This window comes from Peribacillus sp. NPDC097895, from assembly GCF_050277555.1.
Taxonomy (GTDB): Bacteria; Bacillota; Bacilli; order Bacillales; family DSM-1321; genus Peribacillus.
The window spans coordinates 115,344-173,014 of record NZ_JBNNSH010000007.1; the positions used below are offsets into that span (position 1 = coordinate 115,344).

Here is a 57,671-nt window from a genome sequence, read left to right on the forward strand (position 1 = left end):
TCAAGCCTGCCAAAACATATGATAAAATCGCTCCGGGGCCCGTTTGACCAATAATGATGCCACTTCCTACGAATAAACCAGCACCGATGACTCCACTCAATGATATCATCGTTAAATGTCTTTGTTTCAGACCTGGTTTCAGTTCTTCTTGTTGATGTTTCATACCCTCCACCAACTTTCAATATTTTGGGGAATCAACTAAAGATAATCACTACATCGATGTAAAAGTAAAAATTTCGCTTTCTGTCCCTTACATTTTCACAAGGATAGTGGAACTTGGAACCTCGGCCTATTCAAACAACTCAGGAGATAACTCTATAACTTTAATTTTGATTTACTATTCCCCCTCCCTATCATCCAATTTTGCAAGAAGAAATAACATCACTACGTCATGACGTTAGTACCACTTACTATGTGTATAATACACTCTGATTTTTTTAAAGTCAATTAAAAATCAGAATATTTAGATAACAAAATAAAAATCTGAAAAGAAATGTATGGAGAGCCTAAATACAAGATCATTCAAATGATTCATATTTCTTTCACTCTGGAAGTTTCATCGACTGTACGATCCAATTCTGCCTTTAAGGAATTTTGCTTTCTATCCAGCATTTTCTTTAAAAAGTATGAAAAGATCAAGGTAAACGCAACACCCTTAATGATCGATGAATAACCGTAAACAAGTAGCCCTAGGACCAGTACGATTAGATTTATAATCCTTATTGTCACTGCAATATCTATTTTTTTATTTTTATGATGTAAAATTAGTGCGATCACATCAAAACCAACAGTAGAGGCATTTGCTGTTATACAAAGATAGTATCCTAACGCTATCAAAATCGACGATATTAAAACCACTAAAACGATATTTAAATCAAAACGTATATTCAGTGAATAAAAAAAATTGAAAAATAACATATAACTAAGTGAACTTACTATCGACTTAACAAAGTACTCTTTACCTAAAAAAACTAAACAAATGATTAACAAAAATCCAGTAACTAAATTAGCCAGCATGGCAATGTTATAACCCGATAAAGCATTCATTAACAACGCAGAGCTAGTTACGCCCCCATTAATAATTTCATTGGGCACGATTAAGTAAGCATAAGCAAAGGTCATGGAAATGTTTCCTGCAATAATTTTCATTAAATCTTTCATGAGTACTCACCTTCCCTTTCATGCATTTTGAACCTAGATATCTATTTATACTGTAATGATAATATCAACATTCATTACTCCATCGACTTATTTCGAATCATTCAGGAATTTAAGTATCTAGTGTTAAATTGCAGGTTTTTGATCTAGTACTGTTCTAAATTTCAGGTGATTACAATTATTCGCTATTAAGAATCCTCACTCCTCCAAAAAAATAAATAAACATGCCCTGTTTAATCCTGAGCATGTTTATGCATCTTATCCGGCAATGTATGAAAACCCATTATAGATGCCTTTGAAATATTGCTTTTTTCTTGTTAATTTATTCTAAAGAAAGTGAACACTGTCCTTATCACTTCACAAAGTATTATTTTTCCATAAAAAAAGTTGAGGGGATTTCCTCCTCAACTTTTTTGTGTACCTTTGAATATTTCCTAAGAAATGTTTTTTTCCAAAAGGTTAGTAGATACATTTCATGTTACAGGTAAAGCTGACTCCTCTTTCATAAGCCTTTTTCTATAAACCATATTGGACAGCTGGACACTCACTTCATATAGCACAAGTAAAGGGATGATGACCAAAATGTCCGAAATGATATCAGGAGGCGTAATCACGATCGAAATGATAACAAGGGCGAAGTAAGAAATCTTACGAGACTTTTTCAACACCTTCGGATTGATGATTCCTAATCTAGTCAGGAACATGACCACAAGCGGCATTTCAAATAAAATCCCAAAAGGCAAGATCAAATTAATCATGAACCGAAAATACTTTTCCGCTGTGAACATCATCTCGAACTGTCCGGCAGATAGGGAAGTTAGGAAACCCAGCACTATGGGAAACAACACAAAATATCCAAAAGAGATACCTATAATAAATAAGAAGAACAACCCAGGGATGAATCGAAAAGTAACCTTTCTCTCTTCCGGTTTCAACGCAGGAGCCACAAAGCGCCATAACTGATAGGCTGCAAGCGGGATCGTCGCAGCTATCGCGCAAACCGCAGCGATTATCATATACACCCACAGGATGTCACTGGGTCCGAGCACCGCAAGTTTCCCTTCTAAATCCTTTATCAGCAGCTCATAAATATCCTGTACGAATATGAAACTCACAATGAAAGAAGCAAGAAATCCTATCAGTGTTTTAATGATTCTGCTTCGTAGTTCCTCCATATGCTCCATAACGTGTACATCCTTGCTCTCCACTTTCACTCCTCCTTTTTATCCATTTACAAACCATATAACATAAATCAGAATGGCTTCGTCATTAAGTATTGGTTAAAGTAATGCATCCTCTGGCTCTCATGAAAAGAAGCAGGCTTAATCTTTCCGCCCGCCCTTCCTCATAAAATTCATCCTTCTTTTTTAACAGCCCTTATCGCAGCTTTATTCTCGATTTCATCCTCTTTTTCTGAATCATTCACCAATCCTTTGGTTGCACTTTTGAATTCGGATAATGTTCGACCAAATGCACGTCCAATTTCCGGCAGCTTCGACGGTCCAAAAATAATCAATGCAATCACGAGAACGATGACTAGCCCTGGTATCCCAATATTAGAAAGCATTCTAATTCACTCCTTTCAATTTCAAGAACTTTTCTTGTTCACGATTCCTTGTCCTTCTATCAATTAGTGACTTTCCCCTGTTTGCGCATTATTTGCTTATCATGTGCGCGACTATGTGCACGTGTCCGATCTTCCTCGACTTCGTTCGTTTTTTGTACACCTTCCGTTACCGTTCTTGATGCCACCTTTCGCAGACCTGTTTGATCCTTATCAAAAACAAAGGAGGCTCGTGTCGATATATCCGCTCCAGGTTCTGTCACGAATGGAACAACGCGATAGTCAGCCTTCCATTGTTCTGGTGTTACTTTGCAGCGTACATACCCCCGGTAATCATTAAAAAACTTTAAATGTGAATTCTGACTTAGTATTTTATCCGTATCCGCACGCTTGTCTGCTCCATTTCCACCAGATGTTATGGATGTGCCGACAAACTCCACTCCGAAAATCTTTGAATTTGGATCGTTGAAGTCCGTTTTTAAATTGGATGCCCAACTAGCATGAACATCACCGGTCAATACGACCACGTTTTCCATGTTTTTTCTTTTTATGACATCAATCAAACGATCACGAGCAGCCGGATAACCATCCCAAGAATCCATGCTGTATTTGGGCGCAGTTGGTGTTCCATAATTCCGCTGTGCAAAGAAAATTTGCTGTGGCAGCACATTCCACTTCGTTTTTGAAATCGATAGATTATCAGTTAGCCACTTTTCCTGCTCTGGACCGAGTAATGTACGCTTCGGATCAAGTGACTCAGGCGTTTGCGGTGAACTGCCATCGCCGTTCGCCTGATCATCCCGATATTGACGTGAATCAAGTACAAAGAAAGAGGCTAGATCACCATATGAGAAGTTTCGGTATAACCGCATATCCGCTCCCTTTGGCAACGACGATTTACGAAGAGGCATATGCTCATAATAAGCCTGGTAAGCGGCTGCCCTTCTCTTGATGAATGCTTCCACCGATTGCCCTTTTTCCGGAATGACATTAGCATAATTGTTTTCAACTTCATGATCATCCCAAGTCACGACCCATGGGAAAGCTGCATGTGCCGCTTTTAAATGAGTATCAGAGCGGTATTGTGCATATCTATTGCGATAATCCTCAAGCGTAATGATCTCCGGGCCACTATGTACACGGACATTCCCTGAGGGAGAAACATATTCATTTGGTCCGTACTCATATATGTAATCGCCAAGGTGAAAGACAAGATCCAAATCTTCTTTTGCCAAATGTTTATAGGCCGTATAATAGCCATGCTCAAATTGCTGGCATGAAACAAATGCGAATGAAAGGCTCGAAACACTTGAACCAATTGGCGGAAGTGTCTTTGTTTTCCCAATCTGGCTTACTTCACCGCCCGATTTAAAACGGTAATAATAGACTTTATCGGGTTTTAACCCGCTTACTTCCACATGAACAGAATGGCCAAGTTCGGGCCTGGCTATTTCTTTGCCTTGCTGAACAATCTTTCTGAAATTTTCATCCTTAGCCACTTCCCACCTAACTGAAATGGCTTCATGTGCCATACCTCCTCCATTCAACGGATCAGGTGCCAGTCTTGTCCATAAAACAACACTATCCGAGAGTGGATCACCGGAAGCAACACCAAGCGTAAATGGATAATCACTGAATTTCGGGGCAGCATTCACTTCAATCCCACCCATTGATTGTGCAAGGGCAAGACCTAATGAAAGTCCGGCAAGTTTACTTGCTCCCTGGATAAAGTTTCGGCGGTCCATATTCTTACCTAAGCTTACTTCGCTCCAATTTTTGATTAACTCATCCATCGCTTTATCATTATTCATTGATCTTTCCCTCCTAATATTTGAATCTGTCTCAAGTATAGAAGGTCATTTTTAAAGGTGTATGAAGACGTGTAAATCAATAAATTCCCACTTAGGAATTTTCGTACAGGACTTTTAGAACTCATAGACCCAAAAAAATGAGTTGATTCACTCTAATATTTACATAGACCTACAGATTTTTACATATAACGACAGTCTTTTATCCTATTTTTCTTAATGAATCATTTATTTAATCGTTACAAATAACTGGTATTGATTATCTCAATTTGGGTATAAGACCTATAATGAACTCTTAGTACCCATTTGTTACGTGTAGAACTTAAGCGAAGTATGTGAAATAGTAGCAACGTTATTAAAAGTTAGGTTAGCACAGGCAAAATAAGAAGAAGGCCCTTATAAACATCTAGCGAAGAAAGATCAGGTCACTGTCTATACAATCGACAAACAAGCAATGAAGTTCTGGGATGCACTTTAAGGTCCAAGATTTGCTTTGTGGTGAGCTTGAGTAGGTTCCCGACACGTAGGCCAGTCTCGCAGCCTGCGACAAACTGGATGTAATATCATTCCGAACAATGGCGCTTTAGCGCCCATTTCATATCTTCTAACTGCTGCTGATTCCGGAACGGCTGCACATCTTTTGGTTGCGTCTTCTTCATCGACCTTTCTTCTCTATTCAAAAGTACGGTTCCATAACCCTTATGTACCAAAGATTTGAATGTACGATTTTTTCTCTGATTTCAGTATTAAGAGAAAAAAATACCCCTCTTCAACTAAACTGGTAGTTTAGCTAAAGAAAAATTGTATTACTTTACATCAATTGGGGAAATATATAAATAATAACAAGAAGGAGGGAACAGAGATGGAAGTAAATATGAGTGTTGAAGAAGTCGTGAATCAAATTTCTGAATTAGTAGAAAAAGAAGGGAAGCCACCTCGGAAGAAAGAGGTAAAGAAGTCAGATCCGGAGTTAATGAAAAATGCATTGTATTATTTTCCTAGTTGGGATAATGCAGTAGAACATAGCATTGGATCTTAACTATAAACGATACATAAACATTTATTTTTCAAATTAGTATAAATAAGGCAAGTAAAGTTAAGAAGGCCACCAAATTGGTGGCCTTTTGAATGTAGAATTCTTACCATTATTGTACATTAAACCGAGTGAAAAAATACCTTTTTGAACTATCGGGGCAGGTTAATTTCATAAGGGGTACCACTAGCAAAACGCGAATGTCTACAACGCTTAGGAAATCTGAATAAAAAAATAACCGGTTTTCACCACGATAAGGTGTAACCGGTACTTATTACTATTATTGGTTGTTCAACGGTCTTAATGAATCTAAAGTAGTAATCCCTTTTGGATCAAAACGATACTCCCCTAACAAGTTGATATACTCCCAGCCTAATGGAGAATTATGTTTGAATAAATCTTCTAGTACAACTCCTTTATTCCTACATACGTCTTAACTTGTCCGGATATTTATTAGCTTTATTCGTTCCATTAATTTATTGCTCCAATATTTCCATGTCTAAGGAAATTGTTTCACTTTAAGTCCGTGGCTCCTTCACTTCCCATTGTTTCATCGACATGAGATCACTTTTACAATGGATGGCTTGGTTACCTAACAACGTCCTTTGAACATCATTATAGCGTTCGATCCATAAAATTTAGTTTCGCCATTGGTAAATGCTTTTTTTATTTTCATTAAAGGATTCTATACTTATTCCAGGCAAACTAATTCCTTATGGTTTAGAAACAGTGATCTATTTTTTTATTTTATTGCAACCCATATTTCGTTAGTTGAATTCGGACTATAGAGATCTGAATCTATATATGCTTCAATTGCAGCAGTATCAGCAGGTTCATAGCTGTTAGATGGAAACCATTCTGAATAAATTTGCTTCCATGTATTTATCATTGCGGTTGGGGCAGGTCCTTAAACATCAAATACGACCCATTTGGACGCAGGTAATACAAAACTCGAAAATCCATCTGGCACTTCTCCACTATGTTCTGAAGCAATCCAGTAGTCGATTGTGTTTTTCTCTTCATTATAATTATCAGTAATACCTAATAGACCTTTTATTTGTCCATTATTTAATTGAATTAATTGATTGACTGTTTCATTTTGATGTACTTCACCCCAAAATTCTCCAATACTCGGAAGTCCAGCATCCTCTGTATTACATGCTGGATCACATGAACATTCTCGTTTAATTCCTACCACTTGAAAAGTATCTCTTTCAATAATTTGATATTTCATTGGTTCTGCTCCTTTCAGTTTTACCTGTATAGTCAGGCGATTATAGGATTGCAACTTTCCGCCCCCTTTTCGTGCTTCACTCGGCGTAACACCATGTCGTTTATGAAAAGCTTTTGAGAAAGCTTCAGGATCGTATCCATGTTTAAAGCTAATGTCGATGATTTTGCTATTAGCACCAAACTATTCTTGAGCTGCTAATGTCAAACGGTGGCGGCGAAGATATACACCTATGTAAAAATTGTAAATATGCGCTGAAAATGTAATGGGAATATATTTTTGCTTGATTGGCTATATCTTCTATCGTTATATTATCTAATAAATGTTCTTCCATGTCGTCTATCGCCTTTTGTAAAGATTTAGCCAACTTCATTTCTCACAACTCCTTAAAAGATTCTAACAATGCTATATACTTCAGTCCTGTCATATTATGCTCACTTTAGACAGTATTATATTGCATAAAATTAAGTATACACACGAATAAGCCTCTAAGTGCTAGCTCTCAATAATCCTTGAGATTGAAAGGCAATTGCTTTAAAAAAGTGGACTTCTATTTTTTTCCAAGTTCATGACTTTCATGACTTGTGAATACTGTAACAACTTTTTATAAGTAAATACTCACTTCTTATTTAAAAACATCCTAATTTATGTAATAATAGATTCATAATAAAAATGAAAGTACTTGAGGGATTTTGCATTGGAGAGTATGGAAGCATTACATGAAAAAATTGAGATATTGAGGAAAGAACTAATAACTACAGCATTTCTATACGGATTTACTGCCCCAAAAACATTACATAAAAGTCAGGAACTAGATAAACTTTTGAATTTACTAGGTCACGGAAAAGAACCAATTGGTTTCTAACTCGTCTAAAAACAGAAATGAAACCTGGTTGTTCACCCTACTGTAAATCTTCATGAACTCAAGTTAACTTCAGGTAATATCACTCGGAATTCATGCGAAGGCTCTTTACTATTCACCGGGTAGTCCATGCAGCTGCAACTCCCTCACTTAATCACCTCCAACTCTTGTATTCTATTCTTGATAAAAAAGAATACCACATCTTCTACAATTTGATAACTGAAAAGTACCACTCCTTCATTCATCATACTACCTCCCCTTCAAGTTTAAAAATCGTACAAGAACAAGAACAAAAAATGAAGCTATAATAAATAGAATGAAAAACCTGACATCAAGGGGGCATTAGAATGGCTGGAAATGATAAATCTGAAGATACATTAATGAAGGAGTTACAAGAGCTTAAACTTTCACTTGAACATGAATTAAAACGAGTCACCAAGATAATAGATCATTTAAAACCAGAGAAAAAAGAAGCCGAACAACCGATTGAAGATGTCCAATTACATACGGAATCATCAGATGAACATGATGATTTATTCTCGTTAGTTAAAGTACTATTGCAGAAAAAGATCTCAAAGCCGAGCTATGAAACATGGTTTAAAGATGTGTTCGTATCTTCGATTGAAAATGACCAAATGACATTAGTTGCACCTAATGAGTTCGCACGAGATTGGCTGGAGGAAAGGTACGCTGAATTAATAATATCCTTGCTTAAGAATATCAATGGAAAAGATTACGCGATCCGGTTCATTGCGAAATAAGGGTGCTCTTAAGGCTTTTTATTTTATATGAATCATATCTTTTTTTGAACTAAGCATTCTATTTATTCTCTCAAATCAACGTGGTAACGTAAATTATAAAAGCATGAGCTCGGTAGATTACCGGGTTCATGCCCTCATGGACGCCCAATTAAATAAAATGTCTAACTTCTTCGGTTCACTGTGCCTTTGTTAGAGTTCTTTTTCCTCCTATATCTTACAGTCATATCTACTATGGTTAATAATAAAACAAACCATAAAATAGGATTATTTAAGGAGATTCCTACAGTGGATTTCCCCCCCATTAACGTTAATACTCCTATTAACACGAACATATAAAAAATAAATGCTGCTTCTCCAATTAATGAATTTGTTTCACAATTTTTTTCAGTCTTTTGATTAATGACAATATAGACAATCGCTAATGAGATCATTCCAATTGTCAGTACAGTTTTAGGAATGTCATTGAAAATGATATGAGGGAAATAATCAAAAATCATAAGAAAAGAAAATAATAAAAAGATACCTATTCTCAATAATATTTTCATATTCATCTTATTCCCCATTTCCTCGATTTATCATTTCCCAAACCAGTAATTGCATTGGAAATATTGAACTGATTTAGGTGATGTGTAATTACTTTTGCCATAATGAACCACTGTCGCATGATAATTTCTTTTCTTTTCTGCATTGCTATATGAACTTGATACCCAAGAACCCACGTAAGTTGGACTAATTTTGGACCAACTATTTAACTTTACAAAAAGCCAATTAGCGAATACACTATCTGTCAATTTTTTAGGAATCTTTTTCATCATATATGCAAAAATTAGATTTTTGGCTTCATTTACACCGGTATTTTTGTAGGTTCTATAAATAGGAGCTATTTCAGTTTTTGTTGATCCACCTGAAATAGGTCCATATGCAGTTATACCACCAGAGTTAAGTGTATTAATACTCATAACTTCATTATAGAGATTTTCAATCTCTTGCTCCGTTAAAATTGTATTACTTATTATTTCTAGTTCATTAAAAGTATAGGCATATTTGTTAACTTCTTGTTGTGTCGATGTCTCGTTGCTAACTTCTTTACTTGCAAAGGAAGGAGCTACAAAACTAAATAAAATAATCAAAGATAATGAAAAGACAAATATATTTTTCATAATGCTCTATTCCCCTTCTAGTAGATTTTTTTCTCAATATTTTTCTTACATTTAAATATTTAGAATGTTTTTAAAAATAAACTTATTTGTCATATTAAAGAAGTGAAAATAAATTCTCTCATAGAAGATGCTGTTTATGGAATAATCTAAGTAGTGGTTGAAGGACAAAGCTTTAAAGCTGAAGGGTGTAGGACAAAGCTATAAGACTGAAGGCTGAGGCGGGAACAGTTCCGATTTCAGTATCTGTTTATATAATCTCCCCTTTCCGCGATTAGGTATTAACTACCATTTTATATTAACATTCATATGAAAATATATCTATATTTAGTTTATTTTTATAAAAATATATAAAAAATAAAGGTCTTAAGAATCATTATTCAAATTATCATTACCTCTTTTATAAGCGGTGGAATTTTATGAGTTCATTCAAACTGGGAATAAGTCTCGGTCGTGATTTTTTTAAGGAAGAAGTAGTTTTTTTATAGACAGACGATTCTTTGACTGGTTCACATAGACGTCATCAAAGACACTACATATTATGAGACTACTAATAATTTTTAAATGTCTCATTTCCTCCTACATGTAAATACTTTCATACTTTTTGTTAAGCAATATCTTGTTTTTTTATAAAAAAACAAGACCAAGCAATGCTTGGTCTTGTTGCTAACATTACAATCCCGGCTAGAGTTAGTGTGAAAAGATCATAGTTCTAACCATCCTTTTTAGTTTTAGGCTACTCTACTCTTTCTAAATTCGTTCATTTTTATCGTCTTTTAAATACACCCTGCAAGAATCGCATAAAGATTTGCAGGGATTCTTTGAATATTTTTGTCACTCATTCGAAAACATATAATCCTTTTTTTTCAATGAAACATTCAATACCAAGCCAAGTCCCATCATCGTAGCCATCACCGAGCTCCCTCCATAGCTCATTAATGGCAGCGGAATTCCTGTGATTGGTATTAGACCGATGACCATTCCGATATTTTGAAATATATGGAAGGTCAAGAAGGAGATGACTCCCACACAAATAAAGGATTCGAAAAAGGAAGAATTCAGTGCAGTTGCAACGATTTTATAAATAATGAAGAAATAGAGGGAAATTAGCAAACTCGCTCCAATGAACCCAAATTCTTCAGCAACTATCGTAAATATAAAATCGGTATGTGCTTCAGGTATATATACATTGCTTTGATTGAAGCCTTTCCCTTCCGTCATACCTGAACCGATCGCCAATATGGATTGCTTCAATTGATAACCGATTCCTTGGCCATGACTAAATGGATCCAGCCAAGAATTAATCCTATCCAGTTGATAGCCATCTAGTAAATTCAATAATAGATCAGGATCATACAAGTAGGTGACTACCAACGAACATACGATACTGACCACTAAAGCAACTACAGATGCTATCATCTTCCAATTGATCCCCGATACTAAAACGATTCCCATCGTGATGACGGCCATTACCAGAGAAGTACCAAAGTCATTTTGCAGTAGCGTTAAACCAATTGGTAAAGCTGCTATCAGTCCCATTTTTAATAATAGTTTACAATCGGTGCCTATGTCCCCTACTGGAAACTTGTCAATATGTTTAGTCAGTATATAGGACAACATCAATATCAAAAATATTTTCATGAACTCGGATGGTTGTATGGAGCCTAACCCTGGAATTTCAATCCAAGATTTTGCCCCCTTCCGGACTGGGGCAATACTCTTGGGACCTAATAAAACGAATAAAAGCAGGAAAATACCAAATGAGTATATATACGGAGTCAGTCTCTTGATCGTCTCAAAATCAAAATAAAAAATGGCCAGCACAATCAGACCACTTATAACAAACCAGACAATTTGCTGCTGGAAATAATCTATATCAAGCTGTGCGTATTTTTGGGCACTGTATAAACTAACGCTGCTGAAAACCATCAGAATGATGATTAACATAGCTAGATTAGAATCAAAATAACTTTTTCGTTTATTCACAATATCACCGAATCTTTCCAATTTTTTTCGTACGTAGCCACCTATATCATTCTTTTAACCTTTTACCTTACATTCTCATTCTATCTATTTCACTACAGGGATGTTTCTTTTCATCACACCTCCTATCCAAAACAAATCACCATTTAAATGTTACCATTTTTTAGTGCATTTGTTTTATCTTTTCTATTTTTTGCATAAATATCAATGCTGAAATTACCTCTAATAATCGGACTCAATATAGTGGCAGTCAAAAACAAACGTGGTTGTTGGCTGGATTAAATAAAAAAATGATTAAAAATAAGTCTTTATTGGCAAAAGTGGGTATTCATAAATTCACGAGTATTCGCTCAAAATCCACGATTTTTTGTTCACAAGTTACTAATCGAAACTCATCAATATCCATATTTAACCAGATTACAAACCACCTTAGAAAGGTATTGTTTGAATTTTGTTTTGTCGAAAGGGTTAAGGTAAAGGAGTGAGGAAATGGAAAAGAACCGAGCAAAGAAAATGTTTGATTATCATGTTTGGGCTAATACTCAAGTGTTCCAACACGTAAAACAATTACCGGATGGAGTTTATGGTGATACGATGAAAAGTGTTTTTTCATCCATTAGGGACGTCTTGGTTCATCTTTACGCTACGGATATTACATGGCTGGAGATCATGAAAGGTAGCACCATTCAAGATACTTTTAGGAAAGTAGAGCAGCGGCGGGAAGAAGTGCGTGGAATCTCAATAACTGGACTTGAATCCTGCTATGATGAACTTTATAAAGAATATGACAATTTTCTTGCCTTGGAGCCTGATCTCGAACGGACCATAGTAGCCGAACACCCCAAAATGGGTGCTTGTGAGTTTGTACTTGCCGACCTCATCCATCATGTAGTGAATCATGGTACCTATCATCGGGGTAATGTGTCAGCGATGCTCCATCAACAAGGCGAGCGTGGTGTACCGACAGATTATGTATTTTTCTGTTTAAAATAAGCTCTGTGCAGCACCCCTGAAAATTCAGGAAGAGTGCCGATGATCCCTAAGAATTATCGGCTTTTATTTGTATAGAATGGTAAATCAATAGGTGTTTTCATTCACTAAGTATTGCTTTATTCATGATTGAATTTTTTATTGGCAATCCAATAATTCGTTACAAAGAGCATGAGCACAATCCAGAATAGCGTTACAAGTAAGTTAGCTATTGCATTGGAACTTATTGTACCTGTGATGAGTACAGTCATGGCATGCTTGCTCATGCTTGCTGAATTTATAAAATCGATAACCGGACTTAAACCAACAATGATTCTGCAGCCTATGAGAAAAATAATCGAAATTAACGCAATAACACCCTGGCTGTTAAAAATAGTACTGATCATCGTTGTGAAAGTGACGATAAAAAGAATCCAAACAAGATATAATAAAAGTGCAGATATCATATGTGAAAATGGAACATTTGTAAAAAGGTAATTTGCATATAGATAAGAAGCAAAGTATCCAATTGCTACACTGAAAGCCGCTATCAAATAATGTGATACGATTTTTCCAGCTATATAAGAAATAACCGTAACAGGCCTAGTTAGAATAAACGCCAACATGCCATTTGCTTTGTCTGTTTGTATAATACCCATCATTGAGATTACAAGAATCATAAGTCCAAGCTGATCAAATTGAGACCCTAACGTACTGGCTAGTACTTCCCCCCCTCTTTGGGAAGTCATACTCTGATCAATGGTAATTCCTTGACCACCGCCCAATGCTTTCAAAATGGATGGCAGGTAATGAGTTACTATCGGCTGTGTTATCCCTAAAAATACGAAAACAACAGGCAGCCAAATAACCTTAATATCCCGTACCATTTGTACATATTCTTTTTTTAGCAGTACAATAAACTTTTTCATTTCCCGACCACCATTTTCAAGAAAATATCTTCCAGAGTATCGTTATTCATATCGAATTTTACAATGTCCACATTATTCTCAAGTGCATTTTCCAGTAACATATTTTTGTTTTTTTTGATGTTTTCAACCTTTATGTTGACTTTACGCCCAATGACCTCGACTTCCTTCACATAAGGTAATTTTTTTACAATCTCAACCCACTTTTGATCTTTCGCTGTAATTTCAACGCATAGCTTATTTTTGCCATTGCGGTTTAAGAGGTTGGAGATCGTCGTATCTTCTATTTTTATTCCATCTTTTATAATGACAAATCGTTCGCATATCTCTTCGGCATCGCCCAATATATGGGTGGATAATAAAATTGTCGTTTCTTTTTTTATTTCTCCGATCAAGTTAAGCACTTCTCTTCGGCCAACTGGATCCAATGCGGAAACAGGTTCATCCATGACAATAAGCGAAGGCTTATGCAGCAATGCTTGGGCGATGCCGAGTCTTTGTTTCATCCCGCCGGAATATGTGCCAACTTTAGAATTTTCTTCACCACGAAGACCAACTTTAGCTAAAATCTCGGGTATTGTTTTTGTTAATTCTTCCTTTTTCAAACCAGATAGTTGCCCCATGAAAGTAAGCGTTTCTTTCGCTGTCATCCAATGAAAAAAATTAGGATACTGTGGCAGGTAGCCAATTTCACTTTTCATTTTCGATATTTCTTGGCCATTTAGCAAAACTTCACCTGCGTTTGGATCGGTTATATCTGAAATCACTTTTAATAACGTGGATTTCCCAGCTCCATTCGGTCCGATTAAACCGACACATTCTCCCGATTCCAGTTCCATCGAGAAATTATCGACAGCGACTTTTCCTTTAAATGCCTTCGTCACATTCAGGATTTCTAGTTTCATGATCTATCACTATCCTTTCGCCCTATAACTAGGTACAGGATTGGACCAATTGTATTGACAAAAAGTATAACAAATGTCCAGATGAGGACGTTTTCCCTTGTGTTTCTATGTCTGTACAAATCAATTAATGCAATGGATACCAATAATAGACCTACTGCTAAAAACGGCAATATTATCGGGATAAAGGCCATAAAATCAATATCTTTTAGATCATCAAGCCCATAGTGCAGTTTCATTTTTTCACTCCCCTTTATTTCATTATCAGTATTGATAATGATAATAATAACTTCAAAGAGAGAGCATTGCAATACCCATTCTCATTATTTATAATAAGAATAAAAATACGACAAACAAGGAGAACTTTATGATCAATAAAGTTGAAGTTTTAATGCACCCGGTAAGAATGAAAATTTCTCAAGTACTTATGAGGAACAATGAAAACGGTTTAACCCCCTTGGAAATGGTAAAAATCATTGAAGACGTACCACAGGCAACACTATATAGACATATACAAGTCATGTTGGATGCAGGCATCATTCGAGTTATTAAAGAAAAAAAGGTGAAATCCGTTTCCGAAAAATATTACGCTTTAAATGAAATGGAAGCTAAAATCAGTATAGAAGAATGGAAAAAAGCCTCTTCTGAGAAGAAGCTTGATTATGTTTCCTATTATCAATTATCCCTTATGACTCAATACCAAAGTTATCTTAAGAAATTGGAAGAACAAAACGGCAAGGATGACGGTGCAACTTTTTCCTTAGTGGAATTAAAGCTAGATGGAGATCACTTTATCCAATTTCAACATGAATTAAACGAATTAATGACTAAATACTATCATGCCTCGGGCAAAGGAAAAAATGCTCCCGTTCGGACAATCGCTGTTACGATCATTCCAGATACTTAATTTGCACCCTATTTTCGCTCTTGTTTAGGTGACACGTGTCAATGATTCATTCTTCTAAGTAAACCCCGTGAAATCAAGGAACCAAATGCAAGTAGATAAAGGCATTGATACCAGTACCAATGCCTTTATATTATATTTACATGGTTTTTAGAGCTTTACCTTTTGTAGGCGAAGTGCATTCAATACGACTGAAACAGAACTGAAAGCCATGGCAGCACCTGCTAACCACGGGGCAAGGAGCCCGATTGCCGCAATCGGGATTCCGATTACGTTATAGGCAAAGGCCCAGAACAGGTTTTGCTTGATATTGCGCATCGTATTCCTGCTCATGAGGATTGCATCTGCAATGCTGTTTAAATCACCGCGAATTAAAGTGATATCCGCAGCTTCCATGGCTACGTCCGTCCCGGTTCCAATAGCCATTCCAATATCAGCCAGCGCAAGCGCGGGTGCATCATTTATCCCATCCCCGACCATTGCCACTTTTTTACCGGAAGCCTGAAGTTTTTTCACTTCTTCCGCTTTCCCTTCAGGAAGAACTTCTGCAATCACTTGGTCGATGCCCACTTGATTTCCGATGGCATTTGCTGTCCTTTGATTATCCCCCGTTATCATGATGACCTGGATATTCATCGCTTTTAACCTTTTAATCGCTGTAAGTGAGGTATCTTTAATCGTATCGGCAACAGCAATGAGGCCGACATATTCACCATCAATGCTTGCAAGCATTGCAGTTTTCCCTTGCTCTTCAAGCTCTTCCATCTTGCTTAGCGCCTTTGTAATTTCCACGTGATTTTGCTTCATCAATTTACGCGTTCCAACTAATAACACTTTTTCATCCACTATAGCCCTCACCCCATAACCAGGAATCGCTTCAAACTCCCCAACCGTGGCAAGTGTTATTTGCCTTGATTGAATTCCTTTTACGATCGATTGGGCAAGGGGATGCTCCGATTGTTTTTCAGCTGCACCGATAAGAGATAGAAACTGGACTTCATCCATTCCATTCTCGATAAGGACATCTGTCAAAACAGGGGTACCATTCGTAACCGTTCCCGTTTTATCCAAAATGACCGTATCAATATGGTGAGTGGTCTCCAAGTGTTCCCCGCCTTTAAATAAAATACCGAATTCGGCAGCTCGCCCCGATCCCGCCATGATGGATGTGGGGGTGGCCAAACCCAGGGCACATGGACAAGCTATGACAAGAACGGCAATCATCGCTTCCAAAGCTGGTGTGAATTGTCCAGGGTTAACCCATATCATCCAAACGAGAAAAGTTAAAAGGGCGATACCGACAACGATGGGAACGAAAACTCCAGAAATTTGGTCTGCAAGCCGTTGAATCGGAGCTTTAGAACCTTGAGCATCTTCGACGACCTTGATGATTTGAGAAAGAGCCGTATTCTTACCGATTTTTGTCGCTTTCATTTTGAGAAAACCATTTTTATTTAATGTTGATCCAATCACATTATCACCGATTGCTTTATCAACCGGAATGCTCTCACCCGTTAACATGGATTCATCAACGGCGGAGTTCCCTTCGACCACTTCTCCATCGACAGGAATTTTTTCACCTGGCTTCACCAAAACCATATCACCTACGATGACCTCTTCAAGAGGTATTTCCCTTTCTTCTCCATTCCTTAACACTAATGCCGTTTTGGCTTGAAGGCCCATCAATTTTTTGATTGCCTCGGAGGAACGTCCTTTTGCTTTTGCTTCAAAAAGCTTCCCTAATAGAATGAGGGTGATAAGAATGGAACTTGTTTCAAAATAAAGCTGTGCTATATGGTGGTGCATTCCGATCGAGATGAATGCCTGATAGACACTGTAAAAATAAGCAGCGGATGTCCCCATTGCGACTAATACATCCATATTGGCACTTTTATTTTTCAAGGCTTTATAAGCACCTACATAAAACTGCTTTCCGATGATGAATTGTACAGGAGTGGCAAGGGCCATTTGCACCCATGGATTCATGAGGAAATCAGGCATATAGATAAACGAAGTAAAACTAAAATGGCTTACCATCGCCCATAGCAATGGAAAAGATAAAATGGCGGAAAAAATGAATTTATTCTTTTGTCTTTGAATTTCCTTTTGACGGAAATCCACTGATTCCATATTATCTTCCTTGATGATCGCCCCATATCCCAGTTTCTCCACTTTTTGAATAATGTCAACTGGTGAGACTTCGGTGGGATCATATTCAACGGTCGCATTTTCGAGAGCCAGATTCACATTAGCATTGCTCACTCCATCCAACTTATTTAGCCCTTTTTCAATTCGCGTTGCACAGGCAGCGCAGGTCATACCCGTAATGGTAAATTCCTTTTTCTCTTTTACGACATCGTAGCCAAGGTCTTGAATCTTTTTTTCAAAGTCCTGGTTGCTTAATTTTTCTGCATCATATTTGATGACTGATTTCTCAAGGGCCAAATTAACGGTCGCTTCTTCAACGCCTTCCATTTTGTTTAACCCTTTTTCAATCCTTGATGCACATGCAGCACAAGTCATACCTGAAATTTGCATACTTGTTTCTTTAATATGGTTACTCATATCATCCCCGCCTTTTTATACCTATATGGGGTATAATTCTTTGTAAAAAAGAAGTGCTTTTGGAAGCACCCTCATCAATACTCGACATCGTATCCTTGATCATCTATTGTTTCTTTTATTTTTTCAAGTGATACTTTTTCTTTATCAAACGCTACATCTACTTTTCCTGCATCCAAATGAACTTTTACACTTTCCACACCTGACAGCTTTCCTACATTTCCTTCAACGGCATTCACACAATGACCACAAGACATTCCACTTACATTCAATATTACATTTTCCATAACACACTACTCCTTTATTTTTTCATTAATTTTTGTATCGTTACAAGCACTTCATCTATGACCGCTGTATCCCCATCATTCAGCCGTTCTACCACACAATTTTTTAGATGGCCCTCTAATAAAATCTTGGCCACACTATTCATTGCACTTTGTGTAGCAGCTATTTGGGTAATCACATCATCACAATACGTATCTTTTTCAATAAGACCCTTAATACCGCGTATTTGACCTTCAATACGATTTAATCGGGTCGTTAAATTCTTTTTAACTGCTTCTGAGTGATGACTCGTTCGGCCGTGGGAAGAGGTCGAACAGCATTCTTTATCATTAGTACAACCTTGCCCGTTTATCAATTCATCCATTGCCCATCCCCTCCTCATTAATTAATATACCATACCCTCCTACCCTATGCAAAGAAAGTGATTTATGTTCAGTATTTACTACAATTTTAGTTCTTTATTCATTTCGTTAGGATTTGGCCTTACTATATGGCCTAGCAACTAAGCTCACTTTCACATTATAAGGGACAGGTGAGTAGCGGTTCATCCATACATTTTTATTAAAACATTAACCATAACCAAGTTGGGCTTCACTATCAATTAATTGTAATTGATACTGCCTAATCAATTCTATTAATAACTTACTATATATTTTCTCGCCCGCTTCATTTTCTATTGTACTATACCCTGCTTCTTGTAATGCTGTCGCCTGTTCCGTATAAGTTTTAGCAGAAAATAAACCATTCTTTTCATATCGGGGATTTTTAGTTAAAAAAGCTGCATGATCTTGGAGAGAATCGGAAATCGTATCATACACTCTAAAGTCAGCTTGAATATTCTCTTCATGAAATTCTCTCGTACTAATATTTGCCGACTTGCCATCCCAGTTATAACTTTTTATCCCAAATATATTGTTATACTTCACAGACAACTCTGATTTTCCCCAACCGGATTCCAATATAGCTTGTGCTATTGTAATAGAAGGAAGAATACCATTTTCTTTATAATTATCAATGGCCCCCTCTTTTATGCTGGAAATGAAAGTCACTTGCACGCTATCATTATTTTCTATATTTGAGCTAGTCTCATCATTTAAATATTTCAAATATGCATTGACTTCTTTTTTTTGTTTTTCACTATAAGCTAACGCTTCAATCACTTCATCAACCTCTTTCAATCGATATTGATTTTTCTTCTTCTCAATAAACAGATTTGCCGTCTTTTCTATTTCTTGCTTTGTCATTGCGTCTAGTGCATATTCCACACTCGCTATCGCAGCAACGTCTTTCCAGTTCACTTGTATTTTCCCAATACTTGTCTCATCAACAACATTTTGAATTTCTTTCATTTTTTCTGTAGAAATTGAGTTAATATCAAATAATTTTATAACATTCAGAGCTCCTATCAATATCAATGCAAAAATAATAATTTTCCCTAATCTTGCTCGTTTCACTTTTCTTCCCCTTTTCATCCCTTATTTGGAACATCGAAAGTCCATCTCTGATTAATATAGTACCTTTCATATGTCACAACAGTATGACAAAAAAAGCATCACCAATGTGGTGATGCCCTACTGTGTTTCAAACCATATCGTAAAATGAATGTTCATCTCGTTTAAAGTAACTTCATATTTTAAATCATTTTTAGCCAATATATTGGCTACTATTGCCAAGCCCAATCCCGTTCCAGAAATTTCTTTATTTCTCGATTCTTCTATCACATAAAAAGAATCCCATATATTTTGCAAATGTTCTTCTTTTACTATTGTTGTTTTATTTTTTATTTCGAATTTCAAACTGCCGTCAAAATCATTCTCCAATGTTATGACAAAAAAGTCTTCTTCCCCATACTTAATGGCGTTGCTAATAAGGTTGTTAAATACAATTTCCATTTGACTTTTATCTGCTTTTACGAAACATTTTTCAGCTGATACTAGGTGATCGCGAACTTCTATGCCTTTATTATTCGATAAGATTTTATAATGTTTAATTATCTGTTGGAGAAACTCTCTTAAATCGAACGTTTCTTTGCTGGCATCCACGGCTTGCACTTTAGCAAGCATAATTAAATGATCTACCATATCAGATGTATTTTTCACTTGTTCTAAGATAACATTTGTATATGTGCCATCATCTAGGCCATCCTTTATGCCTATTGTATAGGCTTGAATTAATGATAATGGTGTTTTTACTTCATGGGATATGTTTGATACCAATGTATTTAAATTTTGATTTTTCATTTCTAATTGGAAATGGGCATTTTTTAAGCGAGTGCTCATATCATTGATACTGTGAGATAATTCCTCTATTTCATCTCCCGACTTTATATTTACTTGTTTAAAGTTCAAATTGGCAATATCTTTTGCCACACTTTGTAGTTTTTCTAATGGTGTAATGATTTTTTTAGAATAATAAGCGACTAACAATAAGATAATGATGATTCCGAAAACTATGGAGTAAAAATTTAATTGATTGATAATTTTCAGTGCATCGGTATTATGAACGACAACTGTACCGATTAAAACAAGATGCCCCTCCTGTTCATACAATAAAGTCAGAAAGCTTGACTTTATCTTCCCTTGATTATATAACTGTTTAACTGTCTTACCCTCGTTAACCTTTTTTATTGTATCTTCCGTTATCCAAAACTTATTCAATGGAATTTTTTCTTTGTATAGGCTAAATTGCATTAGCTCATTCAGTTCATCGATATTACTTTTATTTTCGATGATAACGATTGTTACATTGTTAGTAATTTCAGTGGAATTTTCAATTTCCATTAATTTATTGATACTCAAATCATTTATTTCATCATAAGTTGATGTGAGTTTTTGCTTCATTTTATACAAATAATAATCAGGCAAAAAATAGTTGTTTAATAAATAAGATATACCGAAAACGATAACCATTATTATACTGACCATGGATAATAATTTAGTGCTTATTTTATTGCTCTTTATCATGGAAGCTATACCCCAATCCCCTATGAGTGAGAATGTTGTGAGCCCCAATCTTATCCCTCAATCTATTAATATGCGTGTCGACTGTTCTTTCTTCCCCGATATAACTCATCCCCCATACCATTGATAACAAAGTATCCCTGGACAATATTTGCCCCTTATTTTTATATAAAAATGCCAACAACTCAAATTCTTTTTTGTAAAGGATTACTTCATTACCATTTTTATATACCTTCAGTCTAAGCAAGTCGATTTTCAAATCCCTGATCCCTACTATTTTTTCCATACCAAGCATCTTTTTCACCCTAAGAATCAATATTCGCGGATCAAATGGTTTTCGTATATACTCATCGGCTCCAATATCTAGTGCACTGAATTCATCATCATTAGATGATCTAGCTGTCAGCATCACTACTTTCACCAAGCTCACTTTCTTTATTTCAGAACAGACTTCCATTCCGTTTAATTTCGGCATCATCCAATCCAACACAACCAAATCGATTTTATTAGAAAAGAAGAGGTTCAAAGCCTCATCACCATCATAAGCAACATACACATTAAATCCTTCTTTCTCGAAATAAGTCTTCAATATGACTGTCAACCGTTTTTCATCATCAGCTATCAAAATGTTCATTGAAAACTCTCCTTATACATCCAAAAAAGTGAAACCTTAATATAAGACTTCACTTTCTTTTTATGTTTTATTACAAATAGAAGTTATTTCCCCATTAATTCCTTTTTCAGCACATTCCAAATCGGATTATTTATTTCTATTTCTTCACGGTTTGGCTTTTCTCCATGATCTAACGCCTCCCAGTATTTCCAGTTAGGCGCCTGGTTCCCGAGTTGATAATCCATCCCCTCCCAAGTATCTTCACGGAATGCATAAAAGGCCCAATGCCACCCATATTCATTGAAAACTGAAATTAAGTCTTCAATATACCTGTCAGAGCCTTCAACTCTACGATTAATACCAAATTCTTCGGCAATAATTCGATTATCTGGTATATTATTTTCTTTTGCCCACTTCCTAACAGGTTCTAAAAATTCCTTTAAGGCACTTTTATCAAATGTTTTCACTGTTTGCTGTTCTCCAACTCTCACGGGACCAGGGTATTTATATTTAAAGCCTTTTCTTTTATTTTGACTAGTCATTTCATATGGCTCATACATATGGAACGCATATAAAACCTTATCATCCTTAATTGGTTTTAAATATTCAAATGCCCATGGCGTGGCATAAAGACCCGAATTAAGAATAATCGGTGTTTCTTTATCCACAGTTCGAACAGAATGTACAATTGTTTTATACAATTCATTTAAATCTGCTGCTGTATGTTCTACATTGTTATACCACTCCCTATAATCCCCTGTCCAAAAATCATTGAATCCTGTAGCTGTTTCGGGATGTGGTTCATTAATCAAGTTATAACCTACCACAGCCGGATGATCTTTTAATCTCTGTGCAAGATCTCTCCAGAATAAAGCGGATTGTTGATGATATCTAAAATCTTTCCAAATGCGATCATCGTTTTCATAATTGTTAAACTGTCTCCACCGGTTTCCTGGAAGACTGAGTACTGTCAAAACAACCTTAGATCCACGTTCATACGCAGCATCCAAATCTGCCTTCAATTTAGAAAAATCTTCCTCATCAATACCTTTGTATTCATCTGCGTTTCCCATTAAAAAATCTCTTTTAGGATGATCATCAGGCTGGTCATTAAACAAAAAGTCATAGTCTTTTGCCCATTTATCGGGAGCCAAACGAATAAATTCAATATTAAACTCATTGGCTGCTTTATAGTTTTCAGGCAAGGATTTGGAATTCATGAAATTCGTTCCTCTTTTCTGTTCATCCCAAAACCCTACTTTACCACTAGAGGTGTCGTCAGCTATTAGTTCTAGCTCCTCCTCTTCCTTCGGAATCATCGTACTGCATCCAGATACGAATAATGCCATCATTGTCAATATAAAGGAAATCAAAATTTTAAATGTCTTCATGTAGTTCTCCCCTAGTCTTTATTTTTTTCAAGTTCACCACTCAAATGTATTGTAGAAAACGTTTGTTACAGGAATGTCACAATGAATATTGAACAAAAAAGAATGATTTCCTTCGCTTACAGGACATCATTTAAGATAGGTTCCTATATAGTAAGAAACAATTCCACATTGAATTTTTGCTTCTCGAAAACATAAAAAAAACGCAGGGGATACATTTTTTCATGTATCCTCTGCGTTTTGTATGTTCATTTTGAGTTAAAATGACAAAATGTGATGCTTACAGTCCGTTTGAACTATTATGATTCCTTTTCTTTTTCACTAAAAGGATGATGGCAATGATAAAAGCTACCACGCTATAGATCCAGGTAAACATAAAGGCCAGGCCCAATCCAATATTTGCATCCATATAATCGCTTTTCACGTGATCTATGGCTAAATATAGAAGTGGTGCACCTCCAATGATGAGCAGGATGACCAAGAGAACATTCAATTTCGGGTTCCTTGTTGATAAAATCATAATGATAAAGGATAGTAAGAGAAACGCTTCTGATGCTATCGTCAAAGTTACCAGATTGCTCATCATAATTCACTCCTAATCGTGGTTGTATAAATGGAATATTTTAGATGTGTTCACTTATATATATGTTCCTTTTCAATCCTTTTTCATTTATCCCATAATATTTATTAATCATTCACTTTGTTTACTGCTGAATATAAGCACATCTTTTTAAAAAAACCTGAATACCTCCAAAAGGCAATGAAGGATCCAGGTTTCATGTTAATGTTTCTTTGATAATTGCAATGCATTCTTGATGCTTTTCAGTGATTTTGAGCTTCCATACATCAAGACTCCACCACGATAGATTTTTGCTCCGATTATTCCAAGTAAAACAATGGTTAAGATCAATACTGCAATGCTGATGGCGATTTCCCAAAATGGGACATCGAGCATGCCTACGCGTAGGAACATGATCATTGGCGTGAAAAATGGAATGAAAGAGGTAATCGTAATATAACTGGCTGAAGGATTACCCAGTCCAAACATCGCAATCATAAAGGCAATGACCACCAACATGGTCATCGGTGAAATCATTTGCTGGACATCTTCAATTTTGCTGACAACGGACCCAAGGCATGCCGCAAGAGTCGCGTACAGAAGATAGCCAAGCAATGCGAAAATGATCGCATAAATGATCGTGGAGATATTGATGTTGCCGAAACCAAAAAATGAAAAGAATCCTTCATTCATACCTTTCAGGTTTTGTTTAATCGAGAAATAGCCCACTCCAAAAAATAAAATCATTTGAGTAAGACTAAGCAAAGCTACCCCCATTATTTTGGCAAACATCTGCGTGACTGGCGGGACACTTGAAATCAGGATTTCCATGACTCGTGATGTTTTTTCAGTGGCTACTTCCATTGCAATCATCGTTGCATACATCAATACACCGAAGTAAATGACGAATAAGAGCACATACACGAGACCGCGTGCTTGATTAAGATCTTCTTCCGTTTTGGCATTCTTCTGGAGCGCAACCGTTTCAAAGGCTGGCGGTGTATTCAATCGAGCGATTTGCTGCTCTGTCAATTTCAATTCCTTCGCCGTTATTTGACCTTTCAATTGGGTAAGTGCGAGAAGCAAATCATTGCTTACCATGGAATCTGAAATTTGATTCGCTTTATACGTTCCCTTGAAGCCGACGCTGTCATCGTTTTCGATTAACAGATACCCAACGATTTCTTCAGCGCTAATCATTTCCTCCGCTTCCTTTTCATCCTTGGCAGAGATTACCGAGAGATCTCCGTTCACACTTGCTACCGCATTTTTATAAGGAGCAAATAAGCGATTTTCAGTTTGATCGATAACGGCAACCTTTACCTGATCATTACTATCGAAAGTATCAATAAGCTTCGAAATATTCGAAAGAACAAGAATCAAGGCCATCATAATGATTGTAGAAATGATAAAGGATTTCGTTTTTAATTTTGATAGATATGTATGGGAAAGAACAATCCAAAATTTATTCATAGACTGCACCTACTTTTTCAATGAAAATATCAGTCAGCGAAGGTTCTTCCAATTCGAATTTCCGAACGAACCCTCTCGGAACAAGATCACGAATCATGGTCTCGGCTACATCTTCACCAGTGACTTGAAGGATTTTCCCTTCCATCGTGTTCTTAACTTTTGTTACACCAGGATAGCTATCCAAGAAAGATAAATCAAAATCAGCTTTAATCGACACATTCTTTTTACCAAAAGAACGTTTAATTTCTTTTAATTTTCCAGCCACAACCGGGGAACCTTTATGCATGATGCATAAATGCTCACACATTTCCTCAACATGCTCCATGCGATGGCTCGAGAAAACGATTGTCGTCCCGCCGTCCCTTAAGTCGATGACCGCTTTCTTCAGAATTTCCACATTAACCGGATCCAGCCCGCTAAATGGTTCGTCAAGAATAAGCAATTCTGGTTTATGTATCATGGAAGCGATCAGCTGGATTTTTTGCTGATTTCCCTTTGAAAGCTCTTCAACTCGCTTATCGATGTACTCGGGTACCATAAAGCGGTCTAACCAATACTCTAGCTCTTTCAAAGCATCCCGTTTATTCATCCCTCTTAATCTAGCCAAATACACTATTTGATCGCGCACCTTCAGTTTAGGATATAGCCCCCGTTCCTCCGGAAGATAACCAATCAATGAGCTATTCGTATAATCGATTTTCTTACCATTCCAACTTATTTCTCCTTCAGTTGGGTCAAGCAGGCCGAGTACCATTCGAAACGTGGTCGTTTTCCCCGCTCCGTTCCCACCTAAAAACCCAAACATTTCTTTCTCTGGGATCGTTAAATCAAGCTGATTGACAGCTGTGAAATCCCCAAATTTTTTCGTGACTTCCTTGATTTGTAAAGCCAATGGACAACCTCCTATTATATGATTCTTTATCTATATTATCGGAAATGTTTTCCAAATTCAACTATCACCAAGAAAAAACTCACTCCTATTCTCCTACGATTATATGCAAATTCCAAGAAAGAAATTTCCATTATCCACCATTTTAAAAGAAATGCAAAATTTGCAATAAGACTTTTCTGCGAATCTTAGAAATACTCCTCTTATTGCATGACATGGAGTTATTCACATTCCCGTAACGTCTCCATCCTCCCCCTAACAGCCAGTATGTCACGAAACTGAATAGCCTTATGTCCCCTTTCCCATTTGTACATTTGGAGATTTTGCTTTTTTTAAAACAAAAGATTCACAAAAGAGTGATTGGGTACAATATGAACAGAACTATAAAGAATAAATGGTCCAAAATAATATTTTGCCAAACAGTAAACTAAATATTTTGAAGCATCAGGAGGAAGTAAATGATTAATGGAAAAGTGGCGCTGATATTAGAAGATAAAATTAACGTTATTAAAAATGGTGAAAAATCCATTTATTTAGTTGGCCCCATCAAATTACCTGTTAACTTAGATGGCGAAACAACTGTATTCCAATGGTATTGCTGGTTACCATGTGAGAATATGGCAGGTCATTTTTGTAATGATGGCTCTTATAATATGGAAAAGATCATTGAAACTTTAGCCTCTTCCAATTTAGCGGAAATGCAGCAATCCAGTGTGTTACTGTATGGAGATTTTCAACATTCAGCTGATGCACTTATCCGGATGCATAGTATTTGTCATACTGGCGATATATTTGGCAGCAAACGCTGTGATTGTGGCTTTCAATTAAAGCATGCTATGAAAATGATTGCGAATCAAGGAACTGGTGCTTTATTTTATTTAGCCAATCACGAAGGAAGAGGCATCGGATTATTTAGTAAAGCCATGGCTTATGTACTGCAAGAAAAAGGATTGGATACAGTGGAAGCGAATTTGGAGCTTGGATTTGTGGATGATGCACGTAACTATGATGACGCCATTCAAGTATTAAAAAACCTGCGCTCTAATCCAGTGACTCTCATCACCAACAATCCAAGAAAATTAGAAGCCCTTCAAAAGTCAGGTGCCAATGTTGCAGGCAGAGTTCCATTATGGGGAGATATTTCCGAGTTTAATGAAAAATATTTAAAAACTAAAGTGGTACGTTCCGGTCATTTAAAAGATAATAAAAATGAATGACTGGTTTGTTTTATATGAAATTGTTTATACCCCTGAATAGGTTTGAATTGTTGGAATAATCGGGAGAACCACAAGAATCGTTGAATGTATTATCCAGTTAATATGCTTTAAAAAATCATTTGTCATGGAAATCAAATGTGTTATTAAAAGATTATTTGATAAAAAAGTAACAAAAGATTTTCGATTCGACCAAACTATTTGTTGAAAAAGGAATTTATTCCAAAAAACGTATTCAATACTGAGTTTCTCACAATGTCATTCAATTCAATCGCAGATTTTTGGATAAATAAAAAAAGAGGGAATATCTCCCCTCTTTCTATATGTTGTTATATATCCTATGTCCACATAGCTACAAATTTGATGACCTTCCCTTCCTTATTTGCTTATGCTGCTCGAATCGTTTTGCAAAACACAATCATTCTTCCCGATGATATGGTTAATCAGCATAACAATTAAGGGTGTAATTGCACCGATATAGATATTTTCTATTCCTAATGGATTACCGATAGATACCAGACAGTTGTCGTAACTACTGCAAAGTGCATTCCCAAGACTGCACCTCGGCCACTGCTAAAACGCGGGAAATAAATCAGCAAAACAACAATGACGGCTAGAGTGGTTCTTAATGCCCTAGCAAAGCAGACCGTGCTTAGTATATCTGGAGCGAAGATCGCAAATGGAATGGGAATCCGCCCTATAACAATTGTAGCAGTCCTGGCAAATCGCAGTGAATTCTTGTCATGATATCTTTATTGAAATTGGATATAGAAGAGAGCTAAAGTTAAATTACCAAAAAGAACACTTAATGTTTTTCCTAACCCTTCTCAGTTAACCTTGGATTTTTCCATTAATGACAACACACTTCCCATTTGTAGGTTGCTTTATCACCTTTCCATCCTTGATGTATACAGTGTAAGTATTATTGACTTTAGCATCTAATCTTGCTAGGTCTCCCATTCCTGCTATGATATTTTTGACAGCTTCCCTCTTCAGATTATTCATAACTTGCTTTTTCCATTGTTCCCGTTTGTTTTTTTGTATATTTTCATCAACCATCAGGATCCCATCCTTCTTGTTTGATTTATGTCTTCTCCGATAATAGTGTATTATTTTTTTATCATCTTTGTTACCCATCTGCTTTTCCTTATTGGGTGATTTTATTTTTAACAGCACAGGTTACGGTAAAATTAAAAAATATACAAGTAAGGGGATAAAATAAAATGGCTTACGTAGTGATAACAAGAAAATACATAAAAACAGGATGCAACGGAAAGTTGCACCCTGTCTGAAAAAGGGGTTTGCTTCATTTCGAATCAGCATAAATTCTCTGCGATAAACACCTCATCTACTTTAGAGTAAATACTGGCATCTGACTAGAGTTTACCATCCAAAGCAACCATCCCCTATATCTTAAAAGTTTTATCAACTTTCAAAACATAAATGACAATTATTGAATGAGTTTTCTGCTTTTACGTGCAAGAGAACCATCTCCTTGCTCGAATCGATTTTTTAATGAAGCTACCTGTAGTTAAGTTAAACGTCTTTAACTAACACCTTCTTTACTATATGATGTGAATCATACGTAATCAGTAGCCCCTTCTTCTTTATTTATAATGACCATCAGCGGTAAAAAAATAACTGGTTGTTTATGGATATCGAGAATTGTTTAAAATCAAGTTATAGCTACATAATGAAACTTGGTGAATGAACTCATTAGTACGCACCGTCTACACAAATCGAAAAGGAATAAATTATTTTTTACCGCTTTTATTTAGGAACTTATATAGTTGAATAAAAGCCTATTGATTCACTAGTTAAAGAATATTTTTATTGGTTCCATTATTTTGGAATGGGATGGGGCTTCTTATTGTCTTTTTTATCAGTTACTGAAGGTTATTTTCATGGTAATTTAAACTCAACGGCATAACAAATTCTTTGTTCTTAACGATCCTTTTTAGCACATTAATTAACAGATAAACTCTAAACTAAGCTCAACTCTCGTCAGTGGAAATGGCGGGAAATGAGCAAAAATAAAAAGGCCGCCACTCAGTTAGTTTTCACCGACTTGGACAACCACTTGCAGTCTTTATTTTATCGTTAATAATGAGATCAATTGTAAAAGAAATTGCCTTTAGTTTTCGGTATCAAACAACTAAATAGTGTAATAATACTATCAACAAGGATTCTCATCCTTGTTGAAGATGTCTAAATGCACCGACTACAGCAGTCATTATACCCGATTTATCACCCATGTTAAATTCTTTGTAGAACGTTACTATGCAGATACGATGCTAGAGGAAAAAGACAATATACTCTTTGAACAGATCGCTACCTTGTATCCCCAGGCGATGGATGGCGCTTTTAAAATTAAGGATTATATCAAGCAGGTGAATGGAAAAACCATTCCGAATGATGAACTTACGTATCTTGCTGTCCATATTCACAGATTAATTTCGTATAATCACCTTTGTTGAAATACGAATAATATTAAATACATCCATTATTAAGTTGGCAATGTTACTCAGACTAAATTAGACTGCTTGCTTAGTCATGGTAAGTGGCCCTTTTTGTTAAGTCGGACTCAAGAGAACGCTATTTTTAAAGACCATTGAACACTTACATTCACAAATAAATAGTTAGAATATTTCGCAAACAATTTAAAATAAAAAATATATGTTGTTTATATATTAATAAATACCGGAGCTTGGAAATCCAAGCTCCTTTTACCATGTTTTTCATCTATTACTTCTTCCACTAACCTGCCCCTATAGTTCCATAAGAAAAAGAGCTGCTAATCAGCTCTTGGCATTCCAGTAACGCATCCATTAGTTGAAGAACAAAATAATCTATATATACCCTCACTCTAACGGTTTCCAATTTGGGTCCTTTATATCTGACTTTTTTGCATTTCTTACATCCTGCAAACTTCTTTCTCCTTTAGCCCCAATTTTTTAAAAATTTTGTTGTGCTTCTCTAAAGGAAACATAATTGGCTCCATCATCATCTGGATATTCATATTGGTAGCCATCCTCTTCCCAAAAACAGATTTCACAAATTTCATACGTTCCTGGAGGTTCTTCATCTAATGTTTTATATCCACAGCAAGGACAAGTATATTTCATATAATCACCTCTTAGTTGTTTGTTTTTCTTTTTATAGTTTAGTTAATCATCATTCTTCAACTAACCTACCTCGGTTAGTTACATAAAGAAAAAGCTGCCTTAAAGACAGCTCCGATCTCAACTAATGCACTGTTAGTTTACTTTGACCTAAACGCATCCCGTTAGACAAAATAAAAAAGGCCCAAACCCCTGTGATATTAAGGATTTGAGCCTTTGGTAGTTGATGACCTGTGAGGGATTCGAATATACAAAAAAAGAATAAATGGTTTTTGTCCCTAATTAGAAATATAATTTAGTAGATATATGATAAGTAAGTATGAAAAGGTGGAGTTTGATTGGATATTTTATGGTGGGGATTAACGATTGTCTTATTTGCTTTAAGTTTTATAGGAATTGTCTATCCTATTATTCCCTCGGTTGTTGCCATTTGGGGAGGATTTGCAGTTTATCAATTCCTCATTAATTCCGATGAGTTATCCTTATGGTTCTGGATCAGTATGATTGTGTTGAGCGGTGTATTAATCGCGGCCGACATCATCGCAAATAGTTATTTTGTTAAAAAGTATGGGGGATCGAAAACATCCGAGACAATAGCAGCTATTGCCACGATTGTTGGTTCATTTATCTTCCCTCCTTTTGGAATTATTCTCGTACCATTTTTAGCAGTCCTCGTTACGGAATATATCATTCAAAAAGATATAATGAAGGCTACTAAAGTTGGGTTTGCAACTATCATCGGTTTTTTAGGCGGCAGTTTAGCCAAAGTATTCATTCAATTATTGATGATTGTTTGGTTTATTTTAGCGGTAATTTTTTAATTATTTGTCAACGGCCACAATAAGAAAAAGCTGACTTTCAACAGTCAGCTTTTTCAATTCAATTTAAGTTTAAGCCATTAGCTCTTGTTCCAAGTTTATCTTTTTGTATTTGCCTTCTTCTCCAAGAACTTCATTTTGGGTTAGTGTTCTTTGTAAAGTCTGAAGTATCGTATATTTGATTGTATGTATTCGTTGCGGGTCAGCTTCAATCAGCTCTTTTAATTTTGTATTATTTCCGTGACCATTAATCGCGTATTCTTTCCACCTTCCGAGCAAATCCTCTTTTCCGATCGAATTTGAGTTTACTGAACACGGTTATGTTTGTATTTCTCATTTTTATCTTTGGTTCATTCACAGTTAGAACATGGCTATATTACTTGAGACTTAGAAAGCGTAATGAATTTAGTTTGTAACCTAAAATTTCAAAAAAACAGCTCATCCTTTAAAGTTTGAGCTGTTTTTGGATTTCTATCTATTGATTCTTGAAATTATTTCTGTGATGTAGTATTGGAGAGGTACACTGATAATATTGAGTATTTACAGTGGGAATGGTAATGGAGTTGGATAAGCATGTATGTTTTATTACATATTTCAAATAGGATTTTCACTAGACTTAGAGCTTAGAAATAGTGAAAAAATTAAGCACGAGGCGCTGGCCGATAAAAAGAAGAGAGCAACTGTAAACTACACAGCTGCCCTCCTGATTTTCTCCAAGATCCATTATTAATCTCGTAATTCTGTACAATGAAGTATTTAATCTACCGGACGGTCATCAAAATCATAGTCTACCGTGCCAGGAGCTACACGTGCATTTGTTAATGCCGGAGTTTCCGGACGGGCAATTTGATACACACTGGCACCGACAATTTCAGCTGCTTGCTGCAATTTTTCTTTCGATATCTTATCCAGTGTATCTGTAGGCTGGTGATACCAAGGCTCTACAGGAGAATGGATAAACAAGGCGGATGGAATGCCAAGCTCATGGAATGGTTGGTGGTCACTCCTGCCCAGCTGTCCATAAGGAATCGCAACATCCATCGTTCTGGCCCCTGCTGAGGAACCCAGGTCCGTCACAAGGTTTTTCATTCCATCAATGGTATACATAATCAAACCACCTGCAGGATTATCCTCGCCAGCATCACGTCCGCCTATCATATCCATTTGGAAGTGAGCCACCATGCGGTCTACGTCCTCTTTGGGAAGGGAATCTGCATAGAAGGATGATCCAACGAGCCCTCTTTCCTCAGATCCGAACGTGAGGAAGCGAATTTCAGTATCAATTGGCGTTTTGGCCAGGATCCTTGCCAGTTCCAGAACAGCTGATACACCCGAAGCATCATCGTTTGCACCAGGGCCGCCCGGGACAGAATCATGATGGGCTCCAACAGTCACGATTTGACCATTATCCTTATTGGCTTTTGGTTTTAGGGAAGCGATGACATTGTAGGATGTCTTTTCGATTCTTTCAGCTTTTCCCACTTCCAGAGTGGACGTGATTTGTTTAGTCTTAAGCTGTTCGACCAACTCTAACCCTTGGGCTTGGGTAATGGCTACAGCAGGTATATTTTGCCCCGCTGATACTTGTCCGAAATTATTTCCTGATGGTGAGTTGTTGTACATTAAAACGCCAACCGCTCCTTTATTTAGGACATTCTGAATCTTTTCAACAAAGGTAATGTCCCCACGTTCAACTAGTGCAATTTTTCCAGATACATTTTCTCCAACTTCCTCTGGCTTTGCTTTTCCAACATTAACAAGTTCGGCCGTTACCTTCCCGCTGATACTGCCGCTGATGGCACGCGGTGTTCCTCCTAAATCACTGTCACCAATTTTCACTTTTACATTTTGCACCGTATCATAGATGGGAAAAGGCTGAACCTTTGTTTCAAAACCAAGACTCTTAAACTGACTTTCTATGTATTTGACTGCACGGAGCTCCCCTTCTGTACCAGCAGCCCTCGGTTGCTCTGATAGATAGGCAATCGTATTATACATATTGTCCGCACTAATTTTTTTGATAACTTTGTTATCAAAAGCTGTGTCAGATTGGGCATTTGTTGCCCCGTTTGTTTGTGCAAATACTGTACCAGTTGATAGAACCATACCCGCAGCTAATAGTACTGTTAGTGATTTTCTATACATATAATCCCTCCTTCTTCATAATCTTCCTAATTATGTATTTAACTGAATAGTTTGTAAATGAGTCGTTAGTCTTTAAATTCCAACTATCAATCGGTGTCTGACACCCGCTCTCATACTAATAAGTTGGTAAATGAACAAAAAGAAAGAGCGTGTTTTGAAAAAAGTTTAATCAAAATACGCTCTTAATATTATTCAATTGAATTTATTCTTTTATAAAAAATTCGATCATTCTGTGACCCTTATTAAATTTAAGGCTCTTCACATCTTAGTGAGAGACAAATCATAAACCAAATATATTTTAAAATTCCTAAAATTAGTCACATTTAATTCTGAAATATACATTAAGTTATCTCCCTATAACCTCAACTTTATGATTATTTTATTTTTCCATTAGACTTTACGGTCATGCACTAGATAGCGCTGATGAAAACGCAGCAGAACACTTTGCAACATATTAGATTTTAAAGAAATAAAATAGAAAAAATTGTGTGAATGTGTAAACAATAAAACTCTTTTTAGCTTATCAAATTTTTGCCACCATTCATCTGTATTACTTCAAACTAAATCTCCTGTAACAACAGAAAAACCTTGATATCACAAGAATACCAAGGCTTTATTGTAGTGACCTGTGAGGGGTTCGAACCCACGACCCCTTCCCTGTCAATGAAGTGCCTCAAGATATGATTCCCAACCAAGTTTTAACGGCCGTCGCTAAAATCAGTAGGGCGAGTATGACTTGCAGAACTTTTACATTCATTTTTTTTCCGGTCATCACCCCAAGCGGGGATGCAATTAAACTAGCAACAATCATGATCAATGCCGGGTAGTAATCGACTTGTCCTGTTGAGATTTTTCCTGCTGTTGCGCCAATCGATGAAATGAAAGTGATGGCTAGTGAAGATGCGATCGTCACCCTGGTTGGAATCCTTAAAACGATAAGCATGATGGGAACTAATAAAAAGCTCCCTCCGGCTCCAACAATACCAGCGCCTATTCCAACGATCAAGGCTAGGATGGCCGCAAGCCATTTGTTAAAGGTCACTAACTCCAAAGGAATGTCATCTATTCCGTTCTTCGGAATGAACATCATGACAGCCGCGATCAACGCCAAAATGCCATAGACGATATTGACTCCGTTTTCCGTCATCGATTGTGATCCAAAACTTCCAGCCACGCTTCCGATTAAAACACTGATTCCCATATAGAGAATGAGCGTTTTATTTAAATGTCCGCTCTTACGATAGCTCCATACACCTCCGATAGAAGCAAATAAAACTTGTACGGCACTTATACCTGTCACATCATGGGCACTAAATGCTACTAGCCCGAAGATTGGCGGGATAAACAGAAGCATTGGATAATTTATTATCGAGCCGCCGATGCCAAGCATTCCAGAAACGTATGAACCTATAAATCCAATTAAAAAGATGGTAATGATAAAAGTAATATCCATTTTAAGTCTCTCCCTTAAAAGAAGGGCACCTAAATAGGTCCCCTTCTCTTTATCAGCCTTTTCTAATCCAAAATTTCAGTATATCATTTTCTACTGTCGTTTCCACTAGTTCATGGCCGCCGGATTTTGACCAAGCCGCTAAGTCGGCTTTAGCTCCTTTATCCGTTACATGTATTTCCAGCACTTGCCCTGTTTGCAGATCATTCATCGCTTTTTTCGTTTTTACAATCGGCATTGGACAAGCAAGTCCCTTTGCATCTAACACTTTATCTGAATTCATATTACATCTCTCCTATTTTCTTGATTTCATGTTTTTATTAAGCTTAACGAACCGCACAACGATTTGGTCCAATCTCCATTTCACGCTGTTTTTCAACATCAGGTTCGATTTTCCCCATATTCGTTTCGCGGATATCTTGAAAAGCGTTTGGTTGAGGTGGTAAATTACCTGTTACCAGCTCTCTGAATTCCGCTTCATCCTCAATGTTCAATCCATGATTTTCAACAAACAACGTTCCCAATTTTTTAGCGACACTTCCGTCTTCATTTAATTCAGCAATGATCATGAAATGTGCTGGCAATACGATTAACTCATCTGATAATTCTCTATAGCGTGAATAAAGTGTTTCTCTCAAGTCCCCTACCCAATCTTCAGCCAACCCGGCTAGGTCAGGTCTGCCGATGGAATCGATGAATAAAATATCTCCAGAAAGCAAGTATTTACCATCGACCACAAATGATGTGGAACCAATGGTATGGCCTGGGGAGTATAATGAATGGATATCAATCGCTGTATGACCGATCGTTAACACTTTGCCGCTTGCTAATGGCTGATATTCAAAAGTTACCTCCGTTGCATCTTTTGGCGGCAGCCAGTATGTTGCATTCGTTCTTTCCGCAATACGTCTTCCACCTGAAATATGGTCGGCATGGAGGTGTGTATCAAGAACATGTTTGATTTTCACTCCGATACGATCGGCAAAATCAATGTAGGCATCAATCATCCTTGTAGAGTCAATAACGGCTGCTTCACCATTGGATATGACCATGTAAGACAAACAGCCTTTACCAAGCCGGACAAATTGATAGATTTCGCCGCCATCTGTCAAATCACCGATTTTCACTGGTTCCAAATGCTCGCTCCATACTTTCATTCCGCCCTTTAAATAAGAAACATCCAGTCCTGCTTCTGATAACATCTCGGCCACCATAACAGATGAACCTTCTTTTGCACATACAACCAAGATTTCTTTATTCTCCGGAATATGTTCGATGATTTCTTCCACGCCATCCAGTAAATTAAAGTAAGGGACATTGAGAAATGTAAAATTCTCCCCTTCAATTTTCCAATCGGTAAAATCATGTTCATTTCGAACATCTAAAATGAATAAATCAGTTTTATTGATTACTTTCTTTGAAACCTCTGCGGCAGTCATTGAATTAAATGTCACACTTTTATACCCCCTATAGTATTTTAAAATCCAAATTTTTTTCTATTCATTCACTGATATTTGTGTAGGACCGTTCCACTGGCTCATGCCAGGTACAACATTGATCACTTGTACAAAACCTGCTGCCATTAGTTTTCGTGCAGCAAGATCACTCCGGCTGCCAGTACGGCAAATGACAAATATCTCGGACTTTTTATCAAACTCTCCCATACGTTTTTCCAATTCACCCATTGGAAAGGATTTAGCTGTTGGAATATGATTAAAAGCATACTCTGCTGCTTCTCGAACATCCAAGATAATCGTGTTTTGATTTTCTTCGATTTTTTGAAGAAGTTCTTCATTTGAAATGACATTTTCATGCTTCTTCTCTTTTTGTTCTTCTCCACCTGCTTTCCGAAGATAATGTTTCAAAAATGAAGCTTCTTCAACTGTACCCAAATATTGATGACCTGTACTTTCTGCCCACGCTTTCATATCGGCAGTTGATCCTTTATCAGTCGCTTGAACTTCCAGCACTTCCCCTGCTTCCAGACCGTTCATGGCCTTTTTCGTTTTTACGATTGGCATTGGACAAGCTAAGCCTTTGGCATCCAAAACGGAATTTGTCTTAATCATGTTATATCCTCCTTGTTTTTGAATAGGACTGGGGGTATTTTGTGATTTAAAAATTATTCTGTTGGACCTTCCCATTCATTCATTCCGCCCATCATGTTCACCACTTTATACCCATGATTCTCAAGTAACTGGGCTGCTCTTGAACTTCTGCCCCCTGAACGGCAGACCATGATATATTCCTTTGATTTATCTAGATCCTGCATTTTAAATTCCATTAATCCCAATGGGATGTGCAATGCATTCGGCATTTTCCCTGCCTTAACTTCATCTACCTCCCGCACATCAATAATATGGATTGGGGTGTTTCCCATCATTAATGCATGCACTTCATTCGGTAAAATTTCTTTCATGATTTTGTGACCCTCCTTTTTAATCGCGCCATGAGCTCATGCCGCCTTTTACGTTGGTGACTTCTGTAAATCCGAGTTTTTTCAATGCCTTACTTGCACTGCTGCTCCTCATTCCACTTTGGCAAATTACAACCACTTCTTTATCTTTTGATAGTTCTTGTGCCCTTTTGCCAAGTTCGTTTAAAGGAATATTTTTAAAGCCTTTAATGTGTTTGCCCCTATATTCATTAGGAGTGCGGACATCAATGAATTGCTTACTCCCTTTGTTATTCAACTCAGCTTTTAACTCGGTCGCAGTTATATTGTTTATACCCTTTTTCGGAAAAAAACGCTGATATAAAAACCAAACGATTACACCTAGTATGAAGATATTCACTATAGTTCCCATCTTGCTTCATCCCTCCCTTACTTATATTTAAATAAATAAGTTTACATTTCCATCTTCTGCTTCCGCTAAATAAGCTGCGACACCTGCATACTCAATTCCATCCAATAATTCCTCTTGCTGCAAGCCCAATAAATCCATCGTCATCGTACAAGCAATCAGTTTCACTTCTTGTTCTTGAGCCAACTCAATTAAATTTGGCAGTGACATGGCGTTATGTTTTTTCATCACATGTTTGATCATTTTAGGACCCATTCCAGCAAAGTTCATGTTGGATAGACCCATTTTATCAGAACCGCGTGGCATCATTTTTGCAAACATTTTTTCTAAAAATCCTTTTTTTAATGGTAGAGGCTCATCTTTCCTTAAGGCATTCAATCCCCAGAATGTATGAAAGATCGTCACTTCATGATCATAAGCTGCCGCACCATTAGCAATGATATAAGCAGCCATTGCCTTATCATAATCACCACTAAATAAGATGATTGTCGTTTTTTTCTTTTCAGTCATATATGTTTTCCCTCCTGAATGGTTACCCACACGCCCTTATATACCACATGGGGTATATTTCATTTTAAAAAAATATTCTCTTTACGTACTTTCCAAGACGGAATGAGGTACCGTAACTTTTAAACGTTTGCTTTCCCTTTCTTCAGATTAGGCCCACCTTTTACCTACTTTTAATTAGTAACTCAACGGCCTCCTTGACAAGATGTTCAGTGCCTTCACCTTTTTCGACGCTTTCCCGAACGCATTGTTCAAGGTTGCTACTTACGATAACACCCATGGTCCTATCAATCGCACTACGTGCAGCAGACAACTGAGTGACGATTTCCCTGCAATCTTTTCCCTCTTCCATCATTCCAAGAACTCCCTTGATTTGCCCTTCAATTCGCTTCAATCGATTTATGACACTTTGAGCATAATCCATATTCTGCCCTCCCATCTATTTACAAACACAATCACTGATCTCATAACTTGTTACCTTAATTCCTTTTCTCATTAAGAAACGCAGCCCCAAGTTCACTTCCAATTTATCTGAAGCAATTAAATGAATGTTTTCATGCGGGATTTCTTCATTAAAACGCTTCAAATAGGCATAAGGGATATTCAAAACTTCTTTATCGCCTTGATCCCGTTTATGATTATAAGCCCTTATATCCAATAATATTAAATCCTGCCTTTCATCCTTTTGACAAGGAATGTTCTTGACAGGTACATACCGTTTATACATAAATCGAACCAAAATAACGATAAATATTATAAACAATGAAAAAATCGCATCCACCACCTGTATCAATTTCTAGAATTGTGAGCTTTACTCGTGAATTGTGTTCTTGAGTTCACTTTATACCCAATGGGGTATATTGTCAAGGCGTTTATTCTCACTTTTTATAAAAAGAAAGCCACCTAGTTTACGGCAGCTATCACTCATTACTTTAATTCTTCAATTTTTTCAGCACTATAAGATTTTTTTGTACTTGAACCAGAATTTCCTAATCAATAAAATATACTTACCTTAATAATTGTTGCAGTAGAATCGTCATTGTTATTGGATAACTTTATATGTAAATTGTTGCATGAATGATCCATGTTTAAGATTACTAAGTCACCTTGTTCTAAAACAATAGTCTCTTTTTCATCGATACTCATTCTACTTTTTCCTTTGACACAATAAAAGGCGTCAGATCTTTTCGTAGTTTCCCTATTATCCAACACTTCAGTATGGATTCCATGATTTATATGAATCGTGCTAAGGTCACCTTCGCATCCTTCTGCTAACATCAAATTAAAGTCCGTAACCCTTCCAATACTTCGAGTTGTCCAGCCGCCATCAAACCGATCCTGTTCAAATGGCTTTAAATACACATGGTGCTTTCCCTCATGTTGCAGCCACATTTCACCATCAAGGCTCATGATGATTCTCTGAATGCCTGGAAGGTGGGTAAATTCGGATTCTTCTACCTCGATATCTGCGGTGCTTATCCGCCATTTGAAATCACGCTTCGAGTAATCTCCATCTTCAGGACAAATAGCAAGTTGAGTAGTTTTGCCACCTGACCAAAGACTAGTTATTTGTTCACTTTTTCTTTTTACGTTTAGTAAATAGGACACCTATTTTCTCCCCTTTTATTATTACATTAGTTCAGTTCAAATCAATTCCCACCAGAGTTTAGATCGAAATTGTTGTAATGTCAATAGGATGGATACGGTAAACAGAGAGGCATAACAAAGGTTAGGTCCACTGGTCTCTGATTATCGTAGTATACATTCAAACGGGGCTAAATTTCCTTGTGTTGAATGCCCTGGCTTTTGGTTGTAGAAATATTGAATATACTAAAAAACGCTTGTTTCACTTTCGGCATATATCCAGTCTTACTGTGAAACGATACAATACACACATCTTCAAAACCGTTGCAGAGGTGGATCATACCTCCTTGAAATTGAAGGGTTATGTTGCAGTAAGAATCAGACTGAACGACCATTGTGAATTACCTCTGGGCAAATTTTAAATGGGAATAAAAAAATCAATACCGAATTTTCTTGGTATAACTACCAAGATATTCGGTATTAACACTATATTCTTATTTAGTTTTGACCATTTCGGGCTTTGCATCAAACCACTTTTTTCATACCTTAATAACCCCGATAAACAAAGGCTAGTATTTATGAAATTCATTCCATAAATACTAATGCAGAACAAATTATCATTTAAATAGATTAATACTTATAATGATAATTGGCATAGCAAAAACATCAATAAGAAATGCACCCACTATTGGAACGATTAAATACGCTTTACTTGAAGGTCCATATTTAGCGGTGATCGTTGACATATTGGCCATAGCATTTGGTGTAGCCCCTATACCATGTCCGATAAACCCTCCAACCATAACAGCCGCATCGTAGTTTTTGCCAAGGAAACGAAACATTATGAATATACTTAAAAGTATAATGAATATTACTTGAATCACCACAATTAAAATAATAGGTAAAGCAAGGTCAGCAACTTCCCACAGTTTTATACTCATTAAAGCCATTGATAAGAAAATACCTAAAGTAATATCTCCAATAAAATTTATACTAGGCATTTCGATAATTTTTCCATTTATTTTATCTAAAATATTCCGAACTATTACAGCCACTATCATTGCTCCAACATAATTCGGTAAAACGTAACCTGTCTTCGCCGAAAATAACTCTCCTAAATATGAACCTAAAGCCATACAAAATGTTAGTATCAATACTTGTTTCATAAATGAAGCTACATTTATTTCTATTTTGTCTTCCATTTCTTTCTTTTCCTGAATTTCAATATCTTCTTTGCTTGGTGTTAATTTGTGTTTATTAATTAGATACTTTACAGTGGGACCTCCAACTAATCCACCAAATACTAACCCTAAAGTAGCTGCTGCTATTCCAATTGCTTGGGCAGATTGAATTCCTAGTGATTCAATGGTTCCACCAAAAGCTGTAGCTGCACCAATACCCCCTTCCATTGAAATGGCTCCTGCCATCATACCAATCAACGGATCAATTCCGAAAACGGGCGCTAAAGAAATGCCAATTAAATTTTGAGCAAAGGCCAAAAACCCACATAATAACCAATATATTAATAATAATTTACCGCCTACTTTTACTAATTGAAAACTAGCACCTAATCCAACGGTAGTAAAAAATGTCAACATAAATAATCCCTGTAGTGTTGTATCTAATGAAATGGTTACGTTTAGAAAGGTTTTAAGACTTGTAGCGACTATTGCAAAAAGTAATCCTCCAACAACAGGTGCAGGGATACAAAAGTGTTTAAATAATTTTACTTTCTTTACGATAATCCCACCTAGTGCTAAAAGCATTATCGCTAAAAAAATAGTTATCGTTTGATTTATCTCGATGGTCATATTATTATCTCCTGTCTACGCACATGAATACTTCATTTATTAGGTTTGCAGCTAGTTTTACAGTGCGATTATCATAATCTAATGATGGATTTACTTCACAGATATCAAATGAAATAGTTTTCTCATGTGAAATGATTTTGCGAATTAATTGTCTTACCATTTTTCCAGTGAGACCAAAGGAGGAAGGTGCACTAACACCAGGTGCTTCAGAAGCGCTGATAACATCCATACAAAGTGTTAATATAATAACATCATTTTGATTCATAAAATTTTGAATTTTCTCTTCGTTTTCATTTGAAATCTCGTTTACTAATTCTTCTTCCAATATCCAAGAACAATCAAGTGAAGTTGCAGTGTTAAATAATTTTTTTGTATTTCCATAACGTTGAATACCAATGGGCAAATAACTAGCATGATGATCATAATCTAATATTTGTTTAAACATCGTTCCAGAAGAAGTGATTTCTTCATAAGATCGTAAATCAAAATGAGCATCAATGTTAAGGATGCCTATTTTAACATTGGGTCCAACACTCGACCTAATTCCAAGATAATGACCATAAAAGGTTTCATGTCCGCCCCCAAAAATAATAGGAAACATATTTTTGGTTAATATTTTCTCTACGTGACTTCCTAATTCAGCTTGTGCTTCTTCTAACTGTTGATTTTCACAAATGATATTTCCGAAGTCAACTAGACCATCTGCTGATTGGCCATGCCAAGATAAAGAAGATAAGGATTTGCGTATTTCATTTGGAGCTTCTTTGCTTCCAAGTCTTCCTTTATTCCTGCGTACACCTTCATCACAAGAGAACCCTATTATTCCACATGTATTATTTGTTGATGTTATTTGATGATCCTTAACTATTTGATGAATTCTAAATTCATCTTTATCTATTAAGCTATCTGTTCTACCTTTCCATAAATCCATACTTGGTAACGTATACATGTATTTTTCCTCCCCATAAATAAAAATATTTCTTATTTTCACTCTCCCATCAATTTCGGGTTGTCCAATCATAAAAGATTTAGAGCCAGGTAGCTTCTCCTTTTTGTTTTTCTTTAAACGTGGATAGGCTACTGACTTATACTACCTGATGGCCTTTTGAGCCCCCGCTTTCGCTGCACTGTAACTCCAAGTCCAGCAATGTATCCCATTATGATGTATATCTATGTTACCTCCAGTCTGTATAATGGCTTTACTATTATTTTAATTAAGCAAGTTTCATGCCAAGTCCATCGCCATTAAAACAGTGGGAAATTAAGATATTTTTAAAATAAAAAGTAGGCGAAAATTGCCGCACGGCAATTTCCGCCTACTTTTCTTCCCGATACTTCTTCAACTTGTCTCGCAATGTCCTCTCACCGATACCAATTGTTTGGGCTGTCCTCCTTTGATGACCGTTAAAAGCGGCAAGGTTATGAAGAATCACTCTTTTTTCGATTTCTTCAAGCGGTTCGCCGACATAGACTGGGATTATGGTGTTGCCGAAAAATGCGCGAGAGCTTTTTTGGATATCGGAAGGTAAATCTGCTTTCTGTATATAAGAATCATTCGTAAGCGCAATGGCTCTTTCAATCACGTTCTGCAATTCACGAATATTTCCTGGGAATTCATATTGCCGTAAAAGCTGCAGCGCTTCATGGGAAATTCCTTCTACAGGTTTTCCCATTCGATCACCGATTTTAGCAATAAAAAATTCCAACAACAACGGAATGTCTTCTTTTCGTTCACGTAAAGCCGGTAGGTGAAACGGAATCACATTTAATCTGTAATATAAATCTTCGCGAAAACGATTTTCTTTTACTTCTTTAACCAAATCTCTGTTTGTCGCAGCGATGATCCGGACATCGATGCTGACTTCTTCTATCCCTCCAACGGGCATTACCTTTCTCTCTTGTAAAACACGCAAAATTTTCCCTTGCAGCGCCAAATCCATCTCACCGATTTCGTCAAGAAAGATTGTTCCTCCTTCCGCCAACACAAAAAGTCCATATTTCCGCTGTGTCGCCCCTGTAAATGCTCCTTTTTCGTATCCAAATAATTCTGATTCCAACAGGTGAGTCGGAATGGCCGCACAATTAATAGCTTGAAACTTTTTGTTTCTGCGCTTGCTTTCATTATGGATTGTTCTGGCGACGACTTCTTTACCGGTTCCACTTTCCCCTTCTATGAGAATGTTGGAATCGATATCCTTCACTTTATCGATGAGGGAGAATATATTGCGCATTGCCAAACTTTCACCGATAAGTCCGTTCACACCTGCCACCTTATCCAATTCTTCACTCAGCCATTTCACTTTGGATTGAAGCGTATATACTTCTTCTGCTTTTTGCATCAGCACTTCCAATTCATCAATATGAAGCGGCTTTGTCGCATATGTAAACGCTCCCTTACGCATGGCTTCCACGGAAGATGGAATGGTACCGTATGCTGTCATCATAATGACAACCGTCGAGGGGGATAGGCGTTTGATTTCTTCTAACACTTCCATCCCATTGTATCCCCCGATTTTTAAATCCAGCAAAACAATGGCGATTTCAGCCCTTTCGAGAAGCGGGAGCGCTTCGCGTGGGTCTGTAAACGAATAAACGTGGTACTGGTCTTCCAATGCAAACGTAAGTGACTGACAAATGGTTGGCTCATCATCAATAATCATGATATCGTGCATTATATTCACCCTTTCTGTTTTAATGCTGTAAACAAATGGTCATTACAGTTCCCTTTCCTTCTTCACTTCTTGTCTCAATAGTACCATCGTTTTCTTTGACAAGCTGATACGAAATAGAAAGCCCAAGCCCGACCCCGTTTGGTTTCCTGGTGTAAAACGGTTCAAAAACCTTATCAATTTCTTCTTCCGAAATGCCGATTCCTTCATCCTCGATTTCAACGACAGTGAACATGTCCCGATAATATGCCCGAAAAATAAGGGTTCCCCCTTGATTGGACGCTTGAATGGCATTGAGAATGACGTTCACCAGTACTTGTTTGATCTGCTGTGTATCTGCAGTTGTCTGAATGTCTCCAGCGAACTCACGAACAATCCGCAGGTTTTTTTCTTTGATTTTCGGCTTAAGCAATAGCTCTATCCCTTCCATGGTCTCATTCAGCGAAAAAGTAACAGGCTCTGATTTTTTAGGGCGAGAATAATCGAGCAAATCGTTAATTAATGCATTAAGTCGGGTAATTTCACTAGTAACCTGTTCGGAAAAGAATGTACGGAAATCTGCGCTTGCAAATTTTTTCGGCAGCAATTGCGTATAGGTAAGGATGGACGTTAACGGATTTCGTATTTCATGAGCGATACCTGCCACGAGTTGTCCCAATGAACGCAATCGGTCATCCTGAGCCACTTTTCTCTCAAGCTGTTTTTGTTCCGTAATATCAAAAAAATTCAAGACCGCACCTACACTTTCTCCCCCAATTGTCTGAATTGGATACACGCTGTAAGTAATATGCCTTTTTTTGCTCGCAAACTGAGACCACACCGTTTCCTTTTGTAAGAAAACCCTCTTTTTCTCTAACGCAGCTCTAATCTCCTTTTCTGGGATGAAACAGACAATGGGCAGATCCTGAAAAGGTTTTCTAACAACACTGCCATCCAACTCCAAATATTCCATGGCCCTAACATTAACCATTGATACGAGCCCTTGTTGATTCAGTGTAATAAGCGAACTGTAGGCACTGTTTAATACTTGCTGCTGAAAATGGATATTTTCCTCAAGGAGCAGCATCTTCTCTTCCAAGTCTTTATTCACGTACTCAATTTGCTCAGTTCGCTTAGCGACTTCTCGTTTAAGACTGAGATTCCACCATAAGATGAGAGTAATCACAATGAAGGTTAGAAAAAGACCAATTTCCAAATACAACATGGTTTTGCGTAATCGTTGAGTATTCGGCAGGATATACTCCCCGAACCACTTTTTCTCTATCTTTTCATAAGTGCCATCTTTCTTGATTTGAGAAATTCCCTGATTGAATAATTTCAGCAACTCTTTGCTTTTCGGCATCACAGCTACAGCATAATTTGTGGTGTCAAGTGACTCACCGACAATCTTAATAAGTGATTGCTGTTCATTTTTCTGTAGAAAATATTGACCCGTAATCCGATTTCCAATGAAAGCATCAACTTTTCCGTCGATCAACGACTGAACGGCTTCTTGTTGATTGTTCGTTTCCACCAATTGCAAACGATCGACTTTGCTTAATAAACCGCTGGCAACATCACCTTTTTGAACGGCTACTTTCCGGCCTTTTAGATCTTCGATTTTTCGGATATACATGTTATCTTTCAACACAAAAATTCCTTGTGAACTTGTGAAATACGGAACAGAAAAATCATAAATCTCTTCACGTTCCCGATTGTACTTCATACCTTGAATCGCATCCACACTTCCCGAGCGCATAGCTTGTACTGCCTCGTTCCACGGCATAGGATAGTATTCGAATCTAATGCCAGTCTCGATAGAAATGGCGTTCATGATATCCACATTAAAACCGGTATAAACCCCCGAGTCGCTCAAGTATTCGAAAGGTGGAAAGTTATTATCCCCAGCAACCCGTATCACTTTTTGGGCTTCCGAACTCACTGCTAAAGGAAAGAAACAGCCAAAAAAGAAAAGGAAGACGGTTATAACGGCACAGACAATATGTAATTTTCGCATCGCCTCACCCCTTTTTCTATACATACAGTTTCGTATCATAAATGTGTATAAATACACTGTACAAAGACTCTATTATGATAACTTTTTAAAGTATATAAGAAAAGCTTAATTGCATCTAATAACCCTGATCCAAATCACTGCTTGGATAAAGGAGATTAAAAAATGGCAGCAAGTCTAATTACAATAATTTTTTTGATTGGTAAATGGATTGTAGATAATGTTCAATTAATCGAGGGAATAGGAGGGAAAATCCTCTTAATTTGTTTTCCGAATATTTTATTCCGTTCAGAGCTTGCATAAAAGGAAATGTAAGTTCGTGAACGTTCGCATACTCTTTTCACACATGGACGCAAGTTGAAACTGTCTTTTTTGCATCATTAAAATGTTAAGGGGTTTCATCACATTAAATCTCAATCTATGACTCAAAATCTTTGGAATAGCAGTCTTTACTTAGGTTTTTTTCGCCAGCCATTCTATTTCTAGTAGTTGGGTTGGCAAATTGGCCGCAGACTCTACCTTTGTCGTAGCATTGCCAGTACTTCATGTTTGTGTTCAAAAAAGGCATGCTCCTTTTTGGGGAATCATGCCTTTATGTAAGGAAAATAGATATTGAAACAAGCAACTACCCTAGACGTTTCTTTCAATCCTATTCTAACTTAAATTATATGTTTGACTGTGTATAGTATATTTATTGATTTTTTCCAAACTTGGTTCATAGCCAATTCCGGGCAATTCTGGAACCATGATCATTCCGTTTTCTACCGTAACTTCAGGGTCAATAATATCTTCTGCCCAATAGAGGGAGGAAGCTGCGGTATCTCCAGGAAGGGTAAAGTTTGGCAGGGAAGTGATGGCAATATTATGCGCTCTTCCAATGCCTGATTCTAGCATCCCCCCACACCATAGTGGAATTTCATGTTTAAGACATAAATCATGAATTTTCTTAGCTTCAGTCAAGCCCCCGACGCGGCCAATCTTAATATTAATAATTTTACAACTGCCTAATTTAATAGCTTTTCTAGCGTCTTCCAATGAGTGAATGCTTTCATCCAGGCAAATAGGTGTTTTTAACCTTGACTGTAAATCTGCATGGTCAATGATATCGTTATAGGCAAGCGGTTGTTCAATCATCATTAAATTAAAATCATCCAAGGCGGATAACCGGTCTATATCTTGTAAGGTATAAGCTGAATTTGCATCTGCCATTAGAGGAATTTCAGGATATACTTTTCGGACCTTGTCTATTAATTCAACATCCCAGCCCGGTTTGATTTTAAGTTTAAACCGTTTATAGCCTTCACCGAGACAAGTTTCAATCACATCCAGAGTCGAATCAATCGAGTCCTTTATTCCGATGCTCACCCCCACTTCAATTTTCTTTTTTATTCCACCTAACGCACTCGCGAGAGAAGCATTTTGCTTTTTCGCATACAAATCCCAAACTGCCCCCTCTATAGCAGCTTTTGCCATATAATTTCCGCGAATATGCTTGAAATATTTTTCAGAGATTTCATCAGGATGCTGGATTTCATTTTTTAGGATTATTGGAATTAAATAATCTTCGAGTATATGCCAGTTTGTTTTTAATGTCTCTTCATTATAAAGAGGATCGAGCATCGCAACAGATTCTGCCCATCCGGAAATGCCGTCATCGCTTTGGGCTTCTACAAGGATAAAATCCCTATCGTATTCCGTCCCAAAGCTAGTTGTAAAAGGTTCAAGCAAATCAAGCTTCAGATGCCTTAAAATAACTTGTTTAATTTTCACTGGGAGATCTCCTTTGTTGATAAAACTGTTAAAATAGCAGTCTTACCTTTTTTTAATACAGGCAAACAGCAGCCTGAAATTACTTAACATTATACAAACTCTTACTAGATTATTTCCTTGAGAGCACATAAAATTGAATGGGAATTTCCGTCATGGGATTCTTTATAAAATCTATTACCTGCCATCCTTGCTGAAATAGATCGGTAAAAATGTCCCTGGTTTTCATTCGCCATTCATTGGCCGCTTGAATATTTGTGTCTCTTATTGTTCGGAAATCTTTTGGAATGGCCACAAAAGCTATATCACATTCTTGTTCAGGCAGCGGAAGAGTGACAGTAGGAACTGGCAGTCCCTTTTCAATGGTATCCCATTGAATCAGCGAGTTCTCTATCACAAAGTCCAGCGCGATTCCCCGTCCTCTAGAATCCGTTGTCTCCTTCTTGCCAATATGCCATTCGACAAGAAAGCGGTCAGAAGGAATACCACTGTTTAATAGATCTTCCATTTCACCATAGCAGTTTGGGATATATGTAGAACAGACCCCGCCAAGCTTGCCTATATTTAAATACCCATTAATACTTTCTAACGGATCGTATGTCCAGGTAATAAGAGAATAGCCGAGCTTTATCGCTTCTTCGCGTTGTGCTAGTTTTAGCTTCTCCCCTATTCCTTTGTTGCGAAATTGCTCATCTATGCCTAGAATATGTGAACAAAGATAGACTGATTTACCATTGAAACCCGGAAAGCTGTATTGAAATCCAATCAGCTGACCCTCGCAATAAGCTCCTAAAACCAAACCACCGTTTTTCACTGCTGTTATGGTTTGGTGTGAGGGGATTGAATCAGTATCCCCCCAAATGTTAGATTCTAGCTTTCTTACGTCCTCAAGTTCTTCAATTCGATGAAGGGAACGAATTACAATTTCCTGTGTTTTCGTCATGGTCAACCTCCTAAGAAAATCCCAACGCCTTGATTGCCCAAACAACCATAAAGTTAAACGGCTGTTCGCTTGTCGGGCTAGGCATTTTACCCCTTAATATAAAATGTCGTACTTCCCTATCTTTTTGACAAAGAAATCATTCCTGATTACTGAAATCAGCTTCTTGCAATGGAATCATTTTTGTTCTCTTTACGATTTTATAGCCTAAAAAAGCCAGGAGAAATAAAGGAAGCCCGATATAAGAAATTAATATTCCATACCAGTCAATCTCAGGGCCGAAAAAGGCAGAGTAATTTTGTCCCAGGATAGCCGTAACACATAAAACTGTGGCTAATATCGGACCGAGTGGATACCATTTTGATACATAAGGCAAATCTTTCAAATCTCTTCCTTGTGCAATAAACGCCTTCCGGAAACGAAAATGTGTAATCGAAATTCCTAACCAGGATATAAAACCGGATAATCCTGCAGCATTTAATAACCATGTATAAATAGTGCCTTCACCGAAAAGAGAGGTTAGAAAAGCTGCCATCCCAACGATGGTAGAAAAATACACTGCGTTCACTGGAATGCCGCCTGCATTCACTTTTTTTAGAAACGAAGGCGCTTTTCCTTCTTTCGCCAGCACCCAAAGGACGCGCGAAGCCCCGTACATGGCGGAATTACCTGCTGAAAGAACAGAAGTAAGTATTACCACATTCATAACGGAGGCAGCGATGGCAAGCCCTGCGTTTTGGAAAACTAGAGTGAAGGGACTTACCGCAATATCTTCTATATCCGAGCTTAACAAACGCGGATCGTTATAGCTGATTAAAAATCCAATCACAATAATCGCCAATACATAAAACAAGAGGAGTCTCCAGAAGATTTGCTTAATAGCCTTGGGAATATTTTTTCTCGGGTTTTCACTCTCCCCTGCTGCAATTCCTACTAACTCGGTGCCTTGAAAAGCAAAACCAACCACCATAAAGACACTTATAATGGATAAAAAGCCACCGTTAAACGGTGCTTCCCCTTTGGTGAAGTTTTCAAAACCTACAGCATGACCGCCCATTATTCCAAAAATCATTAATAATCCTACTGCTATAAAAATGATTATCGTCAAGACCTTTATTATGGCAAACCAGAATTCTGATTCTCCATACCCTTTGACCGATAAAATATTCAGGCCAAATATGATCGCAAGAAATAATGCGCTCCAAATGATGCCCGGGACAGAAGGTAGCCAAAATTTCATGATCAGGGAGGAAGCTGCTAATTCCAGTGCGACTACGATTGCATTGTTATACCAATAGTTCCATCCGATCGCAAATCCCAAAGCCGGATCGACAAACCTTGATGTATAAGTGCTAAAAGAGCCTGTAATAGGAATAAAGGCGGCCATTTCCGCTAAGCTTGTCATCAGAAAGAAAACCATGATCCCGGCAATTATATAGGCAGCTACAGCTCCACCAGGACCCGCAGTATGAATGATGGAACCGCTCGCTAAAAATAGTCCCGTTCCAATGGTTCCGCCGATTGCAATCATGGAAAGATGCCTTGGTTTGAGCTTGCGCTCCAGTTGTTTTCCATCAGAAGCTGCTTGGGCATCCGTTTGTGATGCGAGTGCGGTATTTTTCATGAAACACCTCTTCATTTGATTTTTATAGTGAAAACTTCTCTTCTTCCGCCGCCAGTATTACTGTGTTTATTAAAATTTTCGTTCCATAAATAAGAGCTTGTAAATTAAATTTCATACCCGGATGGTGCAGACCAGGAGTTAGATCGCAGCCTAATCCTATCATTGTTGCTGTTATATCAGGATTTTGGGCTGTATAAAAATGAAAATCCTCTCCTCCTTGAGAAACACAAACTGGAACGACATTTTCCGTCCCAATGATATCTCCTATTGCGATTTCAGCCAGCTTTATGGCTTTTTCATGCATGGTCGCTGCTGGGACAAATTCCTCCGCAGACCAGGAGATGGATGTACCAGTTTGCACCATTGTCTGGTCAATAGCTTCCTTTGTTAAGGAATTTAGTTCATTCATTACATCATTTGACTGAGCTCTGGCGTCAATTGCAAAGACAGCAGTTTCCGGGATGACGTTTGATGCTTTGTTGTTTGTTTGAATTTGAGTCATTTTGATGGAATACGGAATTTCGGTTTCCAAGTTAAGCTGCTGTATTTTTTGGACAAGCAAAGCTGCTGCCTCAATTGCATTTATTCCATCTTGCGGACGCGATGCATGGGCCTGAATCCCTTTGATTGTTCCCCTTATTGTTACGGCGGAGCCATGGACAATGACGGGGGAAGCTTTCATATAAGGAACCTCCGTACTGGGTCTTACATGTACCCCGAATAAATATGTAACATTCTCCAATACTCCATCATTAATCATTTGAAGAGCGCCTTCTCCTTTTTCTTCAGCAGGCTGAAATATAAAACGGAGAGTGTGTTTAGGGCGGATTCCGCTGGAGGCAATGGCCAACGCTGTATATAAAACCATTGTGCTATGTGCATCGTGTCCACATGAATGATTGGCCTTTACCACTCCATCTACCTCCTGAACAAGCGCATCCATATCAGCCCTCAATGCCACAACCTTTTTTGATTGGCCTGGAATCTCAGCGATGATCCCATAATGGCTGTGAAATGTTTTCAGGGTTAAGCCCGCTTTTTTAAGACATTTTAATATGTAGTCAGACGTTCGTTCCTCCTGCCAGCTTGGCTCAGCCAATGAGTGAAGGTCAAGGTAGGACTTTATCAATAATTCTTGATGCTGTTCAATATATTGAATCGGGTTCATGATGATTCACCTCCTTTACATGAATGTTAACGTGATTAAAAAATCATTCATTAAACACTTCATAGTTTGAATAAAGCCTTTCTAATTTTTGCTGATGGATATGAATCCTTTTTGCGTCTCTTTCATGTATGCCTGCAATAACCAAGTCCAATAAGCTAATAACGGAAGCGATCGAGTTGGTTCCTGTTTCTGCATTTTCTTCAGTTGTCAGGGCAATATCAGAGATACGGCCAACTGGTGACAGGAGGCGGTCTGTAACCACGATTAAACACACCCCATGTTCTTTTGCGCACTCTGCAACTTTTAATATTTCATTCGCATATCTTGGAAAGGAAAAAACTACTAATACAGACTTATTAGTGAGATTACAAAACTTTTCATAGAAGTCACCTGTTGGTGAACATAAACTTACATTTTCCCTTAATGAACTTAACGTATAGGAGAACCAATAAGCGGCGGCATGGGAAATCCGATGACCCGCAATTAATATTTGATCAGCCTGTATCAGGACATCGACCGCTTTCCATATATCCTGAACATTAGTATGATCTAATAGATGTCTTAAAATATGAACTTCGTTTTCTATCACTTTGGTAAATGGATCTTGCATGTCATCAATAGGGAGATTGGTATCCCCATCGGGTATATCTAGTTGATTTTGATGCAGGAGCTGTTTTTGAATTCTGTCCTGCATTTTACTAAACCCTTCAAATCCTAATGAATAGGAAAACCGAATGACCGTCGTTTCACTAACCTCTGCTTTCCGCCCTATTTGAAAAGCCGTTTTAAAGGCAGCTTCATCCAAATTTTCAATTAAGTAGGCGGCAACTTTTTTTTGACCTGCCGATAAATGGTCGAATTTTTCCTTAACTAATAATTTAAAAGGAAGATGTTCCAAAATATAACCCCTTTCTGATGAATTAAATACTTCTTTATAAGAAAATGGTGAAGGTAATCCTTCTTTAATTTATACACTATCATAATTAAATTAGAAAATGAAGGATTTTTTTGATTCTTTTGATAATTATTAATTTCAATTTTCAGCAACAAAAACAAGACTATAAGAAGGTAGACCTTAGACAAATTTGAAGAAATCCAGTTTGCCTACAGTTTTTTATTTTACATTCCAGTTGTATTCAGACTCTCGCTCCCTTTCCGCCGACTGTCTGCCAAGTGCCCTCGCCGCATGCGTCTGAGGTGTCTCGGCTAGCCAGTTATTCGGCAGGAGTGTCGCAAATTTCTTCAATCCAATGAAGGACGTTCAAACAAACCCTCAAAGAGTTTGTATGTAAAAGGAGTTCTATCTAACTATCAAAACACAGTTGATTGGAACGGAAGGTACGAGACTCCCGCTTAGGAATACGTGTCCAAGGGAGACCCCGCAGGCGCAAAGGCGCCGAGGGCGGACCGCCCGCGGAAAGTGAGTATCCGGAGTGGAAATCAACGTTCAAATTTTACAAACCCTCAAAAAAACATTCCAGTTTATTTCAGAAATCCGCTCCCATCTTCATTTTTCATTTACTTTTTTTGTAAAGTTAACAACTTCATTGACATTTTAAATAAAAATATATGTTAGAATATTTTGTATTACAGATTCAACTTATTCAAAGGAGGCAATTTAATGGAGAAATCACTTAAAGGACACGAACTTTTACAAGTTATAACGGAGGGGAAACAACCTCCGAATTGTGATTTAACGTTACAGATTGAAGCAAATTATGCAGAGGATGGAATAGCAAGAGGTGTATGGAAAGTAGATGAAAAGTTTATTAACGGAAACGGTGTAGCAATGGGTGGTTTTGTCACTTCGGCCGCAGATATTATGATGGCTTATGCTATATCTTCAAAATTAAGTATCGGACAATCATTCGCATCCATCGATTTACATACTACCTTTCATCGACCAGTAGGATTAGGAGACGTACATGTTGAAGCAAAAGTAGATCGAATCGGAAAAAAAACAGCTTATGTACTCGCTGAATTATTTCAAAATGATAAAAAAGTGGCAAGCGTTGTGTCATCAGTTATGGTCCTTTAAAGGATAAAAAAGCATGTTGCAGAAAAAAGCCTTCGTAACATGCTTCTTTAACAATTAATCTTGCAAATCCATTTAGATCATTCGATACAATCTCTACACTAGTTGTAACTAGTTCAACTTATTTCTTGGAATTATAGAACTTTGAAGGAACGGCTTATAGCTTCCCGCTTCGACACTAATTGCTTCATTGTAATCTCTAAAGTAAAAAGCCACCAAATACGGCAGCTTTCACTCATTACTTTAATCCTTCAATTATTTCAGCACCATAAGAGTTGTCGATTATGCAACGCCATGTACCTGTGGAATCTTTTTTAAAAACATATGTCGCGGTTCTTTCCATGGAGAACTTGGAATCATTCTTTTGATTGGCACTAAGTTGGGCTTTTGCCACAACCAATGCCGTATCACCTGTTTCGATGATTGCCATCTTTTCTTGATTGACGATTAAACTATGATTAAAGTAATCAGCAATAGCAACAAATGCCCGACGTATTTCTTCTTTGCCTTTTGCGATTGTTCCAGGTTTGACAACTAAAGTTGCATCCTCTGAATAGAAATCCATTAAATGATCAAAGTCCTCGTTATTTATTGCCCTATCTGCATTTTTTATGACTTGTTCCAGCTCATGATTTTGCATATTCACCCTCCTTATCAACCTCGTAAATGTGTCCCCTCTTATACTAATACATTCGACTGCATTTTTTGGTATCTTGCTCTTAAAATGAAAGCCTATTTTCTAAAATATGGTGGTTTTAGACATTTTTTTATATCGTCTATCGTTTTATAGTAAGATTAGTAAAAACAGACATTTATTAGAGGTGGGTATATTGGTGGTTAATGTTTTAATCATAATTGTATTAGTTTTGGCTATTTTTGCTTCCATTGCAGCTTGGATAAATACACAGACCATAATAAGAGATTTATCAGAGATAAAGGTGAAATTAGGAATCAAAGAAGAGAAGAAGCCTTCCTTCCTTGATAAAGACCTTGACAATGACTAATTAAGACCTCAAAATGAGGTCTTTTCTTATGCAATTCTTAACCCTTCTACTGTTGAATCGTTTGATTTCCTATAACACCATAACAACAAAGAAGTTATCTGTTCTTCGTATGGCAATTTCTTGTTTAATTAAAGAAATCGGAACCAATACAAGTAATTATCTAACCAACGAGTAGATACCTAAAATACATAGGATCAAAATGTCAGTTGTTGTTTCCATTGTTCCATTGAAGCAAGCAAGTTAGGCATTCCTTCCTGACCAAAATATTCCAAAGAAACATAACCTGCATAATTCCTCTTTCTCAATTCCTCCAGTAAGCCCACATTGTCGACATCCCCACTAAAAATGGCTGCTGGTTTGTTTTTATAACGCTCTTTATGATTGTAATGATAATTTTTTAAATGTACATGGCTTACATGGGGGAAAATGGATTCCAATACCTCCTTCGGATTTAATTGATCAACGTATAAGTTAGCACCATCGAAAATCAGTTTTATCCGTGGATGGTTGATATCTTCTAAAAGCTTTTGAATGGCTTCGAGGTTATCTGCGAAGGAGTCATAGTGAATTTCTATTGCTACATCCACTCCATAGAGATCTGCCATTTGCCCTAATTTATTTAATTCGGTAGCCGTTTCCGACCATTGCTCTGGTGAGGCATTCCTAGATGCTATATGCCCTGCGAACGTCCGTATTAATGGGCAGTTTAATTGATGAGCCATATCCAACAATTTTCTTGCTTGAATGATTTCGTTTTGATGTTCTTTTTGGTTCCAGAGTTTTGAAAAAGTCGTATACCCACTAATGGAAGGTATTTGTAAATCATTGTTTTCAAGTAATTGGACTAATTTGTCCAGTGGTCCGTGCTTCTCCTGAAAACGTTCGATATGTTTATTCCATAATTCAAGTCCTTTAACATCCGCTTGCAATGGAAGCAGCCAATTTATTATTTCCTCTATATCCCATTCTTTAAATCCTGTAGTACATAAACTCAGTTTCAATGTATTTCCGCCTCTCTGCTTTTATTTTTTCAGTCAGTGATTTCTATGCGCTTGACTTTTCCGAGTAGAAAGATATAAGCAAAAGCGCCAATCATGGCCACTACGGATATGAAGGTTAGCGCTGCTGCATAAGAATGTGTCACACTAATGATTAAACCGACGATTAACGGAGATAATGCCCCGCCAATGTTGGCTACAAAATATAGTGAGGAACCCGTTAGGCCTACCATGCCTTTCGGGGCAATATCAGCTAAAAGGGCACCAGTAACAGTTGAGGCCATCCCCTGTCCGAAGAATGCTATTGCCATAAAGGTGATGACTATGTTTGGTGAATTCGTATAATTCCCCCCGAGGATCAAACAAGAAAGTAACAATCCGATAATAATGGGCAGTTTACGTGCCATTCCCGTTGATAACCCGCGTATTATCATCCAATCGGAACATCGGCCGCCAATAAGAGTTCCTAGTATCGCTACAATGTATGGGATACTTGCATAAATTCCGGTTTTTAACATCGTCATTCCCTTTTCATCAATTAAATAGGAGGGAAACCAAGTCATAAAGAAAAACAAAGTAGTTTGAATGGAAAATTGCCCGATGAACATTCCCCAAATTTGACGGTGTTTTAGCAGTTGACCAATTCGTTTCCAGGAAAAAGGATGCTGCTCTTCGGTACCGATCATTCCTCCGCCTTCTCTGATATAATCTAGCTCCTCCTGGGAAATACGCTTATGTTCCCTTGGGTTGCGATAGAATCCATACCAAACCAATCCAATAAGAATCCCTATAATTCCGGCGATATAAAAAAGGTAATTCCACCCAAAAGATATGATGATCCAAGTAAAAACTGGAGTCAGGAAGGCCAATCCAATATATTGGGTACCCGTATAAATCCCTACTGCAGTAGCCCGTTCTTTTTTCGGAAACCACTCGGATACACACCAGGCATTAGTAGGTATGGAGGGAGATTCAAAGGCACCCAGCCCTATCCGATATGTAATCAGTGACGATATACTTTTCGCGGTTCCTACCAAGAATGTAAACACAGACCAAAATATGAGGGAAACCGTATATACCTTTCTAGGACCAAATCTATCTAGAAAGTAGCCGCTAAATAGCATGGTGAAGGTATAACTCCAGCCGAATACGGAAAATATGATTCCCATCAAAGCCGGATCTATATGTAAATCGGCTTGAATATTCGGAGCCGCAAGCGAAATGATGGCACGGTCGATGTAATTAATACAAGTGACTAAAGCAATTAGAAATAATATAAACCATCGAACAGTTTTCGTTTTTCCTTTTTTTGATCTGTCCGTTACCAGTTCCGATGTGCGATCTTCTATTATTGCCTTTAATTCTGAGCTCAAAATTTTTCCCCCTAACCTAATGCCAACGTTAGTACATCGTTCTACTAGTTTTATGTGATTTCTTAAATACTTGTATATTTCCTGCAATATCAGATCACCTTGTTGCAAAGTACACATCTAAGCAGATTATATTCAGAATTGTGAATCATTTATTTAGATCGTTACAGTCTTCTCTGATTCTACCTCTTCATTATCCTTCTTGACTACCCTGTCAAAAGATCCATGTTTTTCTTGTACCAGAATATAACCGATCGCTGCGATGATACTTGGTAGGGCAAATGTAGCAAAAGCCACCCTAGGATTCATGCCTGTTGACAAAAGAAAGGCAATTAAAATAGGAGCGAGAATTGAGCCAATCCTGCCTATAGCTTGCGAATAGCCCATCCCCGTCGTACGGATTTCACGGGGGTAATATTCTGTGATATACGGATTCGCTAGGTTCATGGCACCAACAGTACAGGCCCCTCCCACGAACATCAGTACATATACTCCGACGATATTGGTGGTAGCACTCAATGCGACAAAGGTAACGGCACCTAATAAGAATAGTGTAACCAGAATTTTACGATGTCCCATTTTCCCGGCATAATACCCCCCTACTAAGGAACCGCCAATCTGACCAAGGCATAAAACCAGGTTAAACGAAAGGCTTGAGGTG

57 protein-coding genes and 4 pseudogenes (2 of these 61 cut by a window edge) are annotated in these 57,671 nt (G+C 37.3%); 11 read left to right on the top strand and 50 right to left on the bottom strand.

All coding sequences use genetic code 11. The features are described 5' to 3' along the window. The 6 genes and pseudogenes from ACQKMH_RS24130 to ACQKMH_RS24155 form a co-directional block, all read right to left on the bottom strand. On the bottom strand, positions 1–163 hold the 5' end (the start) of the coding sequence (locus ACQKMH_RS24130) for an amino acid permease (protein WP_427589877.1). It extends 1,250 nt beyond the left edge of the window; only the first 163 of its 1,413 coding nucleotides appear in the window; it begins with the start codon at positions 161–163; its stop codon lies beyond the left edge, outside the window. Between the two features lie 368 nt (positions 164–531). Continuing rightward, positions 532–1,161, bottom strand: coding sequence for a YitT family protein (locus tag ACQKMH_RS24135; protein ID WP_427589878.1), 630 nt, complete (start codon positions 1,159–1,161; stop codon positions 532–534). Positions 1,162–1,631: 470 nt separating this feature from the next. Beyond that, positions 1,632–2,342 (bottom strand): twin-arginine translocase subunit TatC, encoded by a 711-nt coding sequence (gene tatC, locus ACQKMH_RS24140; RefSeq protein ID WP_427589964.1) that lies wholly within the window; start codon positions 2,340–2,342, stop codon positions 1,632–1,634. A gap of 170 nt (positions 2,343–2,512) precedes the next feature. Then, positions 2,513–2,725, bottom strand: coding sequence for a twin-arginine translocase TatA/TatE family subunit (locus ACQKMH_RS24145; RefSeq protein WP_427589879.1), 213 nt, complete (start codon positions 2,723–2,725; stop codon positions 2,513–2,515). A gap of 59 nt (positions 2,726–2,784) precedes the next feature. Beyond that, positions 2,785–4,533 (bottom strand): alkaline phosphatase D family protein, encoded by a 1,749-nt coding sequence (locus tag ACQKMH_RS24150; protein WP_427589880.1) that lies wholly within the window; start codon positions 4,531–4,533, stop codon positions 2,785–2,787. A gap of 470 nt (positions 4,534–5,003) precedes the next feature. Continuing rightward, a pseudogene (locus ACQKMH_RS24155) lies at positions 5,004–5,189 on the bottom strand (site-specific integrase); the annotation flags it as partial. 203 nt (positions 5,190–5,392) lie between these two features. Between ACQKMH_RS24155 and ACQKMH_RS24160 the strand changes: the two are divergent. Then, positions 5,393–5,569, top strand: coding sequence for a homing endonuclease associated repeat-containing protein (locus tag ACQKMH_RS24160; RefSeq protein WP_284471157.1), 177 nt, complete (start codon positions 5,393–5,395; stop codon positions 5,567–5,569). Positions 5,570–6,305: 736 nt separating this feature from the next. Here ACQKMH_RS24160 and ACQKMH_RS24165 read toward each other — a convergent pair. Next, positions 6,306–6,797: pseudogene (locus ACQKMH_RS24165) on the bottom strand (GyrI-like domain-containing protein). A gap of 703 nt (positions 6,798–7,500) precedes the next feature. Here ACQKMH_RS24165 and ACQKMH_RS24170 point away from each other — a divergent pair. Next, entirely contained in the window at positions 7,501–7,659 is a 159-nt protein-coding gene (locus ACQKMH_RS24170) for a Spo0E family sporulation regulatory protein-aspartic acid phosphatase (RefSeq protein ID WP_427589965.1), read from the top strand. A 344-nt stretch (positions 7,660–8,003) separates the two neighbouring features. After that, entirely contained in the window at positions 8,004–8,417 is a 414-nt protein-coding gene (locus ACQKMH_RS24175) for a DnaA N-terminal domain-containing protein (RefSeq protein WP_427589881.1), read from the top strand. Positions 8,418–8,578: 161 nt separating this feature from the next. Here ACQKMH_RS24175 and ACQKMH_RS24180 read toward each other — a convergent pair whose 3' ends face one another. From ACQKMH_RS24180 to ACQKMH_RS24190, 3 genes are all read right to left on the bottom strand, one after another. Beyond that, on the bottom strand, positions 8,579–8,968 hold the full coding sequence (locus tag ACQKMH_RS24180; protein ID WP_427589882.1) for a hypothetical protein: 390 nt from the start codon (positions 8,966–8,968) through the stop codon (positions 8,579–8,581). A 24-nt stretch (positions 8,969–8,992) separates the two neighbouring features. After that, positions 8,993–9,577, bottom strand: a complete 585-nt coding sequence (locus ACQKMH_RS24185) for a hypothetical protein (protein ID WP_427589883.1) — start codon at positions 9,575–9,577, stop codon at positions 8,993–8,995. A gap of 831 nt (positions 9,578–10,408) precedes the next feature. Next, positions 10,409–11,560 carry an FtsW/RodA/SpoVE family cell cycle protein gene (locus ACQKMH_RS24190; protein WP_427589884.1) on the bottom strand — a complete coding sequence of 384 codons (1,152 nt, stop codon included), beginning with the start codon at positions 11,558–11,560 and terminating at the stop codon, positions 10,409–10,411. Positions 11,561–12,046: 486 nt separating this feature from the next. On the opposite strand from ACQKMH_RS24190, the gene ACQKMH_RS24195 reads away from it, so the two are divergent. Next, positions 12,047–12,550, top strand: coding sequence for a DinB family protein (locus ACQKMH_RS24195; RefSeq protein WP_427589885.1), 504 nt, complete (start codon positions 12,047–12,049; stop codon positions 12,548–12,550). 116 nt (positions 12,551–12,666) lie between these two features. Here ACQKMH_RS24195 and ACQKMH_RS24200 read toward each other — a convergent pair whose 3' ends face one another. Genes ACQKMH_RS24200 through ACQKMH_RS24210 form a run of 3 tightly spaced genes read right to left on the bottom strand, consistent with a single transcriptional unit; the run spans position 12,667 to position 14,593 of the window. Then, positions 12,667–13,455, bottom strand: a complete 789-nt coding sequence (locus ACQKMH_RS24200; protein ID WP_427589886.1) for an ABC transporter permease — start codon at positions 13,453–13,455, stop codon at positions 12,667–12,669. Further along, positions 13,452–14,357: an ATP-binding cassette domain-containing protein gene (locus ACQKMH_RS24205; protein WP_427589887.1), complete on the bottom strand. Its 906-nt coding sequence runs from the start codon at positions 14,355–14,357 to the stop codon at positions 13,452–13,454. Before ACQKMH_RS24205 ends, ACQKMH_RS24200 begins: the two co-directional genes overlap by 4 nt. Continuing rightward, entirely contained in the window at positions 14,354–14,593 is a 240-nt protein-coding gene (locus ACQKMH_RS24210) for a PLD nuclease N-terminal domain-containing protein (protein ID WP_427589888.1), read from the bottom strand. Before ACQKMH_RS24210 ends, ACQKMH_RS24205 begins: the two co-directional genes overlap by 4 nt. A gap of 128 nt (positions 14,594–14,721) precedes the next feature. Between ACQKMH_RS24210 and ACQKMH_RS24215 the strand changes: the two genes are divergently transcribed. After that, positions 14,722–15,261: a transcriptional regulator gene (locus tag ACQKMH_RS24215; RefSeq protein ID WP_427589889.1), complete on the top strand. Its 540-nt coding sequence runs from the start codon at positions 14,722–14,724 to the stop codon at positions 15,259–15,261. A 147-nt stretch (positions 15,262–15,408) separates the two neighbouring features. Here the strand turns inward: ACQKMH_RS24215 and ACQKMH_RS24220 are convergent, their stop codons facing one another. From ACQKMH_RS24220 to ACQKMH_RS24265, 10 genes are all read right to left on the bottom strand, one after another. Then, positions 15,409–17,823 (bottom strand): heavy metal translocating P-type ATPase, encoded by a 2,415-nt coding sequence (locus tag ACQKMH_RS24220; protein WP_427589890.1) that lies wholly within the window; start codon positions 17,821–17,823, stop codon positions 15,409–15,411. 74 nt (positions 17,824–17,897) lie between these two features. Then, the gene (copZ, locus tag ACQKMH_RS24225; protein ID WP_427589891.1) at positions 17,898–18,107 is read right to left on the bottom strand and encodes a copper chaperone CopZ; all 210 of its coding nucleotides are present in this window, start codon (positions 18,105–18,107) and stop codon (positions 17,898–17,900) included. 14 nt (positions 18,108–18,121) lie between these two features. Continuing rightward, positions 18,122–18,469 carry a metal-sensitive transcriptional regulator gene (locus ACQKMH_RS24230; protein ID WP_427589892.1) on the bottom strand — a complete coding sequence of 116 codons (348 nt, stop codon included), beginning with the start codon at positions 18,467–18,469 and terminating at the stop codon, positions 18,122–18,124. Between the two features lie 205 nt (positions 18,470–18,674). Then, a complete protein-coding gene (locus ACQKMH_RS24235) occupies positions 18,675–19,559 on the bottom strand; it encodes a glycoside hydrolase family 73 protein (RefSeq protein WP_427589893.1) in 885 nt (294 codons plus the stop codon). Positions 19,560–19,676: 117 nt separating this feature from the next. Further along, on the bottom strand, positions 19,677–21,068 hold the full coding sequence (locus ACQKMH_RS24240) for a HAMP domain-containing sensor histidine kinase (RefSeq protein ID WP_427589894.1): 1,392 nt from the start codon (positions 21,066–21,068) through the stop codon (positions 19,677–19,679). Continuing rightward, on the bottom strand, positions 21,052–21,699 hold the full coding sequence (locus ACQKMH_RS24245; protein WP_289324727.1) for a response regulator transcription factor: 648 nt from the start codon (positions 21,697–21,699) through the stop codon (positions 21,052–21,054). Before ACQKMH_RS24245 ends, ACQKMH_RS24240 begins: the two co-directional genes overlap by 17 nt. Before the next feature lie 83 nt (positions 21,700–21,782). Further along, positions 21,783–23,030 (bottom strand): glycoside hydrolase family 5 protein, encoded by a 1,248-nt coding sequence (locus ACQKMH_RS24250; RefSeq protein ID WP_427589966.1) that lies wholly within the window; start codon positions 23,028–23,030, stop codon positions 21,783–21,785. 316 nt (positions 23,031–23,346) lie between these two features. Further along, entirely contained in the window at positions 23,347–23,652 is a 306-nt protein-coding gene (locus tag ACQKMH_RS24255) for a hypothetical protein (RefSeq protein WP_427589895.1), read from the bottom strand. A gap of 195 nt (positions 23,653–23,847) precedes the next feature. Further along, a complete protein-coding gene (locus ACQKMH_RS24260; protein WP_427589896.1) occupies positions 23,848–25,098 on the bottom strand; it encodes an ABC transporter permease in 1,251 nt (416 codons plus the stop codon). After that, the gene (locus tag ACQKMH_RS24265; RefSeq protein WP_427589897.1) at positions 25,091–25,990 is read right to left on the bottom strand and encodes an ABC transporter ATP-binding protein; all 900 of its coding nucleotides are present in this window, start codon (positions 25,988–25,990) and stop codon (positions 25,091–25,093) included. Before ACQKMH_RS24265 ends, ACQKMH_RS24260 begins: the two co-directional genes overlap by 8 nt. A gap of 455 nt (positions 25,991–26,445) precedes the next feature. Between ACQKMH_RS24265 and ACQKMH_RS24270 the strand changes: the two genes are divergently transcribed. Continuing rightward, a complete protein-coding gene (locus ACQKMH_RS24270; RefSeq protein WP_427589898.1) occupies positions 26,446–27,204 on the top strand; it encodes a GTP cyclohydrolase II in 759 nt (252 codons plus the stop codon). A gap of 828 nt (positions 27,205–28,032) precedes the next feature. On the opposite strand, the gene ACQKMH_RS24275 is transcribed toward ACQKMH_RS24270, so the two are convergent. Further along, positions 28,033–28,338, bottom strand: a complete 306-nt coding sequence (locus ACQKMH_RS24275; RefSeq protein ID WP_427589899.1) for a hypothetical protein — start codon at positions 28,336–28,338, stop codon at positions 28,033–28,035. 1,094 nt (positions 28,339–29,432) lie between these two features. Here ACQKMH_RS24275 and ACQKMH_RS24280 point away from each other — a divergent pair. Beyond that, positions 29,433–29,678: pseudogene (locus tag ACQKMH_RS24280) on the top strand (PRD domain-containing protein); the annotation flags it as partial. A gap of 384 nt (positions 29,679–30,062) precedes the next feature. On the opposite strand, the pseudogene ACQKMH_RS24285 reads toward ACQKMH_RS24280, so the two are convergent. After that, a pseudogene (locus tag ACQKMH_RS24285) lies at positions 30,063–30,326 on the bottom strand (CPCC family cysteine-rich protein). Between the two features lie 335 nt (positions 30,327–30,661). Here ACQKMH_RS24285 and ACQKMH_RS24290 point away from each other — a divergent pair. Beyond that, complete coding sequence (locus ACQKMH_RS24290; protein ID WP_427589900.1) at positions 30,662–31,144, top strand: DUF456 domain-containing protein; 483 nt, start codon at positions 30,662–30,664, stop codon at positions 31,142–31,144. 69 nt (positions 31,145–31,213) lie between these two features. Here ACQKMH_RS24290 and ACQKMH_RS24295 read toward each other — a convergent pair whose 3' ends face one another. The 16 genes from ACQKMH_RS24295 to ACQKMH_RS24370 all read right to left on the bottom strand — a co-directional run bounded on the left by ACQKMH_RS24295 (position 31,214) and on the right by ACQKMH_RS24370 (position 46,107). Beyond that, positions 31,214–31,420, bottom strand: a complete 207-nt coding sequence (locus ACQKMH_RS24295; RefSeq protein WP_427589901.1) for a hypothetical protein — start codon at positions 31,418–31,420, stop codon at positions 31,214–31,216. Positions 31,421–31,897: 477 nt separating this feature from the next. Further along, positions 31,898–33,286: a M28 family peptidase gene (locus tag ACQKMH_RS24300; protein WP_427589902.1), complete on the bottom strand. Its 1,389-nt coding sequence runs from the start codon at positions 33,284–33,286 to the stop codon at positions 31,898–31,900. A 673-nt stretch (positions 33,287–33,959) separates the two neighbouring features. Beyond that, positions 33,960–34,739, bottom strand: coding sequence for a sulfite exporter TauE/SafE family protein (locus ACQKMH_RS24305; protein WP_427589903.1), 780 nt, complete (start codon positions 34,737–34,739; stop codon positions 33,960–33,962). A gap of 52 nt (positions 34,740–34,791) precedes the next feature. Then, positions 34,792–35,019 (bottom strand): sulfurtransferase TusA family protein, encoded by a 228-nt coding sequence (locus tag ACQKMH_RS24310; RefSeq protein ID WP_230156581.1) that lies wholly within the window; start codon positions 35,017–35,019, stop codon positions 34,792–34,794. Between the two features lie 43 nt (positions 35,020–35,062). Further along, complete coding sequence (locus tag ACQKMH_RS24315) at positions 35,063–36,190, bottom strand: MBL fold metallo-hydrolase (RefSeq protein ID WP_427589904.1); 1,128 nt, start codon at positions 36,188–36,190, stop codon at positions 35,063–35,065. Between the two features lie 42 nt (positions 36,191–36,232). Then, entirely contained in the window at positions 36,233–36,805 is a 573-nt protein-coding gene (locus ACQKMH_RS24320) for a sulfurtransferase TusA family protein (RefSeq protein ID WP_427589905.1), read from the bottom strand. A gap of 53 nt (positions 36,806–36,858) precedes the next feature. Then, on the bottom strand, positions 36,859–37,155 hold the full coding sequence (locus tag ACQKMH_RS24325) for a rhodanese-like domain-containing protein (protein WP_427589906.1): 297 nt from the start codon (positions 37,153–37,155) through the stop codon (positions 36,859–36,861). Positions 37,156–37,174: 19 nt separating this feature from the next. Next, positions 37,175–37,543, bottom strand: a complete 369-nt coding sequence (locus tag ACQKMH_RS24330) for a rhodanese-like domain-containing protein (protein WP_427589907.1) — start codon at positions 37,541–37,543, stop codon at positions 37,175–37,177. Between the two features lie 27 nt (positions 37,544–37,570). Continuing rightward, positions 37,571–38,050, bottom strand: coding sequence for a DsrE/DsrF/DrsH-like family protein (locus ACQKMH_RS24335; protein ID WP_230156592.1), 480 nt, complete (start codon positions 38,048–38,050; stop codon positions 37,571–37,573). 160 nt (positions 38,051–38,210) lie between these two features. After that, entirely contained in the window at positions 38,211–38,471 is a 261-nt protein-coding gene (locus tag ACQKMH_RS24340; RefSeq protein ID WP_427589908.1) for a metal-sensitive transcriptional regulator, read from the bottom strand. Between the two features lie 15 nt (positions 38,472–38,486). Next, positions 38,487–38,810, bottom strand: coding sequence for a sulfurtransferase (locus ACQKMH_RS24345; RefSeq protein ID WP_427589909.1), 324 nt, complete (start codon positions 38,808–38,810; stop codon positions 38,487–38,489). A gap of 230 nt (positions 38,811–39,040) precedes the next feature. Then, positions 39,041–39,655, bottom strand: coding sequence for a HutD/Ves family protein (locus tag ACQKMH_RS24350; protein WP_427589910.1), 615 nt, complete (start codon positions 39,653–39,655; stop codon positions 39,041–39,043). Positions 39,656–40,248: 593 nt separating this feature from the next. After that, entirely contained in the window at positions 40,249–41,442 is a 1,194-nt protein-coding gene (gltS, locus tag ACQKMH_RS24355; RefSeq protein ID WP_427589911.1) for a sodium/glutamate symporter, read from the bottom strand. 4 nt (positions 41,443–41,446) lie between these two features. Next, positions 41,447–42,391, bottom strand: a complete 945-nt coding sequence (hutG, locus tag ACQKMH_RS24360; protein WP_427589912.1) for a formimidoylglutamase — start codon at positions 42,389–42,391, stop codon at positions 41,447–41,449. 367 nt (positions 42,392–42,758) lie between these two features. Continuing rightward, positions 42,759–44,114, bottom strand: coding sequence for a sigma-54-dependent transcriptional regulator (locus tag ACQKMH_RS24365; RefSeq protein WP_427589913.1), 1,356 nt, complete (start codon positions 44,112–44,114; stop codon positions 42,759–42,761). Positions 44,115–44,133: 19 nt separating this feature from the next. Further along, positions 44,134–46,107 (bottom strand): transporter substrate-binding domain-containing protein, encoded by a 1,974-nt coding sequence (locus tag ACQKMH_RS24370; protein WP_427589914.1) that lies wholly within the window; start codon positions 46,105–46,107, stop codon positions 44,134–44,136. A 162-nt stretch (positions 46,108–46,269) separates the two neighbouring features. Between ACQKMH_RS24370 and ACQKMH_RS24375 the strand changes: the two genes are divergently transcribed. After that, positions 46,270–46,407, top strand: a complete 138-nt coding sequence (locus ACQKMH_RS24375; RefSeq protein WP_427589915.1) for a hypothetical protein — start codon at positions 46,270–46,272, stop codon at positions 46,405–46,407. A 351-nt stretch (positions 46,408–46,758) separates the two neighbouring features. Here ACQKMH_RS24375 and menC read toward each other — a convergent pair whose 3' ends face one another. The 5 genes from menC to ACQKMH_RS24400 form a co-directional block, all read right to left on the bottom strand. Continuing rightward, positions 46,759–47,874 (bottom strand): o-succinylbenzoate synthase, encoded by a 1,116-nt coding sequence (menC, locus tag ACQKMH_RS24380; RefSeq protein WP_427589916.1) that lies wholly within the window; start codon positions 47,872–47,874, stop codon positions 46,759–46,761. A 109-nt stretch (positions 47,875–47,983) separates the two neighbouring features. After that, positions 47,984–48,814, bottom strand: a complete 831-nt coding sequence (locus tag ACQKMH_RS24385; protein ID WP_427589917.1) for a GNAT family N-acetyltransferase — start codon at positions 48,812–48,814, stop codon at positions 47,984–47,986. 136 nt (positions 48,815–48,950) lie between these two features. Continuing rightward, positions 48,951–50,435 (bottom strand): amino acid permease, encoded by a 1,485-nt coding sequence (locus tag ACQKMH_RS24390; RefSeq protein WP_427589918.1) that lies wholly within the window; start codon positions 50,433–50,435, stop codon positions 48,951–48,953. Between the two features lie 22 nt (positions 50,436–50,457). Further along, positions 50,458–51,603, bottom strand: coding sequence for an amidohydrolase (locus ACQKMH_RS24395; protein WP_427589919.1), 1,146 nt, complete (start codon positions 51,601–51,603; stop codon positions 50,458–50,460). Between the two features lie 43 nt (positions 51,604–51,646). Continuing rightward, positions 51,647–52,501 carry a MurR/RpiR family transcriptional regulator gene (locus ACQKMH_RS24400; RefSeq protein ID WP_427589920.1) on the bottom strand — a complete coding sequence of 285 codons (855 nt, stop codon included), beginning with the start codon at positions 52,499–52,501 and terminating at the stop codon, positions 51,647–51,649. A 723-nt stretch (positions 52,502–53,224) separates the two neighbouring features. Here ACQKMH_RS24400 and ACQKMH_RS24405 point away from each other — a divergent pair. Then, entirely contained in the window at positions 53,225–53,641 is a 417-nt protein-coding gene (locus ACQKMH_RS24405; protein ID WP_427589921.1) for a PaaI family thioesterase, read from the top strand. A 235-nt stretch (positions 53,642–53,876) separates the two neighbouring features. Here the strand turns inward: ACQKMH_RS24405 and ACQKMH_RS24410 are convergent, their stop codons facing one another. Continuing rightward, positions 53,877–54,278: a YybH family protein gene (locus ACQKMH_RS24410; RefSeq protein WP_427589922.1), complete on the bottom strand. Its 402-nt coding sequence runs from the start codon at positions 54,276–54,278 to the stop codon at positions 53,877–53,879. A gap of 193 nt (positions 54,279–54,471) precedes the next feature. Here ACQKMH_RS24410 and ACQKMH_RS24415 point away from each other — a divergent pair, with 193 nt between their 5' ends. Then, on the top strand, positions 54,472–54,642 hold the full coding sequence (locus ACQKMH_RS24415) for a hypothetical protein (RefSeq protein ID WP_427589923.1): 171 nt from the start codon (positions 54,472–54,474) through the stop codon (positions 54,640–54,642). A 194-nt stretch (positions 54,643–54,836) separates the two neighbouring features. On the opposite strand, the gene ACQKMH_RS24420 is transcribed toward ACQKMH_RS24415, so the two are convergent. From ACQKMH_RS24420 to ACQKMH_RS24430, 3 genes are all read right to left on the bottom strand, one after another. Further along, positions 54,837–55,643 carry a sugar phosphate isomerase/epimerase family protein gene (locus tag ACQKMH_RS24420; RefSeq protein WP_427589925.1) on the bottom strand — a complete coding sequence of 269 codons (807 nt, stop codon included), beginning with the start codon at positions 55,641–55,643 and terminating at the stop codon, positions 54,837–54,839. A 29-nt stretch (positions 55,644–55,672) separates the two neighbouring features. Then, on the bottom strand, positions 55,673–57,013 hold the full coding sequence (locus ACQKMH_RS24425; protein WP_427589926.1) for an MFS transporter: 1,341 nt from the start codon (positions 57,011–57,013) through the stop codon (positions 55,673–55,675). Positions 57,014–57,166: 153 nt separating this feature from the next. Continuing rightward, positions 57,167–57,671 carry the 3' end of an MFS transporter gene (locus ACQKMH_RS24430; RefSeq protein ID WP_427589927.1) on the bottom strand. It continues 860 nt past the right edge of the window, so 505 of the gene's 1,365 nt are visible here — the last part of the coding sequence; its start codon lies beyond the right edge, outside the window; the stop codon is at positions 57,167–57,169.

Coding starts and splice junctions, on each gene's coding strand:
- ACQKMH_RS24385 (WP_427589917.1), bottom strand. CDS start 48,814: ATGACGAAAACACAGGAAATTGTAATTCGTTCCCTTCATCGAATTGAA.
- ACQKMH_RS24185 (WP_427589883.1), bottom strand. CDS start 9,577: ATGAAAAATATATTTGTCTTTTCATTATCTTTGATTATTTTATTTAGT.
- ACQKMH_RS24245 (WP_289324727.1), bottom strand. CDS start 21,699: ATGAACATTTTGATAGCTGATGATGAAAAACGGTTGACAGTCATATTG.
- ACQKMH_RS24175 (WP_427589881.1), top strand. CDS start 8,004: ATGGCTGGAAATGATAAATCTGAAGATACATTAATGAAGGAGTTACAA.
- ACQKMH_RS24255 (WP_427589895.1), bottom strand. CDS start 23,652: ATGATGAGCAATCTGGTAACTTTGACGATAGCATCAGAAGCGTTTCTC.
- tatC (WP_427589964.1), bottom strand. CDS start 2,342: ATGGAGCATATGGAGGAACTACGAAGCAGAATCATTAAAACACTGATA.
- ACQKMH_RS24210 (WP_427589888.1), bottom strand. CDS start 14,593: ATGAAACTGCACTATGGGCTTGATGATCTAAAAGATATTGATTTTATG.
- ACQKMH_RS24215 (WP_427589889.1), top strand. CDS start 14,722: ATGATCAATAAAGTTGAAGTTTTAATGCACCCGGTAAGAATGAAAATT.
- ACQKMH_RS24300 (WP_427589902.1), bottom strand. CDS start 33,286: ATGTATAGAAAATCACTAACAGTACTATTAGCTGCGGGTATGGTTCTA.
- ACQKMH_RS24160 (WP_284471157.1), top strand. CDS start 5,393: ATGGAAGTAAATATGAGTGTTGAAGAAGTCGTGAATCAAATTTCTGAA.
- ACQKMH_RS24405 (WP_427589921.1), top strand. CDS start 53,225: ATGGAGAAATCACTTAAAGGACACGAACTTTTACAAGTTATAACGGAG.
- ACQKMH_RS24410 (WP_427589922.1), bottom strand. CDS start 54,278: ATGCAAAATCATGAGCTGGAACAAGTCATAAAAAATGCAGATAGGGCA.
- ACQKMH_RS24250 (WP_427589966.1), bottom strand. CDS start 23,030: ATGATGGCATTATTCGTATCTGGATGCAGTACGATGATTCCGAAGGAA.
- ACQKMH_RS24365 (WP_427589913.1), bottom strand. CDS start 44,114: ATGCACGATATCATGATTATTGATGATGAGCCAACCATTTGTCAGTCA.
- ACQKMH_RS24220 (WP_427589890.1), bottom strand. CDS start 17,823: ATGAGTAACCATATTAAAGAAACAAGTATGCAAATTTCAGGTATGACT.
- ACQKMH_RS24370 (WP_427589914.1), bottom strand. CDS start 46,107: ATGCGAAAATTACATATTGTCTGTGCCGTTATAACCGTCTTCCTTTTC.
- ACQKMH_RS24340 (WP_427589908.1), bottom strand. CDS start 38,471: ATGGATTATGCTCAAAGTGTCATAAATCGATTGAAGCGAATTGAAGGG.
- ACQKMH_RS24260 (WP_427589896.1), bottom strand. CDS start 25,098: ATGAATAAATTTTGGATTGTTCTTTCCCATACATATCTATCAAAATTA.
- copZ (WP_427589891.1), bottom strand. CDS start 18,107: ATGGAAAATGTAATATTGAATGTAAGTGGAATGTCTTGTGGTCATTGT.
- ACQKMH_RS24305 (WP_427589903.1), bottom strand. CDS start 34,739: ATGGATATTACTTTTATCATTACCATCTTTTTAATTGGATTTATAGGT.
- hutG (WP_427589912.1), bottom strand. CDS start 42,391: ATGTATACGTTACCAAGTATGGATTTATGGAAAGGTAGAACAGATAGC.
- ACQKMH_RS24275 (WP_427589899.1), bottom strand. CDS start 28,338: ATGGGTAACAAAGATGATAAAAAAATAATACACTATTATCGGAGAAGA.
- ACQKMH_RS24335 (WP_230156592.1), bottom strand. CDS start 38,050: ATGACTGAAAAGAAAAAAACGACAATCATCTTATTTAGTGGTGATTAT.
- ACQKMH_RS24375 (WP_427589915.1), top strand. CDS start 46,270: ATGGCAGCAAGTCTAATTACAATAATTTTTTTGATTGGTAAATGGATT.
- ACQKMH_RS24135 (WP_427589878.1), bottom strand. CDS start 1,161: ATGAAAGATTTAATGAAAATTATTGCAGGAAACATTTCCATGACCTTT.
- ACQKMH_RS24150 (WP_427589880.1), bottom strand. CDS start 4,533: ATGAATAATGATAAAGCGATGGATGAGTTAATCAAAAATTGGAGCGAA.
- ACQKMH_RS24395 (WP_427589919.1), bottom strand. CDS start 51,603: ATGAACCCGATTCAATATATTGAACAGCATCAAGAATTATTGATAAAG.
- ACQKMH_RS24205 (WP_427589887.1), bottom strand. CDS start 14,357: ATGAAACTAGAAATCCTGAATGTGACGAAGGCATTTAAAGGAAAAGTC.
- ACQKMH_RS24200 (WP_427589886.1), bottom strand. CDS start 13,455: ATGAAAAAGTTTATTGTACTGCTAAAAAAAGAATATGTACAAATGGTA.
- ACQKMH_RS24230 (WP_427589892.1), bottom strand. CDS start 18,469: ATGGATGAATTGATAAACGGGCAAGGTTGTACTAATGATAAAGAATGC.
- ACQKMH_RS24170 (WP_427589965.1), top strand. CDS start 7,501: ATGGAAGCATTACATGAAAAAATTGAGATATTGAGGAAAGAACTAATA.
- ACQKMH_RS24180 (WP_427589882.1), bottom strand. CDS start 8,968: ATGAATATGAAAATATTATTGAGAATAGGTATCTTTTTATTATTTTCT.
- ACQKMH_RS24270 (WP_427589898.1), top strand. CDS start 26,446: ATGATTAATGGAAAAGTGGCGCTGATATTAGAAGATAAAATTAACGTT.
- ACQKMH_RS24145 (WP_427589879.1), bottom strand. CDS start 2,725: ATGCTTTCTAATATTGGGATACCAGGGCTAGTCATCGTTCTCGTGATT.
- ACQKMH_RS24320 (WP_427589905.1), bottom strand. CDS start 36,805: ATGATTAAGACAAATTCCGTTTTGGATGCCAAAGGCTTAGCTTGTCCA.
- ACQKMH_RS24240 (WP_427589894.1), bottom strand. CDS start 21,068: ATGATAAAGAGCAATAAAATAAGCACTAAATTATTATCCATGGTCAGT.
- ACQKMH_RS24195 (WP_427589885.1), top strand. CDS start 12,047: ATGGAAAAGAACCGAGCAAAGAAAATGTTTGATTATCATGTTTGGGCT.
- gltS (WP_427589911.1), bottom strand. CDS start 41,442: ATGACCATCGAGATAAATCAAACGATAACTATTTTTTTAGCGATAATG.
- ACQKMH_RS24325 (WP_427589906.1), bottom strand. CDS start 37,155: ATGAAAGAAATTTTACCGAATGAAGTGCATGCATTAATGATGGGAAAC.
- ACQKMH_RS24390 (WP_427589918.1), bottom strand. CDS start 50,435: ATGAAAAATACCGCACTCGCATCACAAACGGATGCCCAAGCAGCTTCT.
- ACQKMH_RS24330 (WP_427589907.1), bottom strand. CDS start 37,543: ATGGGAACTATAGTGAATATCTTCATACTAGGTGTAATCGTTTGGTTT.
- ACQKMH_RS24310 (WP_230156581.1), bottom strand. CDS start 35,019: ATGAATTCAGATAAAGTGTTAGATGCAAAGGGACTTGCTTGTCCAATG.